The sequence below is a fragment of the Halarchaeum acidiphilum MH1-52-1 genome (assembly GCF_000474235.1).
Taxonomy (GTDB): domain Archaea; phylum Halobacteriota; class Halobacteria; order Halobacteriales; family Halobacteriaceae; genus Halarchaeum; species Halarchaeum acidiphilum.
Window position 1 is genome coordinate 1 of record NZ_BATA01000011.1, and the last position, 49,218, is coordinate 49,218.

Annotated in this window: 51 protein-coding genes and 3 pseudogenes; 23 read left to right on the forward strand and 31 right to left on the reverse strand. The window is 69.7% G+C overall.

Going from position 1 to position 49,218, the window contains the following annotated elements; genetic code table 11:
* Nucleotides 1-133: 133 nt before the first annotated feature.
* Together AOZ13_RS03230 and pyk are read right to left on the reverse strand one after the other, a co-directional pair.
* Nucleotides 134-346: a DUF7312 domain-containing protein gene (locus AOZ13_RS03230; protein ID WP_020222675.1), complete on the reverse strand. Its 213-nt coding sequence runs from the start codon at nt 344-346 to the stop codon at nt 134-136.
* Nucleotides 346-2,103: a pyruvate kinase gene (gene pyk, locus AOZ13_RS03235; protein WP_020222674.1), complete on the reverse strand. Its 1,758-nt coding sequence runs from the start codon at nt 2,101-2,103 to the stop codon at nt 346-348. The genes AOZ13_RS03230 and pyk overlap by 1 nt, the downstream gene beginning before the upstream one ends.
* A gap of 139 nt (nt 2,104-2,242) precedes the next feature.
* On the opposite strand from pyk, the gene AOZ13_RS03240 reads away from it, so the two are divergent.
* The gene (locus AOZ13_RS03240; RefSeq protein WP_021779802.1) at nt 2,243-2,839 is read left to right on the forward strand and encodes a hypothetical protein; all 597 of its coding nucleotides are present in this window, start codon (nt 2,243-2,245) and stop codon (nt 2,837-2,839) included.
* Nucleotides 2,840-2,842: 3 nt separating this feature from the next.
* Here AOZ13_RS03240 and AOZ13_RS03245 read toward each other — a convergent pair whose 3' ends face one another.
* The 5 genes from AOZ13_RS03245 to proS form a co-directional block, all read right to left on the reverse strand.
* Nucleotides 2,843-3,901, reverse strand: coding sequence for an NAD(P)-dependent glycerol-1-phosphate dehydrogenase (locus AOZ13_RS03245; RefSeq protein ID WP_021779803.1), 1,059 nt, complete (start codon nt 3,899-3,901; stop codon nt 2,843-2,845).
* A 45-nt stretch (nt 3,902-3,946) separates the two neighbouring features.
* A complete protein-coding gene (locus AOZ13_RS03250; protein WP_020220950.1) occupies nt 3,947-4,936 on the reverse strand; it encodes an NAD-dependent epimerase/dehydratase family protein in 990 nt (329 codons plus the stop codon).
* A gap of 41 nt (nt 4,937-4,977) precedes the next feature.
* Nucleotides 4,978-5,547, reverse strand: coding sequence for a hypothetical protein (locus AOZ13_RS03255; protein ID WP_021779804.1), 570 nt, complete (start codon nt 5,545-5,547; stop codon nt 4,978-4,980).
* 63 nt (nt 5,548-5,610) lie between these two features.
* Nucleotides 5,611-10,095 carry a glutamate synthase large subunit gene (gltB, locus tag AOZ13_RS03260; protein WP_020220948.1) on the reverse strand — a complete coding sequence of 1,495 codons (4,485 nt, stop codon included), beginning with the start codon at nt 10,093-10,095 and terminating at the stop codon, nt 5,611-5,613.
* A 129-nt stretch (nt 10,096-10,224) separates the two neighbouring features.
* Nucleotides 10,225-11,730: a proline--tRNA ligase gene (gene proS / locus AOZ13_RS03265; RefSeq protein ID WP_020220947.1), complete on the reverse strand. Its 1,506-nt coding sequence runs from the start codon at nt 11,728-11,730 to the stop codon at nt 10,225-10,227.
* Nucleotides 11,731-11,825: 95 nt separating this feature from the next.
* On the opposite strand from proS, the gene AOZ13_RS14395 reads away from it, so the two are divergent.
* Entirely contained in the window at nt 11,826-11,978 is a 153-nt protein-coding gene (locus AOZ13_RS14395) for a hypothetical protein (RefSeq protein WP_020220946.1), read from the forward strand.
* A 131-nt stretch (nt 11,979-12,109) separates the two neighbouring features.
* Here AOZ13_RS14395 and AOZ13_RS03270 read toward each other — a convergent pair whose 3' ends face one another.
* Nucleotides 12,110-12,586, reverse strand: coding sequence for a hypothetical protein (locus AOZ13_RS03270; RefSeq protein ID WP_020220945.1), 477 nt, complete (start codon nt 12,584-12,586; stop codon nt 12,110-12,112).
* A gap of 240 nt (nt 12,587-12,826) precedes the next feature.
* Here AOZ13_RS03270 and AOZ13_RS03275 point away from each other — a divergent pair, with 240 nt between their 5' ends.
* From AOZ13_RS03275 to AOZ13_RS03290, 4 genes are all read left to right on the forward strand, one after another.
* Entirely contained in the window at nt 12,827-14,746 is a 1,920-nt protein-coding gene (locus AOZ13_RS03275; protein WP_049933788.1) for a beta-CASP ribonuclease aCPSF1, read from the forward strand.
* Between the two features lie 439 nt (nt 14,747-15,185).
* Nucleotides 15,186-15,473: a hypothetical protein gene (locus AOZ13_RS03280; protein ID WP_020220943.1), complete on the forward strand. Its 288-nt coding sequence runs from the start codon at nt 15,186-15,188 to the stop codon at nt 15,471-15,473.
* 268 nt (nt 15,474-15,741) lie between these two features.
* Nucleotides 15,742-16,125 carry a methylglyoxal synthase gene (locus AOZ13_RS03285; RefSeq protein WP_020220942.1) on the forward strand — a complete coding sequence of 128 codons (384 nt, stop codon included), beginning with the start codon at nt 15,742-15,744 and terminating at the stop codon, nt 16,123-16,125.
* A 51-nt stretch (nt 16,126-16,176) separates the two neighbouring features.
* Nucleotides 16,177-16,704, forward strand: a complete 528-nt coding sequence (locus tag AOZ13_RS03290) for a DUF7332 family protein (RefSeq protein WP_020220941.1) — start codon at nt 16,177-16,179, stop codon at nt 16,702-16,704.
* Here AOZ13_RS03290 and AOZ13_RS03295 read toward each other — a convergent pair.
* The 3 genes from AOZ13_RS03295 to AOZ13_RS03305 all read right to left on the reverse strand — a co-directional run bounded on the left by AOZ13_RS03295 (nt 16,701) and on the right by AOZ13_RS03305 (nt 18,861).
* Complete coding sequence (locus AOZ13_RS03295) at nt 16,701-17,576, reverse strand: endonuclease III domain-containing protein (protein WP_020220940.1); 876 nt, start codon at nt 17,574-17,576, stop codon at nt 16,701-16,703. The genes AOZ13_RS03290 and AOZ13_RS03295 overlap by 4 nt on opposite strands.
* A 214-nt stretch (nt 17,577-17,790) precedes the next feature.
* The gene (locus AOZ13_RS03300; RefSeq protein ID WP_021779810.1) at nt 17,791-18,435 is read right to left on the reverse strand and encodes an alpha/beta hydrolase; all 645 of its coding nucleotides are present in this window, start codon (nt 18,433-18,435) and stop codon (nt 17,791-17,793) included.
* Nucleotides 18,436-18,861 carry a DoxX family protein gene (locus tag AOZ13_RS03305; protein ID WP_049933778.1) on the reverse strand — a complete coding sequence of 142 codons (426 nt, stop codon included), beginning with the start codon at nt 18,859-18,861 and terminating at the stop codon, nt 18,436-18,438. It abuts the gene before it with no gap.
* 213 nt (nt 18,862-19,074) lie between these two features.
* On the opposite strand from AOZ13_RS03305, the gene AOZ13_RS03310 reads away from it, so the two are divergent.
* Nucleotides 19,075-19,335, forward strand: a complete 261-nt coding sequence (locus tag AOZ13_RS03310; protein WP_044958284.1) for a winged helix-turn-helix transcriptional regulator — start codon at nt 19,075-19,077, stop codon at nt 19,333-19,335.
* 180 nt (nt 19,336-19,515) lie between these two features.
* Here the strand turns inward: AOZ13_RS03310 and AOZ13_RS03315 are convergent, their stop codons facing one another.
* Nucleotides 19,516-19,932: a DUF371 domain-containing protein gene (locus AOZ13_RS03315; protein WP_020222568.1), complete on the reverse strand. Its 417-nt coding sequence runs from the start codon at nt 19,930-19,932 to the stop codon at nt 19,516-19,518.
* A 278-nt stretch (nt 19,933-20,210) separates the two neighbouring features.
* On the opposite strand from AOZ13_RS03315, the gene AOZ13_RS03320 reads away from it, so the two are divergent.
* The 5 genes from AOZ13_RS03320 (at nt 20,211) to AOZ13_RS03340 (ending at nt 25,496) form a co-directional block, all read left to right on the forward strand.
* A complete protein-coding gene (locus AOZ13_RS03320) occupies nt 20,211-21,110 on the forward strand; it encodes a coiled-coil protein (RefSeq protein ID WP_020222567.1) in 900 nt (299 codons plus the stop codon).
* 151 nt (nt 21,111-21,261) lie between these two features.
* Nucleotides 21,262-22,263, forward strand: coding sequence for a signal peptide peptidase SppA (gene sppA, locus AOZ13_RS03325; RefSeq protein ID WP_049933780.1), 1,002 nt, complete (start codon nt 21,262-21,264; stop codon nt 22,261-22,263).
* 64 nt (nt 22,264-22,327) lie between these two features.
* Complete coding sequence (locus tag AOZ13_RS03330) at nt 22,328-23,452, forward strand: DUF373 family protein (protein WP_020221766.1); 1,125 nt, start codon at nt 22,328-22,330, stop codon at nt 23,450-23,452.
* Nucleotides 23,453-23,488: 36 nt separating this feature from the next.
* Entirely contained in the window at nt 23,489-24,223 is a 735-nt protein-coding gene (locus AOZ13_RS03335; RefSeq protein WP_020221767.1) for a diphthine--ammonia ligase, read from the forward strand.
* A gap of 187 nt (nt 24,224-24,410) precedes the next feature.
* A complete protein-coding gene (locus AOZ13_RS03340) occupies nt 24,411-25,496 on the forward strand; it encodes a sensor histidine kinase (protein ID WP_020221768.1) in 1,086 nt (361 codons plus the stop codon).
* On the opposite strand, the gene AOZ13_RS03345 is transcribed toward AOZ13_RS03340, so the two are convergent.
* The gene (locus tag AOZ13_RS03345) at nt 25,480-26,448 is read right to left on the reverse strand and encodes a sugar phosphate nucleotidyltransferase (RefSeq protein ID WP_020221769.1); all 969 of its coding nucleotides are present in this window, start codon (nt 26,446-26,448) and stop codon (nt 25,480-25,482) included. The genes AOZ13_RS03340 and AOZ13_RS03345 overlap by 17 nt on opposite strands.
* Before the next feature lie 101 nt (nt 26,449-26,549).
* Between AOZ13_RS03345 and AOZ13_RS03350 the strand changes: the two genes are divergently transcribed.
* The gene (locus tag AOZ13_RS03350; RefSeq protein WP_020221770.1) at nt 26,550-26,840 is read left to right on the forward strand and encodes a transcriptional regulator; all 291 of its coding nucleotides are present in this window, start codon (nt 26,550-26,552) and stop codon (nt 26,838-26,840) included.
* On the opposite strand, the gene AOZ13_RS03355 is transcribed toward AOZ13_RS03350, so the two are convergent.
* The 6 genes and pseudogenes from AOZ13_RS03355 to AOZ13_RS03375 form a co-directional block, all read right to left on the reverse strand.
* Complete coding sequence (locus AOZ13_RS03355; RefSeq protein ID WP_020221771.1) at nt 26,837-27,259, reverse strand: Rieske (2Fe-2S) protein; 423 nt, start codon at nt 27,257-27,259, stop codon at nt 26,837-26,839. The two genes, AOZ13_RS03350 and AOZ13_RS03355, sit on opposite strands and share 4 nt — an antisense overlap.
* Nucleotides 27,260-27,988: a helix-hairpin-helix domain-containing protein gene (locus tag AOZ13_RS03360; protein ID WP_021779816.1), complete on the reverse strand. Its 729-nt coding sequence runs from the start codon at nt 27,986-27,988 to the stop codon at nt 27,260-27,262.
* Between the two features lie 26 nt (nt 27,989-28,014).
* Nucleotides 28,015-28,817, reverse strand: a pseudogene (locus AOZ13_RS03365) (shikimate dehydrogenase).
* A gap of 58 nt (nt 28,818-28,875) precedes the next feature.
* On the reverse strand, nt 28,876-29,304 hold the full coding sequence (locus AOZ13_RS14780) for a hypothetical protein (protein WP_324603245.1): 429 nt from the start codon (nt 29,302-29,304) through the stop codon (nt 28,876-28,878).
* A 269-nt stretch (nt 29,305-29,573) separates the two neighbouring features.
* Nucleotides 29,574-30,044 (reverse strand): annotated as a pseudogene (locus tag AOZ13_RS15405) (sodium:calcium antiporter); the annotation flags it as partial.
* A 52-nt stretch (nt 30,045-30,096) separates the two neighbouring features.
* A complete protein-coding gene (locus tag AOZ13_RS03375) occupies nt 30,097-31,236 on the reverse strand; it encodes a sodium:calcium antiporter (protein WP_021779820.1) in 1,140 nt (379 codons plus the stop codon).
* A 102-nt stretch (nt 31,237-31,338) separates the two neighbouring features.
* Between AOZ13_RS03375 and AOZ13_RS03380 the strand changes: the two genes are divergently transcribed.
* Genes AOZ13_RS03380 through AOZ13_RS03390 form a run of 3 tightly spaced genes read left to right on the forward strand, consistent with a single transcriptional unit; the run spans nt 31,339 to nt 34,824 of the window.
* Entirely contained in the window at nt 31,339-32,703 is a 1,365-nt protein-coding gene (locus AOZ13_RS03380) for a D-aminoacyl-tRNA deacylase (protein ID WP_021779821.1), read from the forward strand.
* Between the two features lie 26 nt (nt 32,704-32,729).
* Entirely contained in the window at nt 32,730-33,872 is a 1,143-nt protein-coding gene (gene ftsZ / locus AOZ13_RS03385; protein ID WP_020222409.1) for a cell division protein FtsZ, read from the forward strand.
* Between the two features lie 58 nt (nt 33,873-33,930).
* The gene (locus tag AOZ13_RS03390; RefSeq protein ID WP_020222410.1) at nt 33,931-34,824 is read left to right on the forward strand and encodes a dihydrodipicolinate synthase family protein; all 894 of its coding nucleotides are present in this window, start codon (nt 33,931-33,933) and stop codon (nt 34,822-34,824) included.
* Between the two features lie 33 nt (nt 34,825-34,857).
* On the opposite strand, the gene AOZ13_RS03395 is transcribed toward AOZ13_RS03390, so the two are convergent.
* The 3 genes from AOZ13_RS03395 to AOZ13_RS03405 all read right to left on the reverse strand — a co-directional run bounded on the left by AOZ13_RS03395 (nt 34,858) and on the right by AOZ13_RS03405 (nt 37,003).
* Nucleotides 34,858-35,538 (reverse strand): type I 3-dehydroquinate dehydratase, encoded by a 681-nt coding sequence (locus AOZ13_RS03395; protein ID WP_020222411.1) that lies wholly within the window; start codon nt 35,536-35,538, stop codon nt 34,858-34,860.
* 24 nt (nt 35,539-35,562) lie between these two features.
* A complete protein-coding gene (locus AOZ13_RS03400) occupies nt 35,563-35,931 on the reverse strand; it encodes a hypothetical protein (RefSeq protein WP_021779822.1) in 369 nt (122 codons plus the stop codon).
* Nucleotides 35,932-36,034: 103 nt separating this feature from the next.
* Nucleotides 36,035-37,003, reverse strand: a complete 969-nt coding sequence (locus AOZ13_RS03405) for a transcription initiation factor IIB (RefSeq protein WP_021779823.1) — start codon at nt 37,001-37,003, stop codon at nt 36,035-36,037.
* A gap of 114 nt (nt 37,004-37,117) precedes the next feature.
* Between AOZ13_RS03405 and AOZ13_RS03410 the strand changes: the two genes are divergently transcribed.
* Complete coding sequence (locus tag AOZ13_RS03410; protein ID WP_049933790.1) at nt 37,118-37,858, forward strand: helical backbone metal receptor; 741 nt, start codon at nt 37,118-37,120, stop codon at nt 37,856-37,858.
* Nucleotides 37,859-37,959: 101 nt separating this feature from the next.
* Here AOZ13_RS03410 and AOZ13_RS03415 read toward each other — a convergent pair whose 3' ends face one another.
* The 3 genes from AOZ13_RS03415 to AOZ13_RS03425 all read right to left on the reverse strand — a co-directional run bounded on the left by AOZ13_RS03415 (nt 37,960) and on the right by AOZ13_RS03425 (nt 40,688).
* Nucleotides 37,960-38,223, reverse strand: a complete 264-nt coding sequence (locus AOZ13_RS03415; RefSeq protein WP_049933783.1) for a hypothetical protein — start codon at nt 38,221-38,223, stop codon at nt 37,960-37,962.
* Complete coding sequence (locus AOZ13_RS03420) at nt 38,205-39,287, reverse strand: APC family permease (protein ID WP_021779826.1); 1,083 nt, start codon at nt 39,285-39,287, stop codon at nt 38,205-38,207. Before AOZ13_RS03420 ends, AOZ13_RS03415 begins: the two co-directional genes overlap by 19 nt.
* Before the next feature lie 84 nt (nt 39,288-39,371).
* Nucleotides 39,372-40,688, reverse strand: a complete 1,317-nt coding sequence (locus AOZ13_RS03425; RefSeq protein WP_021779827.1) for an APC family permease — start codon at nt 40,686-40,688, stop codon at nt 39,372-39,374.
* 157 nt (nt 40,689-40,845) lie between these two features.
* Between AOZ13_RS03425 and AOZ13_RS15235 the strand changes: the two genes are divergently transcribed.
* The 3 genes from AOZ13_RS15235 to AOZ13_RS03440 all read left to right on the forward strand — a co-directional run bounded on the left by AOZ13_RS15235 (nt 40,846) and on the right by AOZ13_RS03440 (nt 42,229).
* Nucleotides 40,846-41,262: an LLM class flavin-dependent oxidoreductase gene (locus tag AOZ13_RS15235; protein WP_021779828.1), complete on the forward strand. Its 417-nt coding sequence runs from the start codon at nt 40,846-40,848 to the stop codon at nt 41,260-41,262.
* The gene (locus tag AOZ13_RS15240) at nt 41,259-41,801 is read left to right on the forward strand and encodes an LLM class flavin-dependent oxidoreductase (protein ID WP_021779829.1); all 543 of its coding nucleotides are present in this window, start codon (nt 41,259-41,261) and stop codon (nt 41,799-41,801) included. The genes AOZ13_RS15235 and AOZ13_RS15240 overlap by 4 nt, the downstream gene beginning before the upstream one ends.
* A gap of 104 nt (nt 41,802-41,905) precedes the next feature.
* The gene (locus AOZ13_RS03440) at nt 41,906-42,229 is read left to right on the forward strand and encodes a hypothetical protein (RefSeq protein ID WP_020222655.1); all 324 of its coding nucleotides are present in this window, start codon (nt 41,906-41,908) and stop codon (nt 42,227-42,229) included.
* Between the two features lie 34 nt (nt 42,230-42,263).
* On the opposite strand, the gene AOZ13_RS03445 is transcribed toward AOZ13_RS03440, so the two are convergent.
* From AOZ13_RS03445 to AOZ13_RS03460, 4 genes are all read right to left on the reverse strand, one after another.
* The gene (locus AOZ13_RS03445; RefSeq protein WP_020222656.1) at nt 42,264-42,500 is read right to left on the reverse strand and encodes a hypothetical protein; all 237 of its coding nucleotides are present in this window, start codon (nt 42,498-42,500) and stop codon (nt 42,264-42,266) included.
* A 461-nt stretch (nt 42,501-42,961) separates the two neighbouring features.
* The gene (gene thsA, locus AOZ13_RS03450; protein ID WP_049933785.1) at nt 42,962-44,530 is read right to left on the reverse strand and encodes a thermosome subunit alpha; all 1,569 of its coding nucleotides are present in this window, start codon (nt 44,528-44,530) and stop codon (nt 42,962-42,964) included.
* A 90-nt stretch (nt 44,531-44,620) separates the two neighbouring features.
* Nucleotides 44,621-45,541 (reverse strand): glycosyltransferase family 2 protein, encoded by a 921-nt coding sequence (locus tag AOZ13_RS03455; RefSeq protein ID WP_021779833.1) that lies wholly within the window; start codon nt 45,539-45,541, stop codon nt 44,621-44,623.
* Nucleotides 45,542-45,586: 45 nt separating this feature from the next.
* Entirely contained in the window at nt 45,587-46,291 is a 705-nt protein-coding gene (locus tag AOZ13_RS03460) for a class I SAM-dependent methyltransferase (RefSeq protein WP_020222648.1), read from the reverse strand.
* 169 nt (nt 46,292-46,460) lie between these two features.
* Between AOZ13_RS03460 and AOZ13_RS03465 the strand changes: the two genes are divergently transcribed.
* The 3 genes from AOZ13_RS03465 (at nt 46,461) to AOZ13_RS03475 (ending at nt 48,240) form a co-directional block, all read left to right on the forward strand.
* On the forward strand, nt 46,461-46,730 hold the full coding sequence (locus tag AOZ13_RS03465; RefSeq protein WP_020222647.1) for a helix-turn-helix domain-containing protein: 270 nt from the start codon (nt 46,461-46,463) through the stop codon (nt 46,728-46,730).
* Nucleotides 46,731-46,737: 7 nt separating this feature from the next.
* Complete coding sequence (locus AOZ13_RS03470) at nt 46,738-47,511, forward strand: MBL fold metallo-hydrolase (RefSeq protein WP_021779834.1); 774 nt, start codon at nt 46,738-46,740, stop codon at nt 47,509-47,511.
* A gap of 78 nt (nt 47,512-47,589) precedes the next feature.
* The gene (locus AOZ13_RS03475) at nt 47,590-48,240 is read left to right on the forward strand and encodes a YkgJ family cysteine cluster protein (RefSeq protein ID WP_020222335.1); all 651 of its coding nucleotides are present in this window, start codon (nt 47,590-47,592) and stop codon (nt 48,238-48,240) included.
* A gap of 42 nt (nt 48,241-48,282) precedes the next feature.
* Here the strand turns inward: AOZ13_RS03475 and AOZ13_RS03480 are convergent, their stop codons facing one another.
* Entirely contained in the window at nt 48,283-48,714 is a 432-nt protein-coding gene (locus AOZ13_RS03480; protein WP_020222336.1) for a TRAM domain-containing protein, read from the reverse strand.
* Nucleotides 48,715-48,800: 86 nt separating this feature from the next.
* Nucleotides 48,801-49,218 (reverse strand): annotated as a pseudogene (locus AOZ13_RS03485) (radical SAM protein); the annotation flags it as partial.

Genomic DNA, 49,218 nt, shown 5'->3' on the forward strand with positions numbered 1-49,218 from the left:
AGTAGGGTAGGGTAGTTCACTTGAACGAACGACGACGCTCGCGTCCGGGGACCGAGTGGTTCGGAGAACGCGGAAGTGACCAGTTCTCTCACCGCAGGCGAGGCGTGAGCGCTATCAGCGGGCAGTTACCGCGTCAGCCGACGAGCAGGAGGGCGAAGACGCCGACCGCGATCGCGGCGCCGAGGAGGAAGAAGACGACGTTCTCCGCGCTCGGCGATCCGCGCTCGACGGGCTGATCGGGCGTCTCACGGACGACGCCGTCCTCGCCGACCTCGTCGACGCCGAAGCGCCACTCGCCGTCGTCGTCCCCGCTCGCACGACCGCCGTCCGTGCGGGTGTCGGCCATTACCGCTCGGCCTCGCCGTCGCTGATGCGACCGGCGTAGACGACGCCGCGCTCGCCGTCGATGGTGACGACTTCCCCGTTCGGGACGTCGTCGCTGAGCGCCGCGCTCCCGACCATCGGGAGGCCGAGTTCGCGTGCGACCATGGCCGCGTAGCCCGTCAGCCCGGTGTCGGCGCTGACGATCCCCGCGAGCGTCTCGAGATCGCCGTCGAACTCGCCGTCGAACTCGGAGGGGAGCACGGCGATGGCGCCCTCGGGGACGTCCGAGAGGTCGCCGTCCGCGATGCGGTGGACCGGCCCGCTCACGCGCCCGCCGACGACGGAGCGGCCCGTCGCGACCGTCTCCGCGGCGACGTGGACCTTCAGCGTGTTCGTCGTGTCCGTCCCCTCGAGTTCGGTCATCATCCCGGAGATGACGACGACGGTGTCGCCCGAGTCGACGATCCCGGCGTCGATGGCGGCGGAGACCGCGTTCTCGATGACCGCCGAGGCCCCGCCGGTCGTGTAGTCGGCGTACTGCGGCGCGACGCCGCAGGAGAGCGCGAGCTGACGGCGGACGTCGTCGTTCGGCGTCGTGGCGACGACGGGCACCGCGGGGCGGAACTTCGCGGCCTTCCGCGCGGTGTAGCCGGATTCGGAGGCGACGACGACCGCAGTGGCGTCCACGTCGCGCGCGAGGTAGCGCGCGGAGCGCGCGAGCGCGTCCGTCCGCGAGTCGCCTGCCTTCGGGACGCGCTGCTCGCGCAGCTCCTCGTACTCATCGCTCGTCTCCGCCTCGCGGACGATGCGATCCATCGTCTCGACGACGCGCGCGGGGTCGTCGCCGACCGCGGTCTCCGCGGAGAGCATCACGCCGTCCGTCCCGTCGAGGACGGCGTTCGCGACGTCGCTCGCCTCCGCGCGCGTCGGCCGCCGCGAGTGGACCATCGAGTCCAGCATCTCCGTCGCCGTGATGACGGGCGAGCCGGCGTCGCGACACTTGCGGATGATGCGCTTTTGGGTCACCGGCACCTCCTCCATCGGGCACTCGACGCCGAGGTCGCCGCGCGCGACCATCACGCCGTAGGCGGCCTCGATGATCTCGTCGAGGTTCTCCACCGCGCCCGCGCGCTCGATCTTCGCGATGATCGGGATGTCCGCGCCGAACTCCTCCAGCGTCGAGGAGATCTCGTAGACGTCGTCGGCGCTCCGGACGAACGACGCCGCGACGAAGTCCGCGCTCTCCTCCGCGGCGAGCTTTAGGTCCCGTCGGTCCTTCTCCGTCACGACGTCGAGATCGAGTTCGACGCCGGGGACGTTCACGCCCTTGCGCGAGCCGAGTTCGCCGCCGCTGACGACGTGCGCCGTGATGACGCCGTCCTCGACGTCCTCGACGCGCGTCTCGATGCGACCGTCGTCGAGCAGGATCGTGTCGCCCGGCTCGACCGCCGTGATGTCGTTCGAGAGACCGATGCGTTCGGGCGTCGCGTCATCGTCGTCGATGACGAACGCCACCGTCGTGTCCGTCTCGACGTGGATCGGCTCGTCGATCTCGGCCGTCCGGACCTCCGGGCCTTGCGTGTCGAGCATCACCGAGAGCGGTTCGGCCGTGGCCTCGTCGACCTTCCGGACGGTGTGGATCCGCTCGCGGCGGTCCTCGACCGATCCGTGGCTCGCGTTCAGCCGCGCGACAGTCATACCGGCGTCCGCGAGATCGCGGATCGTGCTCCGGCTGTCCGTCGCCGGACCGAGAGTGCAGATGATCTTCGCATTCCTCATGCCTCGCCGCTTCGCCCCCGGTGCGGTAAAAGGTCCGGGGTTACTATCGACCGAGTTCTCGTTTCCGGACCGTCGCGCGCCCCCGCCGACGTCCCGTCTCGCCGTCACGCTCTTCTCCGAGCATCGCCTCCGATCGGCTATGGAACGAGACGGGACGCGCGGCGTCGTGCTCGCGCTCGCCCTCGCGGTGGCGCTCGTCGGCACGCCAGTCGCGGGCGCGACGGCTACGACCGCCGCGACGCCCGCCGTCGCATCGACCGCGCCGGCCGCATCCGCCGCGACGCCCGCCGTCGCATCGACCGCGCCGGCCGCATCCGCCGCGAACACGAGTGCAGACGTCTGCGCAGTCGAGGACGCGGATACCGCCGACGTGCACGCGTTCGTCGACGGCTACGACGCGAGCGTCGACCGACTCCCCGGCGTGCTCCGCGATCGGCTCGCCGACGAGCGCGTCGCCGTGGACGTACACGGTCTCGATCGGAACTACACGCTCGTCACGAACGACACCGCGCAGGTGACGCGGATCGAGAACGGGACGGACGATCCGACGCTCCGCGTGACGACGAACGCGAGCGTCCTCTGTAACGCGACCGCGAGCGACGACCCCGCGGGCAGCCTCCTCGACGCCTACGACCGCGGCGCGGTCGAGATATCGGGCGTCGGAACGGTGCGGAGCGCCGCCGTCGCGGTCGGGGAAGCGGCCTACGGGGCCGGACGCGCGCTCGGCATCTGGTGAGGGTCAGACGACGCCGGTCTTCGTGACGGCCTCGCGCGCCGCCGCCTCGCTGATGCCGTTCCCGAGGATGGTGTAGCGATCCCGGATCTCGTGCGCGCTCGTCAACGCGTCCAATAGGACGTCGTCGTCGATCCCGAGTCCCGCCGCGGTCGTCGGGGCGTCGATGGCGTCGAGGGCGTCGCGGACGGCGCGCCAGTCGCCGCGCTCGCCGCTGTGGAGGTACTCGGTGACGATGGCGGCGACGCCGACCTGATGGCCGTGAAGCGCCTCGCCGGGCGCGATCCGGTCGAGCTGGTGGCTCACGAGGTGCTCGGCGCCCGACGCCGGACGCGAGGAGCCCGCGATGCTCATCGCGACGCCCGAGGAGACGAGGGCCTTCACGACCATCCACGCGGCCTCCTCCAGCCCCGGCCGAATGCTGTCCGCGCTCTCCACGAGCAGTTCTGCGGTCATCTCCGCGAGCGCCGCCGCGTACTCACTGTATTCGACGTTCTTCAGTCTGTTCGCGAGCCGCCAGTCCTTCACCGCGGTGTAGTTCGAGATGATGTCCGCACAGCCCGCGGTCGTGAGTTCCCACGGCGCGTCCGCGAGCACGCCCGTGTCCGCGACGACGGCGACCGGCGGGTCCGCCGCGACGGAGTGGCGCGTGTCGCCCTCCGGGACGGAGCCGCGCCCCGAGACGATGCCGTCGTGGCTCGCCGCCGTCGGGACGGAGACGAAGCCGAGGTCGCAGTCGTCGCTCGCCATCTTCGCGATGTCGATGGCCTTCCCGCCCCCGACGCCGATCAGGTACGCCGCGTCCGCCGTTTCGGCGGCGTCGATGACGCGTGTGACCGCGTCGAAGCTCGCGGTGTCGACTTCGACGAGCGCCGGATCCGTACCGGCCGCCTCGTACTGCGCGACGATGTCCGCCGCCGCCACCTCGTTCGGCGTCGGGCTGGTGACGACGAGCGGCCGCCCGCGGAGGTGCGTGTCCGCGACGACCTCCCGGACCGACCCGAGGACGTCGTGCCCGACGACCACGTTCCGCGGGAGCTTGATCCACGACGTTTTGGTGAACATATCGGCCCGTCGGTGGCCCGCGACAAAGCGGTTGTCCTCTCCGCTTCAGATCGTATCGAGGACGTCGAGCACCGTCTCCTCGGCCGCACGATCGGGGCCGCACTCGATTCCCGTGCGGTCGCTCTCGCGGTGATCGGCGGCCGTCCGCGCCATCGCCTCCGCGACCGGCGTCGACTCCCAGCCGAGTCCCGCGAGCGCGTGCGTGTCGAGCAGGTGCGGCGCCGGCCGGTAGAGCGGGAACGAACCGAGTTCGAGACCGACCGTCGAGAGCTCCCGGTCGCTCGCGTGCACCAACTCGACGTCGGTGTCGAGGGCGTCCGCCGCCGCGCGCACCGTGTCCGCCAAGGTGAGCGCGTTCCGATCGCCGACGTTGTACGCCTCGCCCGGCGTCCCCTCCTCCGCGACGAGACGGAGCGCCGACGCGACGTCCTCGACGTAGACGCGCTGCCAGAGGTTCGTCCCGTCGCCCGGGACGACGACCCGGTCGTACTCGGCCACGCGGTGGAGCCAGTAGTCGAGGCGCTCCGTGTAGTCGTGCGGGCCGTAGACGACCGTCGGGCGCACCGCCATCGCGTTCACGCCCCGTTCGGCCGCGCGGAAGACCGCCCGATCGCCCTCGGCCTTCCGATTGCCGTACGTCGCCCCGGAATCGTCCGCCGCCTGATCGGCCGAACACGAGCGCAGCGGCGTCTCGCCCTCGCGCTTCGGGATCTCGTCGACCGCGTACGACGCCCCCGAGGAGACGTAGACGTACGCCCCGACGTCCGCGAAGATCTCCGTCGCCTTCCGCACGTCCCGCGGATGGTAGGCCACGCAGTCGATCACGACGTCCGGCTCGACCTCCCGCTTCGCCGTCAACAGCTCGCGGTCGTTCGTCCGGTCGCCCTCGTAGTGGTGAACGCCGTCGCGGTCCGCGAAGGGGTTCTCGTGCTCCCCGCGGTTGAAGATCGTCACCCGGTAGTCGTGTTCCAAGAGTTCCTCGACCGCGTAGCGGCCGATGAACCGCGTCCCGCCGACGACGAGCGCTTCGTGCATGGTGGCGAATCGCGCGGCACGCAAAAAGGAATGACGGGACGTCAGGCGACGCGGAACCGCGCGACGTACGCCGTCCACTCGCCGGCCGCCTGCGCGACGACGCTGAACGCGTACGTCCCCGCATCGAGGGCGAGCGGACCGTACGCCACCGTGCCGCCCGCGGCCGTGGGCTCCGTTTCCGTTCCGACGCCCAGCACCCACGCCTGGGCGTCGCCAGGCGCGACCTCGCGCCACGGCTCGATCGTCGCGTCCGGCGCGACGCGCGCCCACCCGTCAGTCGTCTCGCGGTGGACCGCCCAGCCGTAGGGGTTCAGCCCGAGCGTCGTCTCGCCGCCGTTCGACAGCGTGAACCGGAGCGTCCCGGGCGACTCGACGGTCGTCGCCGACGGCCGAAGGACGACCGGCGCGTCGGCGGCCGCGCTCGCGGCACAGACCGTCCGGTCGGCGTCGTGAAGCGGCGGACACCCCTCGAACGGCGCGTCGGTCGACGGACCGTCGGTGCCGCCGGTCGTCGTACTGTCACCGGTCCCCGTCCCGTTCGTGCAACCGGTGAGCGCGACGCTCGCGGTAGTGGCGATCGCGCCGCACACCCGCCGTCGTGAGAGACGCATGTCGGCGACGACGGCGGGGGCGTGAAAAGCCGTTTCGGGCGGTGAAACGCGCGTTTCAGCCGATCAGTCCGCCCGGCCGGTCGCCTCCGGCTCGCCCGCGGCGGGCGCCGGGAGGGACTTGCGGGCGTCGTTCTCCGGGCGCTCCGCGATGGCCTCCGCGTAGGCGTCCGGCATGACCTTCACGAAGTCGCTTCGAGCGGTCTCCCACGTCTGGAGGAGTTCGGCCGCACGCGCGGAGTCCGTGTAGGTCTCGTGGTTCTCGACGAGTCGGCGGAGCATCGCCTCGTCCTGATCCGTGAGGTCGTCCTCGAGCGAGACCATGCCGGGGTTCGCCTTCTCGGCGAGTTCGCCGTCGGGATCGTAGACGTACGCGACGCCCCCGCTCATCCCGGCCGCGAAGTTCCGCCCGACGTCGCCGAGCACCGCGACGACGCCGCCGGTCATGTACTCGCAGCCGTGGTCGCCGACGCCCTCGACGACCGCCTTCGCGCCCGAGTTCCGGACGCCGAAGCGCTCGCCGGCGACGCCGTTGACGTAGAGTTCACCGTCCGTCGCACCGTAGAGCGCGACGTTCCCGATGAGCGTGTTCGTCGCGGGGTCGAACGGCGCCTCGTTCGGCGTGTTCACGACGATCTTCCCGCCGGAGAGACCCTTGCCGACGTAGTCGTTCGCCGCGCCCGTGAGGTCGAGCGTCACGCCCTGCGCGAGCCACGCGCCGAAGGACTGTCCGGCGGTCCCCTCCAAGTCGATCGAGACGGTGTCGTTCGGGAGACCGTCGCCGCCGTGCGCCGACGAGACGGCGTTCGAGAGGACGCCGCCCACGGTGCGATCGACGTTCGTCACGTCCGTCGCGAGGTGGACGGACTCGCCGGCCTCGACCGCGTCGCCGATCTCGTCGAGGACGTCCCAGTCGAAGTGCTCGTCGTGATCGGTGTCCTGCGCGCGCGTCCGGTACCGGTCGTCGTTGGGGACCGGGTCCGCGATGACGCGCGAGAGGTCGAGCGTGCGGGCCTTCGGGTGGTCGACCTCGCGCTGATCGAGCAGTTCGGTCCGCCCGATCATCTCGTCGAGTTCCGTGAAGCCGAGTTCCGCCATGATCTCGCGCAGCTCCTGCGCGACGAACATCATGAAGTTCACGACGTGCTCGGGCTGGCCAGGGAAGCGCTCGCGGAGCTTCTCGGACTGCGTCGCGATGCCGACCGGACAGGTGTTGGCGTGACACTGGCGTGCCATCACGCAGCCCGAGGTGACGAGGCTCCCCGTGCCGAACGCGAACTCCTCGGCGCCGAGGAGCGCGCCGATCGCGACGTCGCGGCCCGTCTTCAGGCCGCCATCAACGCGGAGCGTGACGCGCGATCGCAGGCCCGTCTCGCGGAGGAGCTGGTTCGCCTCGGCGAGACCGAGCTCCCACGGGAGACCGGCGTGCTTGATCGAGGTCTTCGGGGACGCGCCCGTCCCGCCGGCGTGCCCGGAGATGTGGATGCAGTCCGCCTTCGCCTTCGCGACGCCGGCCGCGATGGTGCCGATGCCCGCCTCGGAGACGAGCTTGACGTGCACGCGTGCGTCCGGGTTGCCCGAGCGCAGGTCGTAGATGAGCTGCTTGAGGTCCTCGATCGAGTAGATGTCGTGCTGCGGCGGCGGGCTGATGAGGCCGACGCCCGGCGTCGAACACCGGACGCCCGCGATCATCTCGTTGACCTTCGAGCCGGGGAGGTGGCCGCCCTCGCCGGGCTTCGAACCCTGCGCCATCTTAATCTGGAGGTCCTCGGCCTCCGAGAGGTACTCGCTCGTGACGCCGAATCGCCCCGAGGCGACCTGCTTGATCTTGCACTCGCGCTCGGTGTTGAACCGCTCGGGCGGCTCGCCACCCTCGCCGGTGTTCGCCTTCGCGCCGATCGAGTTCATCGCCTTCGCGTTGTTCTCGTGGGCCTCCGGACTCAGGCTCCCGAGGCTCATCGCGGCCGTCGAGAACCGCTCGACGATCTCCTCGGCCGGTTCGACCTCCGAGAGGGGGACGGACTCGCGCTCGTCGCCGTCGAAGGCGAGGAGGCCGCGCAGCGTCTGGAGCTGCTTCGTCTGGTCGTCGATCAGCTCGGAGAACTCGCCGAACTGCTCGTAGTCGTCCGAGCGGACCGCGGCCTGCAGGGCGTTGACCGTCTGGGGGTTCCACTGGTGGAACCGGCCGTTGGACGTGTTCGTGAACTCGCCCTGTCGTTCGAGATCGACGTCCCCGCTGCCGTACCCCTGCGCGTGGCGCTCGCGGAGGTCCTCCTCGATCTCCGCCAAGCCGATGCCGCTCGTCTTGTTCGTCGTGCCCTCGAAGTACTCATCGACGAGGTCGGTGTCGAGACCGACGGCCTCGAAGATCTGCGCGCCCCGGTAGGACTCCACCGTGGAGATGCCCATCTTCGACATGACCTTCAGCAGGCCCTGTTCGAGCGCGTCGACGTACGTGTCGATGGCTTCGGCGTCGTCCATCCCGTCCGGGCCGGCGACGAGATCCGTCACCGTCTCCATCGCGAGGTAGGGGTTGACCGCGCCGGCGCCGTAGCCGACGAGCGTCGAGAGCTGATGGACGGTGCGCGGGTCGCCGGACTCCACGACGAGACCGGCGCGCGTGCGTAGCCCCTCGCGGACGAGGTGGTGATGGACCGCGCTCGTCGCGAGCAGGCTCGGGATCGCGAGCCGGTCACGCCCGACGTCGCGATCGGAGAGCACGACGATCTCCGCGCCGTCGCGGATGGCCGCCTCGACCTCGGCGCGGACGTCCGCGACCGCGGTTTCGAGATCCGTCTCGGGATCGTACGTGATGTCGACGGTGACGGCCGGGACGTCGGCGTCGCGGACGCGCCCGAGGTCGTTGTCGGTGAGGACGGGGGAGTCGAGCACGACCTGATCGGCGTGCTCGGGCGTCTCGTCGAGGAGGTTGCGTTCTCGCCCGAGTCGGGTCTGCAACGAGGTGACGACGTCCTCGCGGATGTAGTCGATCGGCGGGTTCGTCACCTGCGCGAACATCTGCCGGAAGTAGCTGAACAGCGGGAGGTTGAACTTCGAGAGAACCGCGAGCGGCGTGTCGTCGCCCATCGAACCCACGGGGTCCTTCCCGGCCTCGAGCATCGGCTCTAAGACCTCGTTCAGTTCGTCGTGCGTGTAGCCGAAGGCGGCCTGTCGGGCGCGCAGGCGCTCGCCGTCGACGGCGGGGAGCGGGTCGTCCGCGTGCCCCTCGTAGTGGGTTTTGTGCTCGTCGACCCACTCGCCGTACTTCTCGTCGGTCAGATCGTCGAACACCTCGTCGTCGGGGATGACGCGACCCTCCGCGGGGTCAGCGAGGAAGAGCTGTCCGGGCTGGAGGCGCCCGCGCTCCGCGACCTCGGCGGCCGGCGTCTCGACGGCGCCGGCCTCGCTGCCCATCACGAGCGTGTTGTCGGTCGTGATCTCGTAGCGACACGGCCGCAGCCCGTTGCGGTCGAGGGCGGCGCCGACGCGCTCGCCGTCGGTGCCGACGACGAGCGCGGGTCCGTCCCACGGCTCGATGAGCGAGGCGTGGTAGTCGTACCAGTCCTGACGGGCGTCGTCCATGGCCTCGTCGCCCTCCCACGCCTCGGGGATGAGCATTCTGAGGGCGTGGGGGAGGTCGCGACCGCCCTGCATCAGGAGTTCGAGGGCGTTGTCGACCGACGCGGTGTCGGACTGGTCCGGATCGGGGATGACCGGCCGGACCGTGTCGAGGTCGCTCTCCGAGAAGTGCTCGCTCTCGATGTCGGCCTCGCGGGCGCGCATCCAGTTGACGTTGCCCTTGATCGTGTTGAACTCGCCGTTGTGAACGATGTTCCGGTACGGGTGGGCGAGGTGCCACGCGCCGAGCGTGTTCGTCGAGAAGCGCGCGTGCACGAGGACGAACGTCGAGTCGAGGCGCTCGTCGCGGAGGTCGGGGTAGTACCCGCGGACCTGATCGCCCTTCAGGAGCCCCTTGTAGACGAGGGTCTCCCGGTCGAGCGAGCAGACGTAGAAGCGCTCGTGGTCGACGGTCTTCTCGATCGCGCGGCGAGCGATGTAGAGCGCGCGATCGAAGGCCTCGTCGTCGAGGTGCTCGTCAGGGGTGACGACGAGCTGCGCCACGTGCGGCTCGGAGTCGAGCGCCGTCTGCCCGAGATCGGCGTTGTCGGTCGGGACGTCGCGCCACGCGACGACGTCGAGACCGTGGTCGGCGAGGGCCGCCTCGACGGCGTCCGTGCTGTCGGCGCGCTCGGCGTCGTCCTGCGGGAGGAAGAACGATCCGACGGCGTACTGCTCGGGGAGATCGTCGATCTCGTCGGCGAAGAAACCGTCCGGGATCTGCAGGAGGATACCGGCCCCGTCACCGGTCTTCTTCTCCGCACCGGTCGTCCCGCGGTGTTCGAGGTTCGCGAGAAGGTCGAGACCGTCGCGGACGACGTCGTGACCGCCCTCACCGTCGAGGTCCATGACGACCCCGACGCCGCAGTTCGAGCGTGCCTCGGCCGGGTCCGCGAGGCGCCGGCCGCCGCTCCGTGCGTCGTGCTCAGTCATATGTGACTGTAAGACACGCATCGCCGCATAAAACACCTTCCATCAGCACCTTAGGACATATAACCACGGCCTTAGACAATATTAGGACGAGAGTGTAACAATAAAGGACACGGATCGGCGGCGTGCGCGTCAGTACGAGCGGGCGAAATACGCCGTCTCGACGGCCGCGTCGCCGCAGATCGTGCACTCGTCGCCGTCGCCGTGGATCGCTTCCGCGCGGTGGGCGTTCTCGCGGTGCTCGCCCTCGACGTCGGACTCGTCGAGCGGGACCGCGACGATCTCCGCGTGGACCTTCTCCTTGATGGCCTCCTCGCAGGCCTCGTCGCCGCACCACGGCGTGCGGACGTAGCCGCCGTGCTGACCGATGGTGCCCATGATCTCTTCCGGACTACTGGCCTCCCGAACGTTCTCCTCCAAGTTCTCCTCGGCCGCGGCGTAGAGCTTCGCGAACACCGCCTCGAGGTGGTCTTCGACGTCCGCGACGAGCGTTTCGCGATCCGTCGTGGTCTGCTCGCCGTCGGGGCGGTGGACGGCGGTGACCTCCTCGTCCTCGACCTCGTTCGGGCCGATCTCGAGGCGGAGGGGGACGCCCTTCAGCTCCCACTCGTTGTACTTGAATCCCGGATTCCGGCCGTCGCGGTCGTCGAGGTGGACGCGGACGCCCGCCTCCTCGAGTTCGGCGGCGATCTCGCTCGAATACTGGAGGACGTCCTCCTTCGTCTCCTCCCGCCAGATCGGGACGATCACGACCTGCTCGGGCGCGACGGTGGGCGGGAGGACGAGCCCCTGATCGTCGGAGTGCGTCATGATGAGCGCGCCGAGCGCGCGCCACGAGAGACCCCACGACGTCGTGTGCGCGACGCGCTCCTCCTCGTCCTCGTCGGAGAACGTGAGGTCGAACGCCTCCGCGAACGACTGGCCGAGGTGGTGAGAGGTGCCGCCCTGCACGGATTTGCCGTCCGGCATCAGCGCCTCGACCGTAGTGGTGGTGTCAGCGCCCGGGAACTTGTCGTGATCGGGTTTCGCGCCGCGCATCACCGGCATCGCGAACACCTCCTCGTAGAGGCGCTGGTACTGATCGAGCCGGGTCAGCGTCTCCTCCCACGCTTCCGCACCGTTCTCGTGGGCGGTGTGGCCCTCCTGCCAGAGGAACTCCTTCGTGCGGAAGAACGGCTTCGTCTCCGTCGCCTCCCAGCGGACGACGCTACACCACTGGTTGAGGCGCAGGGGGAGGTCGCGGTGCGAACGCACCCACTGGGCCATGTATGGGGCGATGATGGACTCGGACGTCGGCCGGACGGCGAGGCGCTCTTCCAGTTCGTCGTGCCCGCCGTGCGTCACCCACGCGACCTCGGGGTCGAACCCCTCGACGACGTCCTTCTCGCGTTCGAGGTAGTCCTCGGGGATGAACAGCGGGAAGTAGGCGTTCTCGACGCCGGTCTCGTCGAACCACGCGTCGAGGTTGTCCTGCACGCTCTCCCAGAGGCTGTACCCGCGCGGGCGCGTGACGATGAAGCCACCCATGCCCTCGGGGGCGTAGCTCGCCAGCTCCGCCTTCTCGACGACCTCGGCGTACCACTCGCCGGGGTTGTACTCCTTCTGCTCGGTGATGCCGAGCTCCTGATCCTCGCTCATTGTCCGGATTGAGGCTGACTGCGGCCTTAAATCCCCTGAAGCCCCCCGGAACGGGGGATACGTTTAAGTGGTATGCGCACTCATACCACGGTGTGATGGGAGATACGAAACGCGGTCGCGAGCGGAAGGGCATGGGCAAGCGCCAGCAGCGTCGCGAGCGCGAGGTCTATCGAGAGCTTCGGGCGGACGACGAGCCGCCGGAACCGCTCGTGCCGGAGGACGTCGAACTCACGATCGGGAGCGACTGAGTCCCCCGCGTTTCGAATCCCCGGCGTCGCCTGACGCGTCTATCGAGCGCGTACGTTGGTCTGACCGTACCGCTTCGCGCGTCGGGAAGGTAGGTCCCGGCGACGCGGGCGCGTTTCGCGCGCCGTGATCGCTACGGTTCGAACGGACTCTTCTCCGCACGCCACGACCACCCCGGGAGCCGCGTCTGGACGCCCGCCGCGAGCGCCGCGTCCAGATCGTCCAGTCCCGCGCGCCCCCCGGTGTCCGCGGCCGTCACGTCCGCGTAGTGGAACGTCGCCTCCGCCAGCAAGCGCAGCGGCTGCTCGCCCGCCAGCGTCGCGGCGAGTTCGCGCCCCAGCAGTTCGTCCACGACGAACCCGGGGTAGTCCCCGGTGACGTCGAGACTCCGGAGGCACATCGAGAGCGCGGCGAGGTTGACCGCGCGATCGCCGTCCGCGAAGGCCGCGTCGATGGCGTCGCGGTAGTCGGCGGCGTCGATCCCCGGCACCTCGGTATCGAAGGCGGACCCGAGTTCGTCGCGGACCGCGTTCGCGATCGGTACGACCGCGTCGTCGCGCTCGCGGAGCCGCTCGTGCTCCGCCCGGACCGTCGATGGCGTCACGTCCATGGGACACCTGCCGCGCCGACGATCGTGTACCTTGCGAAGGTGTTTTATAACCGCACGGGTATAGACCCGGGCAAGCGGGTTTTCACGACTGCTCCCGCGGGACCCACGGCGGCGCCCGTGGAGCGTCCGCACCACTACGATGTCATCTCTCGGCCAGTCACCGAGCACGGGACGCGTCCGGGCCGATTCGCCCGCGCCGTCACCGCGCCGGGACGCCAGACGAAGCCCGCAACGTTCACTATGAGCTCCGTAGACACGCAACTCGAAGAACTGAAGCAGACGATCACGGACGAAATCCCCCCCGACATCTCCGTCACCGAGGTCAAGTACGAGGGACCGGAACTCGTCGTGTACACCCGCGATCCGAAGAAGTTCGCGGAGAACGGCGACCTCATCCGGCGCCTCGCCTCACAGCTCCGAAAGCGCATCACGGTCCGTCCCGATCCGGACGTCCTCTCCCCGGCGCGCGAGGCCCGCGAGGAGATCATGGACGTCATCCCGGAGGACGCGGGCGTCACGGACCTCGACTTCCACGAGGACACCGGCGAGGTCGTCATCGAAGCGAACAAGCCGGGCATGGTCATCGGCCGGCACGGCTCGACGCTCCGCGAGATCACACAGCGCTCGGGCTGGACGCCGGAAGTCGTCCGCACGCCACCGATCGAGTCCTCGACCGTCCGGAACGTCCGGAACTTCCTCAAGACCGAGCGCGACGACCGTCGCGACATACTGGAGAAGGTCGGCCGACAGATCCACCGCGAGGAGATGTCCGACGACGAGTACGTCCGCATCACGACGCTCGGCTGCTGTCGCGAGGTCGGCCGCGCGAGCTTCATCCTCAGCACGCCCGAGACGCGCGTCCTGATCGACTGCGGTGACAAGCCCGGAAGCGAGGACGAGGTGCCGTACCTCCAAGTCTCGGAGGCACTCGGCGCCGGTGCGAACACCATCGACGCCGTCGTCCTGACGCACGCCCACCTCGATCACTCCGCGTTCATCCCCCTCCTCTTCAAGTACGGCTACGACGGCCCGATCTACTGCACGGAGCCGACCCGCGACCTGATGGGACTCCTCACCCTCGACTATCTCGACGTCGCGGCCAAGGAGGGCCGGACGCCGCCGTACGACTCCGAGATGGTCCGCGAGGCCATCAAGCACTGTATCACCCTCGACTACGGCGACGTCACGGACATCGCGCCCGACGTCAAGCTCACGTTCCACAACGCCGGACACATCCTCGGGAGCGCCGTCTCCCACTTCCACATCGGCGACGGTCTCTACAACGTCGCGTTCAGCGGCGACATCCACTACGAGGACACCCGCCTGTTCAACGGCGCCGTCAACGACTTCCCGCGCGTCGAGACGCTCGTCCTCGAATCCACGTACGGGGGGCGGAACGACTACCAGACGGATCAAGAGGACTCGGAACGCAAGCTCATCGAACTCATCAACGAGACGTACGAGGACGGCGGGAAGGTCGTCATCCCGGCGTTCGCCGTCGGGCGCTCGCAGGAGCTAATGCTCGTTCTCGAGGAGGCGATGCGGAACGACAAGATCCCGACCATGCCGATCCACCTCGACGGGATGATCTGGGAGGCCACCGCGATCCACACCACCTACCCCGAGTTCCTCCGCGACGACCTCCAAGAGCGGATCTTCCACGAGGACGAGAACCCCTTCCTCGCCGAGCAGTTCAACCACATCGACGGCGGCGAGGACGAGCGCATGGACGTCGCCGAGGGCGAGGAGTGCATCGTGCTCTCCACCTCCGGGATGGTCACCGGCGGCCCGATCATGTCGTGGCTCGAACACCTCGGGCCGCAGGGGGACAACCAGATGGTCTTCGTCGGCTATCAGGCGCAGGGGACGATGGGCCGGCGCATCCAGAGCGGCTGGGACGAGATCCCCATCGGCCGCGAGGGCGGACGCACCCAGCACCTCCAGCTCAACATGGACGTCGCGACCGTTGATGGCTTCTCCGGCCACGCCGACCGACAGGGTCTCGAGAACTTCGTGCGCACGATGAACCCCCGCCCCGAGAAGGTCCTGTGTGTGCACGGCGACGAACGCTCCGCGCAGGACCTCTCCAGCGCGCTCTACCACGACTACAACATGCGGACGTTCGCCCCGAAGAACCTCGAAACGTTCCGCTTCCTCTAAAGCACGTTTTGCTGTGGGCCGGCTTCGCCGGCCCGGGCAAAAGCTCGGCCATCGCCAGAACGGCGGAGCCGTTCTGCCTATGCAGCGAGACGCCTCCGGCGTCTCGCACGCAAAATGTCCGTCAGACCCCCTTCGGGGGTCTTCGCGCCTCGCGACTACGTCGCGAGTGAACCGCGCGACTCCACGCGAGGCCGACAGGCCGAGTGTGGGTCAGTGGGAGCGTCGATCCCACGCTACTACCGGGTCCGCTCGGTCACGCGAGCGTCGCGACTGTGATCCAGTGAGAGCGACGCTCTCACGCTGGACCGCTCGATTCGCGGATACTAGCCGGCCTTCCACATTCAGCCAGCGGATGCCGTGAGATATTCGTTCAGGGGGAGCGCGTACGTGACTGCTTTGTCGGAAAAACGGTTATTGATCTTTGTTGTGTCGTTGCGATATGGACTCGAATACGACGGTCGGTAGCAGTATCGGGCCGGTACGAGCCTTGATCCGCCCGATACTCGGGTACGGTACCCTCCTCGCCATCGGCCTCATTCTGACGGTCGATGGTCTCCTCCAGTTCTTCTACTGGATGAGTGGATACGGCACGCCGCGGGGAGTGCTCGGTGGGTGGTCGATGGTGATCCTCTGGTTCGTCGTGACCGTGATCGGATCAATCGCTCTGCTCACGTCCGTAGTCGGTGCAGCATACACGGCCCTCCTCCGCGCTCGTCGAAACGGGTAGGACTGGGGTCGATACGATCCACAGTATCGTCGGACTCCCGCGGAGTCCGACTGGACGGCCGGAAATTTGCGATTTGCAGCAGCGTCAGCGAGCGCGGGCGAGCGTGGTTCGAGAGGCGCTATGCGCTCTCGTCACTGAGCGAGTCGGAGATTCGCGAGGGCCGCGAACGCGAAACGTTCGCCCGATCCCGCGGGACGCGAAGCCCCTCGCCGCCGACAGCAGAAGGTCGAGAACGAACCTTCTTCACCCTCCTCCCCCGACTCTCGGTATGCGCATCGCGCTCATCGCGCACGACGAGAAGAAGCCGGACCTCATCGAGTTCGCGCAGAACCACGAGGCGCGCCTGAAACAGTTCGACCTCATCGGGACGGGGACGACGGGCAAGCGCATCATGGAGGAGACGGATTTGGAGGTCGAACGGAAGGCGTCGGGACCGTACGGCGGCGACATGATGATCGGCGCGGAGGTCGCGGAGGGCACGTGCGAGGCGATCATCTTCATCCGCGACGTCCTCACCGCCCAGCCCCACGAGCCGGACATCTCGGCGCTGTTGCGCATCTGCGACGTCCACGACGTCCCCCTCGCGACCAACCTCTCGTCGGCGGAGCACGTCATCGACGGCCTCGCCGCCGAGATCGGCGCGGACGACTGACGCGATCGGAGAGGCCAACGAGGTTAAACGTGTGGTGAGTCAACTCCCGTTGTGTTCTCCTCCCGTCACGTTCTGCTCGCGCTGTGTGCACTAGTCGTCCTCGCACCGATCGGTGTCGCGGCCCAGTCGGGCGGTTCCGCGGCGGCGGAGCAGTCGTCCCAGTCGAAGCGGGTGTGTTTCAGCGATCCGGGCCACCGGATCGGCATGGGGAATCAGAGTCAGGGGGTAACGATCGACGCGGTCGTTCACACGTCGCTGTTCGAGCACCTCATGACGCGCGGGAGCGTCGGAATCGAGGTGTACGGGAAGATGAACACGACGACGATCCTCGCCCTCCGGACGGGGGTCATCTTCGACGGGATCCAGCACCCCGCGGCGTTCGTCTCGAACCCGTTCGCGTCGTTCGCCGTCGCGTACGACTACCAGTTCCACTTCCCGATGTTCTCGATGGTGACGGGTGACGACTACAGTCACAGCTCCGACGACGCCGGCATCCGCGGCGTCGCGGAATCCCAGTGTCGCTGGGGGAACGAGAGCGCATCGAACGAGAGCGCGGCTGACGCGACGGCCGCGGCTTAGTCGGCCGCGTCGTCCGGATCGACGACCTCGCCCGTGTCGGGATAGACGCCCACCTGCGCGCAGAGATCCGCCATCGGACACGCCTCCGGATCGTCGAGACACGCCGGCGTGCGCGATTTGCAGAAGTCGCGGCCGAACTGGATCGTGGCCGTGTGTCCGAAGCCGCACTTCTCGTCCGGGAGTTCGCTCTCGATGGCCTCGCGGACCGCCTCGTGGTCGGCGTCCGGCGGCGCGAAACCCATCCGGCGCGCGATGCGATGAACGTGCGTGTCGACGGGAAAGACGCCGTCGCGACCACCAGCGAACAGCAGGACGCAGTCCGCCGTCTTCGGCCCGACCCCCTTCATGTCGAGGAGGGAGTCGCGCACGGTGTCGGGGTCCTCGTCCGTGACGAACGCGTCGAAGCCGTCGGCGCTCCCGTACTCGTCGCGAACGCGCTCGGCGAGGCGGATGATCGTCTCCGACTTCCGGTTGTAGAGTCCCGCGGAGCTGATCGTCTCCGCGAGATCGGGCCGGTGGGCGTCCGCGAGCGCCACGGCGAGGTCGCCCTCGCCCGCTCGCGGGTCGCGCCGCTCGTCGCTCGCTCGTTCGAGTTCGAAGTCCTCCCGCGACGCCGGACCGTAACGCGCCATCAGGGCGTCGTGGGCGGGCTGGCTCGCTTTGTCCGAGGTGTTCTGCGAGAGGACGGTCCGCACGAGACACTCGAAGGCGTCCTGTCCGCCGTAGGTCTTCTGCCAGTAGCGGTCGCCGAGGCGGTCGACGACGCGCTCGACGAGGGGCGCGTCGGACTCGTCGTTCGCCGCGAAGGCGCTCGCGGCGCCGCCGCCGGATTCGCCCCCGGAGATGTTGCGCGCGGGTTCGTCGTCGCTCATGCCCGATCCCACGGATCCGAGGTACACGTACGTACCGGCCTACCCGTTCGTGGCGCTCGCCCGCGCGTTCGCGTCGTCGGCCGCACGAGCGGCGAGCGCGCGGGTCGCGGCGAGGACAGCGCGGCGACGATCGCGACGACGAGACCGGCGCCGAGGACAGCGCGGCGTCGTATCGTCCGCCGACGGCCCGATAGCGATCGGGAGCGGAGTCGGCCTACTCGCCGAGACCGTCGACGATCGCGTTCACGGCGTCGATCTCGTCCTCGAAGATCCCGTGGACGGACCCCGGGTAGAGGCGTTCGTCGACGTCCGCGCCGAGATCGGCGAGGACGCTCGTCGTCTCGTGGACGCGTTCTTCCGGGATGTGCGGGTCGGTGTCGCTGCACCCGAGGAACGCCGGCGTCCCCGCGAAGTCGCCACCGTAGCGCTCGCGCTCGACCGACTGGCCGATGAGGCCGCCGGAGAGGAGCGCGAGGCCGCCGTAGCGTCGGGCGTTCCGCGCGGCGTATTCGCTCGCGAGACACGCCCCCTGCGAGAAGCCGAGCAGGAGGACGTTTTCGAGGGCGATCCCGGCGTCGGTGAGATGGGCGATCGCACGCTCGACGGCGGCGAGCGCGGAGTCGAGATGCGGCTGATTCGACTCGGTCGGTGCAGTGAACGGGTTCGGATACCACGTCCGGTTCGCCGCCCTCGGTGCGACGTACGCGACGTCGTCGCGCTCGAACTCGCTCGCGAGACCGAGGACGCTCCCCGCCGTGGCGCCGCGGCCGTGGATCGTGACCGCGCCGATGGCGGCGTCAGCGGGATCGAGACCGGCCGTGGCGAGCGCGGCGTCAGCGTGTCGATCGCCCGCCGACATCTAGATGAACAGGCCGACGTTGAGACCGTACGCGACCGTGAGTCCACCGAGCGAGAGGAAGACGAGCGCGCCGCCGGTGAGACCGATGTTCTTCAGGAACGCCGTCTGCTCGTCGTCGCGCTGGTCCTCCGGCACCGCCCAGTAGTTGTGGACCATGACGGCGGAGACCACGAGGAAGATCGCGAGCAGGGCGGCGGCGACGACCGGGAACGCCCAGACGACGATGGCGAGTCCGCCGAGGAGGAGGACGATCCCGGAGACGATGACGCCCGCCTTCGGCGCGGGGACCCCCTTCGCCTCGGCGTACTGCGCCATGTAGTCCGTGGCGGTGAAGTGATTGATGCTGGTGTACGCGAGCACGAGACCGAAGATGAGGCGGCCCACGAGGAAGAACTCGTCCGCGAACGGCACGCTGGAGATCGGCATCAGGCGGACACCTCCGCGGAGGCGGCGAACGGTCGCGCGTCGTGCGTCGAGTGGGAGAGTCGTTGCATCACGGCAACCGATACGACGGCGAACTACTTATTCTCTCGCGGACCTACGCGTAAGTAGGTGACACGAGTGTCAGTAGGCTCCGAGACCGAGACGGCGGCCGAGACGCAGAGCGACGAGGCGTGTGCTGTCGTCGACTCCCTCCAGATGATCGGTTCACAGTGGCGCCTCGTCGTCCTGCACGACCTACAGGGGGACGAGAAGCGGTTCAACGAACTCAAGCGCTCGACCGGTGCGAACGCCCGTACGCTCTCGCGCGTGCTCGACGACCTCGGCGACGCCGACCTCGTCTCCCGGCGCGTCGAGGAGGACGCGCCCGTCGCGACGTACTACACCCTCACCGAGAAGGGCACCGCCCTCTGCCCCGTCTTCGACGAGATCGAGGACTGGGCGGACGAGTGGCTCTAAACGACCTTTTGCTGTGCCTCGGCTTCGCCGAGGCTGGCAAAAGCTCGGCCAAAAGCACTCCTCGCTCCCGTTGGTCGCTCGTCGGCCTCGCCTTCGGCGAGTGAATCGGCGACCTCCCGGGTCCTACCGGACCGCTCGGTCGCCGAATGCTTGCTCCCTGGTTTGTTCACTCGCTCTGCTCTATTCGACGGTGAGCGTGAACGTCGCCTCCGCGCCGTCGGCGAGCGCGGCGACGAGGTCGCGGTCGAAGCCCTCGGCAGCGGTCTCGGCGTCCACGAGCACCGTCCGGTCGTCGACGTACGTGCTCGTGCGCCCGACCATCGAACGCTCGCTCGCGTACGTGAGGTCGGGATCGCCGCGACCCGTGACCGTGTACTCGTGTCCGTCGGCCGCGAGCGTCGCCGTCACGGTGGCGTCGGCGTCGCTGGCGGCGGCGACGAACGCCTCGTCGAAGTCGACGGGGGCGCGATCGGCCTCGACGGCGAGGATGCAGTCGCCGGCGGGCGTGAGGTAGTCGTCGGTCGTGACCTCGAACGTGCTCGCGTGCGCGGCGGTGACGTTCTCGTGTCCTCGCGCGCGAACGACTTCCCGGTGCACACCCCCAGTAGTCCCGGGGGCGTATATCAGCGCGTCCGTTCGGCGGCACGCGCCGCGGACGAGGTCGCCGCGTACGCGGGGTGTGCTAGCTGTTTACAACCCGTCAGACGGCGGAAATTTTAAGTGCGGCAAAGCCATACGTGAGAGTACCAGAACGCCGCGGGCGTTCGTCAGCACCGTTCGAGAATGAACCGACGCTCTCCTTACGACGGGCAACAGGGCACACCGAGCGGTCGCTCCGCGCGACGCTCCGGCGGTATGGAACCGAGGATCAAACAATGGTAGAGGAAGCAACTCTCGAAGTATCCGACGCGGACGAACTGATCACCGACGAAGAGCTCCAGGAGAAGTCCAAGGGGCAGCTCATCAAGAAGGCGGGTCAGTTCCGCGACCGACGTAACGAACTCAACCAGCTCGCTTCTTCGCGCGCCTCCGATCGCGACGACCTCAACGCCAAGACGCGCGAGAAGGTCGACGAGGCCCAAGAGCATCGCGAGAAGCGCGACGAGCTCAACGAGCGCGTACAAGAGCACAAGGAGCAGCGCAACGAGCTGAACGCGAAGGCGAACGAACTCTTCGACAAGGTCGACGAGCGCAAGGGCGACCTCGAACTCGACGAGGGCAAGGATCTCGACGAGCTGAAGGAAGACATCGAGCAGCTCGAGTTCAAACAGCAGACCGAGGTCCTCTCGACCGAGGACGAGCGCGAGCTCATCGAGAAGATCGAGGACAAGCGCGAGGAGTACCAGAAGCGAAAGGAGACGCTCGAGGACAACGACGACCTCGAGGATCTCGTCGACGAGGCCGAGGAGGTGCGCGCCGAAGCCTCCAATCACCACGAGAAGGTGACGGAGCTGGCCGACGAGGCCCAGCAGCACCACAACCAGATGATCGAGGCCTATCGCGAGGCCGACGACATCCGCGACGAGGCCGACGAGATGCACGAGAGCTTCGTCGAGGCCCAAGAGTCCGCCGACGCCCACCACGAGGCGTTCGTCCGCGTCCAGAAGCGCCTGCGCGAACTCGACAAGCAGGAGGAGGAGGAACGCAAGGGCGAGCGCGAAGCGAAGCAGGAGGAGGCCCGCGAAGAGGCCGAGGAGATCTACGAGCGCTTCAAGGAGGGCGAGACGGTCGACACCGAGGACCTCCGCAAGCTCCAGAAGTCCGGTCTCCTGTAAGCCGGACTCGCACCGCACCGCGTCCGTCACGCGCACCACTTTTCCGTTCTTTCGACGCGACCAGCGGCCGCCGCGTCGCGCGCCGCCCGATCCGACGCGATCGGCGACGCGTGACCCGTGCGTTTAGGTGATTCGCGCGCCCGGTGATGGTATGGACACGCTCGGGAATCGACTGGGCCGGCTCGTCGTCGTCGTCCTCGCCGTGCTCGGCGCGCTCGTCGTCGGGTGGACCGTCTTCGTGCGCGTTCCGCGGGACGTTGCGGACCTGCTCGGCGTGCTGTTCGCCCTCGCGCTCGCCGTGGTCGCGGCGCGGGCGGCCGCGCGGATCGCGGGCCGGTGGTTCGCCGCCTACGACGTCGCCGAGGTCGCGGTGGCGGGACCGATCAGTCGCGACGGGACGACGGACGGACTGACCGGCGGCGTGGTGACGCCGCCCGCGGACGCCGTCGTCGAGCAGGTCGAGCGGGCGGACGACGATCCGAACGTCGAGGGATTGCTCGTGAAACTGAACACGCCGGGCGGCGAGATCGTCCCGAGCGACGACATCCGGCTGGCCGTCGAGCGCTTCGACGGTCCCGTCGTCGCCTATGCGACCGACCGATGTGCGAGCGGCGGCTACTGGATCGCGACGTCGTGCGATCGCCTGTTCGCCCGCGAGGGCAGCCTCGTCGGGAGCATCGGTGTCATCGGCTCGACGGTGAACGCGAAGGCGCTCGCGGAGGAACTCGGCGTCTCCTACGAGCGCTTCGCCGCGGGGAAGTACAAGGACGCCGGTCAGCCCCTCAAGGAACTCGACGAGGACGACCGCGACTACCTGCAGGGGCTCGTCGACGACTACTACGACGACTTCGTCGAGCGGGTCGCGGAGGGTCGCGACCTCGATCCGGCGACGGTCCGCGAGACGGAGGCGAAGGTGTTCCTCGGGCGCGAGGCGCGCGATCGCGGTCTCGTGGACGAGATCGGAACGGCACGCGACGCCGAGGACGCGCTCGCGGGCGAACTCGATCACGAGGTCACGGTCGAGGCGTTCCGTCCCTCGCCCGGACTGCTGCACCGGATCCGCGGCGGCAGTAGCGCGCTCGCTCGGGCGGCCGGTACCGGCGTCGCGGCGGCGCTCGCGGGCGACGAGGACGCCGATCTCCGACTGCGCTAGGACGGTCGGGAGACGGGCCGATGTGAGTCTTTTTACGCGGCGCGCGCCACGCTAGGAACGTTCGATGCGTACGTTGGTCGTGTGTGTCGACCGTGCGGGCGACGTCGCTCGGTCGACGGGAGTGACGCCGCCGGTCGTCGGCCGAGAGGCCGTCGAATCACTCGTCATCGACCTCGGGCAGTCCGATCCCGCGGATTCGAGCGTCAACTGCTTCCTCGAAGCGCTCCGCGTCGGCGCGGATCTCGGTGACGGCCCCGATGACACCGTCGTCGCGGTGGTGTCCGGGACGGCGGACACCGCGGTCGGTGCGGATCGCGCGCTCGCCGAGCAACTCGACGCGCTCGTCGCCGCGCACGATCCGGACTCGGCGGTCGTCGTCGTCGACACCGCGGGGGACGAGCGCGTCGTCCCCATCGTCGAGAGCCGCCTCCCCGTCGACGCCGTCGATCGCGTCGTCGTCCGGCAGGCCCGCGACATCGAGAGCACGTACTACCTCCTGAAGCAGTTCCTCGCGGACGAGGAGCTACGCGAGAGCGTGCTCGTCCCCCTCGGGGTGGTGCTCCTCGTCTTCCCGATCCTCCTCACGGTCACGGCGAGTCTCGCGCTCGCCGTCGCCTCGATCACCGCCGTTCTCGGCGCGTTCCTCCTCTACAAGGGCCTGAACGTCGACGAGCGCCTACAAGATCTCTCGTCGCAGGCGCGTGACGCGCTCTACTCGGGACGGGTCTCCATCGTCACGTACGTCATCGCGGTCGGATTGACGCTCGTCGGCGCGTTCGCGGGCGCCCTCGGCGTCTCCGGTCTCTCCGGAGCCGGTGCCTTCGTCGCCGCGATGACGTTCGTCTATCACAGCGTCCCGTGGCTCGCGCTCGCCGCGCTCGCGGGCGCGACCGGCCGGCTCATCGACGAGTTCATTCGAGAGGAGGCGCTGCGCGCGTCGTACCTCAATCTCCCCTTCGGCACCGTCGCGGTCGGTCTCGTCGTCCGCGGCTTCAGCGCGTACTTCGTCGAGCAGGCGGGCGTCATCCCGCCGGTGCGGACGCCGGCGCTCCCGTTCGTCGCCGCGGGCACGCTCGCGCCCGAGGAGCGACTCACGACCTTCGTGTTGCTCGGCGTCCTCGTCAGCCTCGTCGGCATCCGCGTGTCGAGTCGCGTCACCGGCGAGAGCGGGGGCGACGAGACGCCGTAGCGGGGGACATTTAGCCCTCGGCGCGTACGGAGAGGTATGAGCGACGGCGAAGCGAGGCCGGGACGGTGGGTGTCGCTGTTCTCCGGCGGGAAGGACTCGAGTTGGGCGCTGTATCGAGCGATCGAGGCGGACATGGACGTCGCGCGCCTCCTCACGGTCCATCCGAGCGACGACTCCTACATGTACCACGTCCCGGCGACGCGCCTCACGGGCCTCGCCGCGGAGAGCATCGGTATCGAGCACGTGAACGTCGAACCCGAGGACTTCGACGCCCCGAACGCCGCGGACGCGGGCGCGCAGGGCGACGTCGAACTCGAACCCCTAGAGCGCTCTCTGCGTTCCCTCGCGGGCGAGTTGGCGGGCGGACTCGCGGGCGTCACCGCCGGTGCCATCGAGAGCGAGTTCCAGACGTCGCGGATCGAGGCGATGGCCGATCGCCTCGGCTGTGCGGTGTTCGCGCCGCTCTGGGGGGAGGACCCCCTCGAACTCGGCGAGGCGATGCTCGACGCGGGCTTCGACATCACGATCCTCCAAGTCGCCGCGTACGGTCTCGACGAGTCGTGGCTCGGCCGAACGCTCGATCGCGACGCGCTCGACGAACTCGCCGCCCTGAACGGGGAGTACGGTGTCCACCCGCTCGGCGAGGGCGGGGAGTTCGAGACGTTCGTCACGGACGGTCCGCACATGGAGCGACCGATCGAATTGGAGTACGACACCGTGTGGGAGGGCGATCGGGGGCACGTCGAGATCAGCGACGCGCGGCTGGGATAGCGGTTCGGCGGAAGGGGATTCGTCGGGCGGCTCCGCCGCCCGGTGTTTTCAGCGTGGGGGGAGTTCCGTCTCGGATCACCTGCGGTGATCACTCGGCGGAAAAAGTCCGAGAGCCGACGGCAGCGATTCCGATGCGGAAACCGACGGGTCCGGAAACCCTAACAGCCGCTACCCCGAGTGCATTGGCATGGGGGATGTCGCCGATTTCGTCCGCGATGGGGGATCGCTCCGCGAGGAGTCGGAGTTCCTTCACGCGCTCGTCGAGAACACGTCACAGGGGATCTTGACGATCGACACGGATAGCGTCGTTCTCTTCGCGAACCCGGCGATCGAGCGCATCCTCGGGTACACGCCCGAGGAGGTGATCGGGAGTTCGAAGATGACGATCATCCCGGAGCGGTTGCGCTCGGCGCATCAGAACGGGCTGGAGGCCTTCATCGAGACCGGTGAGAAGCACATCGACTGGGACGGGGTGGAGCTTCCGGCACTGCACAAGGACGGGCACGAGGTCCCCGTGTCGGTGAGTCTCCGCACCCACGAGTACCGTGGCGAGCGGGTGTTCACCGGGATATTCACGGACATCACGGAGCGCAAGCGGCGCGAGGCGACGCTCCGCGATCAGAAGGCCGAACTGGAGGAGTTCGCGGACGTCCTCTCACACGACCTCCGCAACCCCTTGCAGGTGGCGAAGGCGCAGCTCGCGCTCGGGCGGCACGCGGACGACGCCGCGGAGCGCGAGGAGTTCTTCGACACGGTGGACGAATCTCTCGATCGGATCAACGTGATCATCGAGGACATGTTGGCGCGTGCGCGGGACGAGGAGGACGCGGAGTCGCTCGACACGCTCCTGTTGCACGCGGTCGCGCGGGCGGCGTGGGAGACGGTGGCGACGGCGGACGCGACGCTCGCGCTCCCCGAGGGGACGTGGCAGGTGCGGGCGAATCGGAGCCGGCTGCGACAGCTCTTCGAGAACCTCTTTCGAAACGCGGTGGAGCACGGCGGGGCGTCGGCGGCGGTCCGCGTCGGCGTCCTCGACGGGGGCGCGGGGTTCTACGTCGATGACGACGGACCGGGCTTCGACGACGGAATGAAGGCCCGTGCGGTGACGAGCGAGGGTCCGGTCGGCGGCCACTACGGTCTCCACATCGTCGAGTCGGTCGCGTCGGAGCACGGGTGGGGAATGCGTCTCGCGGACGGGGTCGAGGGCGGTGCGCGAGTCGAATTCCGCGACGTGGCGCTGGCCGAGAAGGAGACGGCTACTCGCCGTTCGTGATGTGCGTGTGCGCGCCGACGAGCGCGCCGGAGAAGTCGATGTTTTCGAGGCGGGTGTCGCGGTCGATGATGGACTCTCGGACGTCGCACTCGTAGAGCGTGGCGTCGGGGAAGACGACGGCGCGATCGAGGCTGGAGTCGACGACTTCCGCCCCGTCCATGACGTGGACGTCCTCGCCGAGGACGGTGTTCTCGACGGTCGCGTCGTCGGCGACGAGCGAGTCGCCGTCGAGCGTCCACGCGACGGCGTCGAGGTAGGATTCGGGCGTGCCGATGTCGAACCACGCGCCCTCGAAGGTGTAGGCGTGGACGCCGGTGCGCGATTGGAGCCACTGGATGAACCAGCCGGGTTCGTCGGGGTTCTCGCCCGCCGCGAGGTACTCGTCGAAGAGGGGCACGACGTCCGCGGGGAAGGCGTAGCAGGCGATGGAGACGAGCGTGCTCTTCGGGTCGTCGGGCTTCTCTTGGAAGTCGACGACCTCGTCGCCCTCTAGATCGACGAGTCCGTAGGACTTCGCGCGCTCGTAGCTGCCGACGTCGTAGGCGGCGATGGTCGGGGTCGACTTCGCCTCGAAGAAGTCCACGAAGTCGGAGACGTCGAAGCTGATGAGGTTGTCGCCGGCGATGACGAGCGTGTCGTCCGCGACGTTCTCGCGCTCGAAGAGTTGGGCGAGCGCGCCGACGACGCCGAACTTCTCGTCCTCCTCGCTCGTGTCCTCGATGGAGAGCGTCGGCTTCTCGTAGTCGGCGTCGGCGAGGTGCTCGCGGAAGTCGTCGGCGAAGCGCTCGTTCGTCGAGACGAACACCTCCTCGATCCGATCGTCTGCTTCGAGTTCGGCGAAGATCCGATCGATGACGGTGGAGTCGCCGACGGGGAGGAACATCTTCGGGCGGTTCTTGGTGATGGGCCAGAGCCGCGTCGCGTACCCGCCCGCCAGCACGACGGCTTTCATACTCTCACGCATCCCCGCGGTCCCTAAGTCCTTTTTCCTTCAGCGGAGTGACGACCGCGGCCACCGCCACCGCTAAACCGCGAGACGGCGTAGGATCGAACATGGAGTCGCGGACGACACGTGAGCGCATCGCGGACGCGCTGCGCGAGGGCCCGGAGACGCCGAGTTCGCTCGCCGATCGCTTCGAGGTGACCCCGTACGCCGCGCTCGGGCACGTCGAGCACATCGCGACGTCGGTGCGGAACTCCGCGGACGAGGAGTTCCTCGTCCGCCCGCCGGAGTGTCGCGAGTGCGGCTTATCCGGGTTCGACGATCCCCTAAACCTCCCCTCGCGCTGTCCGGAGTGCAAACACGAGGGCATCGAGGAGCCGGCGTTCGTCGTCGAGACCTAGAAGCCGAGGCGCTCGCCGGGGTTCGTCGAGAGGTCTCGTTCGGCGTCCGATTCGCCGACGCGGACGAAGTCGTAGCCGTCGTCGACGAGGTGGACGGCGCCGTCCGCGACCGCGACCTCGGCCGCGTCGAGCGTGGCCCCCTCCGGCGGCCCGAAGTCGCAGTAGCCGCTCTCGCAGTCGAAGGTCGCGCCGTGCGTCCCGCAGACGAGCGCGTCGTTTCGCATCGTCGCGCCGTCGCCGGCGTCGAGACGGACGTCCGTCCAGTGCGGGCACTCGTTGCGCCACGCGCTGACGTCGCCGCCGCCCGTGCGCACGAGGAGGAACTCGACCTCCTCGCCGGCGGCGTTCCGGAGCGTGACGAGGAGCGACGAGTCGGTGGGGACGTCGGCGACGGCCGCCATCCGGGTGCCCGTGTCCATCTACGTTTCCGACTCCCGGTCGCTCGCGGCCTCGACCCAGCGGGCGATCCGCTTCGGCGAGAGGTCGATTTCTTCGGCGAGATCGTCCACGTCGGCGTTCGCGAGGTCGTCGACGGTCTCGACGCCGGCCTCGCGGAGCCGGTCGGCGTACGCGGGTCCGACCCCGGAGATGATCTCGACCGACTCGGCGCCCTCGGTGTCGGCGACGTCCTCGGTCGTGTCGGGTTCGACGTCCTCGACGTCCGTCCGCATGTCCTCCCCGCTCGGGCCGGCGGCCTCCGCGGGCTCGGCGGCGTCGGCGACCGACTCGGGTTCGGCCTCCTCGACGGCGTGGTCCACGAGCGATTCGGTGGACGCCGCGGCGTCCGTTTCGGTGGCCGACGGTTCGTCCACCGTCTCCGTCTCCGTCTCCGTCTCCGCTTTCGCGCCCTCACTCGCCTCGCTCTCGACCGCTTCACCCTCCGTCGGGTCGAGGTCCGCGACGTCGGTGGTCACGTCCGATTCGCCCGGTCCGGCGGCCTCCGCGGGCTCGGCCGCCTCCGCGGGCGACGCGGGATCGCCCGCCTCGACGGACTCCTCGACGAGCGATTCGGTGGACGCCGCGGCGTCCGTTTCGGCGGCGGGCGGTTCTTCGACGCCGCCGTTCTCCTCGGTGGCGACGTCGTGGCCGCGGCTCGACCCCTCGGATCCCATGCCGAGCAGCGTCTTCAGTTTCGCGATGAGACTCATACCGCGGCCTAACACTCGGGCGGGACTTAAACCCGGTCCCGGAGGGCGTCGTTCATCGCCGCGACGGGCGCGTCCGCCCCCGTCCAGCGCTCGAAGGCGGCGACGCCCTGATAGAGGAGCATCCACGCGCCGTCGATGGTCGTCGCGCCGGCCGCCGAGGCTCGCGGAGGAGGCGCGTTTCGAGGGGCGAGTAGACGGCGTCGAGCACGGCGAGATCGGCGTGCAGCGCGTCCGCGGGGACGGGCGAGACGTCCTCGTCCTCGTCCATCCCGACGCTCGTCGCGTTCACGAGGACGTCGGCGTCGGCCACGGCGTCGGGGAGGGCGTTGAGTCCCGAGGCCGTGCCGCCGACGTCGGCGGCGAGTTCCTCGGCGCGCTCGACGGTGCGGTTGGCGACGTGGACGCCCGCACCGTCCTCGACGAGCGCGACGGCGGCCGCTCGGGCCGCGCCGCCCGCGCCGACGACGACGCTCTCCGCGCCCGCGAGCGGGACGTCGAAGCGATCGAAGGAGCGCCTGACGCCCGCGACGTCCGTGTTGTGACCCGTCGGGACCGCACCGGAGAAGTCGATGGTGTTGACGGCGCCGACGCGGCGCGCGAGGTCGTCCGGCTCGACGGCGTCGAGGACGTCCCCCTTGAACGGGATGGTGACGTTCAGGCCCGCGAAATCGAGGGTGTCGGCGGCCTCGACGGCCGCGGCGCCGTCGGTCGCGTCGGGTTCGAGGGTGACGTAGCGCGCGTCCAGCCCGAGTTCGTCGTACGCGGTCTCGTGCATCGGCGGCGAGAGCGAGTGGCCCACCGGGTTGCCGATGAGTCCGTAGACGTCCATACGGAGTGGGGCGTGAGCGGCGGGCAAAAACCCCGGGTTCCCGCGCCCGCGTCGCCGTCTATCCGCCGTGGCCGACGGTGCCCGTGAGGACGAAGGAGACGGCGACGGCGAGGAAGAGGACGTAGAGGAGACCACCGATGAGGAAGGGCGACGGGTCGAGGACGTCGGGACGGTCCGCCTCGCCGGCGGTGCGCGCGCGGAAGAAGACGACGAGCGCGCCGACGATGGCGAGCAGGACGGAGATCGCGTTCAGGAACCCCTCGGTGCCCCACCGGAGGTGGAGGTTCCAGTCGCTGAAGACGAGTCCGAGCGTGACGGGGAGCGTCCCCTGAAACGCCATCGCGCCCGTGACGTTGTTGAGCGCGAGGGTGTCCTTGTCGCGGGCGAGCCAGAGGACGGAGTTGAACGTCTCGGGGAGTTCGGTGGCGACGGGCGCGACGATGAGGCGACGACGGCCGTGGGGACGCCGACGGCGGCGGCGAGCCACTCGACCTCGGTGACGAAGAGGCGCGCGCCGCCGACGACGAGCGCGAGCGCGATGAGCGTCTGGAGCGCGACGAAGACGAGGTGTGGGTCGCCGCCGTGGTCGCGGGGATCGTAGCCGAGGCGGGCGGCGACGCGCTCGATGAGGAGACCGAGGTGGAGTTCGTCGATGTCCTCGCCCTCGCCGAGTTCGCCCGCCCGCAGGGAGCGTCGGAGGTAGTCGAGGTAGAGGAGGACGAGGAGCAGCGCCGCGATCTCGCGCACGCCGAGCGGCCCGAGCGAGGGGAGACCGTCGGGGAGGAGCGCGACGCCGAAGGCGACGACGTAGCCGACGAGGAAGACGCCGAGGTCGCGACGCGTCGAGTGGTAGCTGAAGTGGAGTTCGCCGTCGTAGGCGCGGCGCTCGCGGAAGTAGAGCACGCTGGCGCCGACGAGGAACATGGCGACGGTGGCGAGCATGAAGGGCGCGCCGAGGATCGCGCCGACGCCGACCTCGTTCGCGGCCTCGCGGCCGTGCAGGATCGCGATGACGGGAATGGTCGTCTCGGGCAGCGCGGTGCCGAGGGCCGCGAGGACGCTCCCCGTCGCGGACTGGGAGACGCCGAGGCGGTGGCCGAGCCACTCGACGCCGTTCGTGAACACCTCCGCGCCCGCGAGCAGGAGGACGAGCGAGCACGCGAGCAGGCCGGCGCGCTCGATCGATCCCCCGAGCGCGAGCGGGACGGGGACCGGTGTCGGGATCACGGGGACAGATACCGGACACCGAACCGAAGGCGTGTCGGTCTCGATCCGCGCGTCAGTGGCCGCCGCTCGCGGTGACGCCGAGCGCGACGACGAAGTAGACGAGGACGACGATGAACGCGGCGTAGAAGACGCCGCCGACGAGGAACGGCCGGGGGTTCATCGGCTCCCCGTCGGCCGAGCGCGCGCGGACGTAGAGGATGCCGCCGGAGACGACGGCGAGGACGATCGAGAAGGCGTTGAGGAAGCCGGTCGTCCCCCACGCGAGCGAGAGGTCCCAGTCGGTGAAGACGATGCCGAGCGTGACGGGGAGCGTCCCCTGAAACGCCATCGCGCCCGTGATGTTGCCGAGCGCGAGGGTGTCCTTGTCGCGTGAGATCCAGAGGACGGAGTTGAATTTCTCCGGGAGTTCGGTCGCGAGCGGCGCGATGAGGAGCGCGACGACGGCGATGGGGACGTCGAGGACGTGCGTCGAGAGCCACTCGACCTCGGTGACGAAGAGGTGCGCGCCGGCGACGATGAGCGCGAGCGCGATGAGCGTCTGGAGCGCGACGAAGACGAGGTGGGGGTTCTCGCCGTGCTCGCGGGGGTCGTAGCCGAGACGGGCGGCGACGCGCTCGATGAGGAGACCGAGGTGGAGGGCGTCGATGGCCTCGCTCTCCGCGAGTTCGCCGCCGCGGAGCGAGCGCACGAGGTACGCGAGGTAGAGCAGGACGAGGAGCGCGGCCATCGCGTACTGGATCGGTCGGGACTCGACGAACGCCGCGGCGAACGCGACGACGTAGCCGACGAGGAAGAAGGAGAGGTCGCGCTTCGTCGCCGTCTCGTCGAAGTGCAGTCGATCGCCGAAGGTCCGGCGCTCGCGGAAGTAGAAGACGCTGGCGCCGACGAGGAACATGGCGACGGTGGCGAGCATGAAGGGCGCGCCGAGGATCGCCCCGACGCCGACGTGCGCGGACGACGCGCCGCCGCGAACGATGGCGATGACGGGGATGAGCGTCTCCGGGAGCGCGGTGCCGACGGCGGCGAGGATGCTGCCGGTCGCCGACTCCGAGACGCCGAGGCGGTGGCCGAGCCACTCGACGCCGTTCGTGAACACCTCCGCGCCCGCGAGCAGGAGGACGAACGAGCCGACGAGGAGGAGCGCGCGATCCGCCGTCGGAGCGAGGAGCGCCGGAACGAGACCTGTCTGCATAGCTGGGGTATCCGGTCGCGCGCCAATAAGCGATTCCCCCCTCGCGTCCGCCGACGCCGCCGGGTCCGACGGGCCTAAGCGCTCCCGCCGCCACCGTCCGCTATGACCGTCGGGATCGTCGTGAGTCGCGCCGACAGCGCGTCGGTCCGTATCGGAGAACAGCTACTGGCGCGCGCCGACTGGGAGCGCGTCGACGTGGACGAGGCGGGCGGAAGACCCGAGAGCGCCGCGACGTACGTCACCGAGGGCTTCGAGCTGCGGGAGTTCGAGGACTGGCACCTCGAACTCGACGGCGTCGCCGCGGCGTTCGACGACCCCGACTTTCTCGTCTTCGCGTCGCGCCACGCCGGCGAGACCGGCCCCCTCCTCACCGCGCACTTCACGGGGAACTTCGGCGCGGCGGAGCACGGCGGGTCGGATCGCGCGCTCGCCGCGGCGTGCCCGAACGCCCACCGCGCGATCGTCCGCGCGTTCGAGGAGCACGCTCCCGAGGGCTACGACGTCGGGATGGAGTGCACGCACCACGGACCGACCGCGGTCGGCGCGCCCTCGATGTTCGTCGAACTCGGCTCCTCCGAGGACGAGTGGGCGGACGACGCGGGCGCCGACGCGGTCGCGCGCGCCATCCTCGATCTCGACGGCGTCGCGCCCCGAACGGACCGCGCGGTCGTCGCGTTCGGCGGCGGCCACTACGTCCCCCGACCGACTCGCGTCGTCACGGAGACGGACTGGGCCGTCGGGCACGTCGCGGCCGACTGGTGTCTCGACGACCTCGGCGACCCCCGCGAGCACCGGGACGTCGTCGAGCGCGTCTTCGCGGCGAGCGGCGCGACGCGCGCCGTCGTGGACGGCGAGAAGCCGCGTCTTCGGGACGTGATCGGCGACCTCGGCTACGAGGTGGTGAGCGAGACGTGGCTCCGCGAGACGACGGGCGTCGCCCTCGGCTTCGTCGCCGCCCTCGAAGGGGAACTGGAGGCCGTTGACGACGGCCTGCGCTTCGGGGACGCGGCGCGCGAGGCGACGGCCGGCGCCGAATACGTCGTGGTCGCCAACCCGGACGACCTCTGGGCGGACGCGCACAGCGTGGACGCGGACGCCGCGCTCGCCGCCGCCCGCGAGCACGCGCTCGCCTACACGACCGAGGAGAACGGCAACCGCGTCGCGGGCGAGATCGCGTTCCGCGACGCGGACGCGTACGACGCCTACGTGGACGACCTCGTCGCGCTCGTGCGGGAGAAACACGACGCCGTCGAGCGGGAGGGGGAGGCGATCTGGGTCCGCGACGAGGCGTTCGATCCGGCGCTCGCCGCCGATCGCGGCGTCCCCGAGGGACCGGAGTTCGGCCGGCTCGCGAACGGGGAGCCAGTGGAGGTCGACGGCGAGACCGTCGCGCCCGCCGACGTGTCTCGGGAGCGGACGGAGGCGTACGCGCTCGCGACGCCCGAGACGAGGGGAAAAGGTAATTAAACGCTTCTCGTTTACTGTATAGGCAAATGGACTCCATCGTGCAGGACGCGATCGACGAGGCCGAGGAGGACGAGGAGTCCTCCACCGGCGTCTCCCCCGACGCGGGCGGCGGGGGCGGCACCGGCGACTCCGGGCGGATGTCCGACGAGGAGCTGCTCGGCGTGCTCGAGGAACTCCAGACGAACATCACCGTCGTCGGCTGCGGCGGCGCGGGATCGAACACGGTCGATCGGATGTTCGAGGAGGGCATCGAGGGCGCGAAGCTCGTCGCCGCGAACACGGACGTCCAGCACCTCGTGGACATCGAGGCGGACACGAAGATCCTCATCGGCCAAGAGAAGACCCGCGGGCGCGGCGCCGGCTCGCTCCCGCAGGTCGGCGAGGAGGCCGCATTGGAGTCCCAAGACGAGATCAAGGAGGCCATCTCCGGCTCGGACATGGTCTTCGTCACCGCCGGACTCGGCGGCGGCACCGGCACGGGGAGCGCGCCCGTCGTCGCGGAGGCCGCCCGCGAGGCCGGCGCGCTCACCATCAGCATCGTCACGACGCCCTTCACCGCGGAGGGGGAAGTCCGGCGCAACAACGCCGAAGCCGGTCTCGAACGCCTGCGCGACGTCTCCGACACCGTGATCGTCGTCCCGAACGACCGCCTGCTCGACTCCGTGGGCAAGCTCCCCGTCCGGCAGGCCTTCAAGGTCTCCGACGAGGTGCTGATGCGCTCCGTGAAGGGGATCACCGAACTCATCACGAAGCCCGGTCTCGTCAACCTCGACTTCGCCGACGTGCGCACCGTCATGGAGAAGGGCGGCGTCGCCATGATCGGTCTCGGCGAGTCCGACACCGAATCCAAGGCCGTGGACTCCGTCAAGAGCGCGCTTCGCAGCCCGCTCCTCGACGTCGACATCGGACAGGCCAACTCCGCGCTCGTGAACGTCACCGGCGGTCCCGACATGTCCATCGAGGAGGCCGAGGGCGTCGTCGAGGAGATCTACGACCGCATCGATCCCGACGCGCGCATCATCTGGGGGACGTCGGTCGACGAGGAACTCGACGGCGAGATGCGCACGATGGTCGTCGTCACGGGCGTCGAGTCGCCGCAGATCTACGGCCACAACGGCGACGCCGAACTCGACACGAGCGGCGGCCGCGACATCGACTACGTCGAGTAGCGCGACGCGGCACTCGCGATTGGATAATCGTTATGTATCGGCGCGGTCTCGACGACGTATGGCAGAGACGCAGGTACACTGTCCGCTCGTCACCCCGTTTGACGAGGCGGGTGACGTCGATTTCGATTCGCTCGACGCCGTCGTCGACGGCGTGCTGGAGGCCGGTCTCGACGGTCTCGTCCCGTGCGGGACGACCGGCGAGTTCGCGAGTCTGACGCGCGCGACGAACCGCACCGTTCTCGAACGCGTCGTCTCGCGCGCCGACGGCGGGACATCCGTCATCGCGGGGGCGGGCGCGACGTCCGTCCCCGACACGGTCGAATCGCTCACGGCCGCGGCCGAGGTCGGCGCGGACGCCGGTCTCGTCGTCGTCCCGTACTTCCACACCGCGAACGCGGCCGACGGGAACGCGCGCTTCCTCCGCCGCGTCGCCGATCGAAGCCCGCTCCCGCTCTACCTCTACAACATCCCCGCGTGCACGGGGAGCGAGATCCCGGTCGAGACGGTCGTCGAACTCGCCGGGCGCGACGACGTCCTCGGGCTGAAGGACTCCAGCGGGGACTTCGGCTACTTCACCGACGTCCTCGCGGCGACGCCGGACGACTTCGCGGTGTATCAGGGCGTGGACGGCCAGCTCGTCCCCGCGGGGCTGATGGAGGCGACCGGCGGGATCAACGCGCTCTCGAACGCCGTGCCCGAGGTGTTCGCGGCCGTCCGCGACGCGCTGAACGACGGCGACGCCGCGCGAGCGCGCAAGCTCCACACCGAGGCGCTCAAGCCGCTGTTCGCCTTTTGCGCGGACCACGGGTTCGCCCCGGCGACGAAGGCGGCGCTCGTCGCCCGCGGCCGGATCGAATCCGACGCGGTCCGGCCGCCGCTGGTCGAACTCGACGAGGGGGCGCGGGCGGCCGTCGCGGCCACCGTCGAGGACGCACTCGCGCTCGTCGACTGAGACCGGCCGAGGCCCAACGATGTTCCGCGACGCTCACTCCCCGCGGAGTTCCGTGACCAACCGCCGTAACGTCGCCAGATCGTATTGTCCGGGCGCCGTCGCGTCCGCGGGATCGACTGGGGCGTACCCGATTCGGGAACCGTAGACGGGGAGGACGGCCCGGGAGTGGCGCCCCGCCTCGCCCATCGCCATCGTCGCGATCCGTTCGCCCTCGGCGTCGTGCTCGTGCGTGACCGCGATGAGGTCGAGGACGTCCGCGCGCTCGTCGGCCGTGACGGCGAGCTTCGCGACGTCGCCGTGTTCGAGCGCGTCCCCGAGGAGGGCGCGCATGTCCTGACGGAGCGGCGTCCCCTCGAAGTCGTGCGTGGAGACGACGACCGAGGCGTCGTTCGCGTGGGCGGCCTCGCGGACGCGCGCGCCGCGGCCGTCGAGGCAGGTGTCGAGTTCGAGGTCGACGGCGCCGACGGCGTCGTGCGCGACCGCCGCTTCGAGCGCGTCGAGTCGGGCGTCGTCGTCCGCGGTCTCACCGCCCTGCCCCTCGTGGCGGTTCGTCACGAGGAGCGGGAGGTCGCCGTCGTAGTCGCGGAGTTGTGCCTCGGGAGAGTCGGCGAGATCCATCCGGAACTCGACGGCGTCGGCGTGCTCGCGCGCGTCGGGTTCGTCGGCGAGGTCGGCCGTCGCCGCGCAGAGCGTGAAGTCGTCGAAGGGGAGCATACTGGGTGTGCGCGGCGTCCCGCCTTAGGAGCGGGGGATTCGCGCCGTGAGCCACCGGCCGCCGTACGTCGTGGCGAGGTAGGTCACGAGGGCGACGAGACCGATGGTCACGCTCTCGCCGAGAGCGAGCGGGCGGACGACCACGCTCGCGACGCATCCCGCGACGACGCCGGCGAGCGCGGCGAGCACGCCGACGCGGACGGCGCGCTCGCGATCGTCGGGGACGTTCCCCGGGTAGAGCGCGGCGTCCATGACCGGGATCGCGACGGCGAGACCGACGGCGAACGGGTACGGATCGGGCGCGACGGTCGAGACGACGGCGGCGGCGACGCCCGCGAGGATCGCGCCGACGAGGAAGAGCGCGGCGCGGACGGGGAGCGAGGGTGCGTTCACGCCCCGACATTCGCGGGCCGCGGCCTAAAAGGGACGGCGACCGGACGCGCGGCTCCGCGGCGAGAGAAACGGGAGAACGTCGTCGTGGTCGCCGCGAGTCGGCTTACGCCGGGAGCGTGTCCTCGGCTTCGAGGAGTTCGTGGTAGCGGTTGCGGATGGTGACCTCGCTGATGTCCGCGACCTCGCTCACCTTCGCCTGCGTCGTCTTCTCGTTGGTGAGGAGCGCGGCGGCGTAGACGGCCGCGGCGGCGAGACCGACCGGCGACTTGCCGGAGTGGACGCCCTTGTCCTTCGCGGTCTTGAGGAGGTCGCGCGCGCGGTGCTCGGCCTCGTCGCTGAGGCCCAGCGAGGAGGCGAAGCGCGGGACGTAGCTCTCGGGGTCCGCGGGGCGGACCTCCAGACCGAGCTCCCGGATGACGTAGCGGTACGTGCGGGCGATCTCGGCCTTCTCGACGCGCGAGACGTCGGTGATCTCGTCGAGGGAGCGCGGGACGCCGGCCTGCCGCGCTGCGGCGTAGACGCAGGACGTCGAGACGCCCTCGATGGAGCGGCCGGGGAGGAGGTCCTCCTCGAGCGCGCGGCGATAGATGACCGACGCCATCTCCCGGACGTTGTCGGGAAGCCCGAGCGCGCTCGCCATCCGGTCGATCTCGCCGAGCGCCTGCTTGAGGTTGCGCTCCTTGGCGTCGCGCGTGCGGAAGCGCTCGTTCCACTTGCGCAGGCGCTGCATCTTCTGGCGCTGATTGGAGGAGAGGGAGTTGCCGTAGGCGTCCTTGTCGCGCCAGTCGATGTTGGTGGAGAGACCCTTGTCGTGCATCGTGTTCGTCGTCGGGGCGCCCACCCGCGACTTCTGGTCCTTCTCCTGCGAGTCGAACGCGCGCCACTCCGGCCCGCGGTCGATGTCGTCCTCGTCGACGACGAGCCCGCAGTCCATGCAGACGGACTCGCCGTGTTCCTCGTCGGCGACGACGAGGCCGCCGCACTCGGGACACTCGTCGGTCGATTCGGTGGTGTCTTCGCTCGTCGATTCGCGCTCTTCGTGCTGTCGTGCTCTGGTGCGTGCGTTTTGCATACTGCGTGTGCCCCCGGAGAACCGGAAATCGTCGTGACGTCTTCCTTTTCGCAAAAGTCACTTAACGGTTCCGTAATCGACCGACAACGGCATGCGTACGCAGCGCATACGGCGATATCGTTCGTGAACGTCTGCTCGCTCGCGCCGGCCGCGACCGCCACCGTCGTCGCCCTCGGCGGTCGGGACGACCTCGTCGGCGTGACGCACAACGCGACGGTCGATATCGACGTCCCCGCGGTCGGCGGCTGGCTCAACCCCGACTACGATCGCCTCGCCGCGCTGGATCCCGACGTCGTCCTCACGGGCGACCCGCTCCAGCGCGACGTCCGCGATGCCCTCCGAGAGCGCGGCTTCTCCGTCCGACACCGCGAGCCGGCGCGCCTCGACGACGTCCTCGCGGGTTTCGCGGCGCGCGGCGACGACGTGGGGCGCGGGGCGGCCGGGGAGCGACTCGAAGCCGCGTGCCGCGAGCGCGTCGCGGCGGTGCGCGAGGCCGTCGCGGGTACGAAGCGGCCGGTCGTCTACTGCGAGGAGTGGGACGACCCGCCGATGGCGGCGGGCAACTGGGTGCCGGACGCCGTGCGGGCCGCGGGCGGGCGGTCCCCGTTCGTCGATCCCGGGGCGCGCTCGCACGAGGTGGATCGCGCGACGGTCGAGGCCGCCGATCCCGACCACGTCGTCGCGCACTACTGCGGGCGCGGCGGCCGCGAGGCGCCCGACTTCGACGCGCGCGGGTGGCGCCTCGACGCCGACGTGCACGTCCTCGACGACGCCCTCCTCAATCAGCCGAGCCCCGCGCTCGTGGACGGGATCGAGGCGCTCGCCGAACGGCTCCATCCGGAGCGCGTCGCGTGATCCGGCGGGAGTTCGAGGGGGCACGCGAGGTGCGGCGGGCGTCACCGAACGGCCGTGGGGCGGCGCGGGGACGGCGGCGGGCGCGCGGGCCGTTCCGCTGATCAGGGCAAGTAGCGTTCGAACTCCTCGATGTCCTCGTGGATGGTGTCTCCCTCCTCGAAGTAGAGGAGTTCGAGCGCGAGGACGACGACGGCGATGGCGCAGACCACCCAGAAGACGTGGCGCTCGTCCATCCAGAGGTGGCCGATGAGCAGCGGGATGAAGACGCCGAGACCGACCACGCCGAGCACGGGCGGAATCGGATTGATGTCGCCGTCGTCGCGCTCGCGGACCGCGAGGTAGCACATCACGCCGAAGACGAGCATGAAGCGATGGAGCCGAAGGAAGTGATGCCGTCGAGGCTCCCGTAGACGGCGAAGAGCGCGGCGAGCGCGCCGATGACGAGCACGGATCGGCGGGAGGCGCCCGCGCTGTCGGGGTCGGCGGCTTCGCTCGGGAGGAGCGAGTCGGCGACCATGCCGTCCGCGAGGTTCGCGCTGGAGAACAGCGTGCCGTTGATCGCGCTCCCCGTGGAGAACATCGCGGCGACGGAGACGACGATGAACCCGGCGTGGCCGACCCACGTCTGCTCGACGGCGTAGGCGAGCGCCCGATCGGGTTCGGTGGCGATGATGTGCGGGCTGACGAGGCTCGTGACGACGATGGCGATGAGCGCGTCGATGACGATGCAGATGACGATGGAGGAGTAGACGCCGATCGGGAGGTTTCGCAGGGGGTTCTCGATCTGATCCTGATCGTACATGAGGAGCTGCCACCCCTGAAACGAGACGAAGCTGACCGCGGTCGCCATCACGACGGGCGTCCCCCGCTGGATGGTCGTGACGCCGTACGTCAGTTTCGCGTGCTGCCAGCCGTACCAGAGACCGATGGCGATGAACGCGATGAGGATGGCGACCTTCGTGACGACGAGCGCCTCCTCGGAGGTGCCGGTGGCGCGCGCGCCGAGGAGGTTGAAGCCGACGAAGATGCCGACGGCGACGACGGAGAGGACGGGATGCAACGGGACGCCCGCGACGGTCCGCTGGCCGACGAGTCCGAGCGCGAAGCTCCCGAACGCGTAGGCGTACATGGCGATCGCCCCGACGTAGCCGAACAGCAGGGTCCACCCCACCATCCCCGCGAGAGTGTCGTTGTCGAGGAACTCCTCCAGTTGCGCGACGCTCCCGCCCCTGTTCTCGCCTCGCGCGTTGAGCTTCAGGTAGGAATACGCGGCGCACATCGACCCGACGCTCGCGAGCGTGAACGCGAGCCACGAGGCGGCGTGCGAGATCTGCACGACGACGCCGAGCACCGAGAAGACGCCGCCGCCGATCATCCCGCCGACGGCGATGCTGATCGCGCCGAACAGGCCGAGGTTTTCGTCCCCCATACGCGGGACGTCGAACGCCTCGCATATCCGTTCTGTGGCTCACGAGACCACGGATTCCCCAACGCTCCGAAGTGATCGAAACACTCAGAGTCGATCCTCCGCGCGCTTGGCGACGCGGGCGAGCCGAGTGCGCTGGAAGTACGTGAGTTCGACGACGAAGACGGCGACGAGCGACAGGACGACGAAGCCGAACGTCTCCGGTTCGTGGACCGCGAGGTGGTAGCAGAGCAGCGGGAGGAAGCAGGCGGCGCCGACGGCACCGACGAGCGGCGGGAGCGGATTGACGGCCGCGTGATCGCGTTCGGCGAAGGCGAGCGCGCTCATCGTGCCGAAGACCGCGAGGAAGGCGATCGAGGAGAGCGAGGTGATGCCGTCGAGCGTCCCGTAGACGGTGAGACCGAGCGTGACGATGCCGAGGAGGAGGACGGTGCGCTGCGGGACGCCGTCGCCGTCCGTCTCCAAGGCGATCCGGTCGGGGAGGACGTCCTCGTCGGTCATCCCGTTCGCGAAGTGCGCGGCCGAGAACAGCGTCGCGTTGATCGCGCTCCCCGTGGAGACGACCGCGGCGGCGGCGATGACCGTGAAGCCGATCGACCCGAGCACCGGCTCGGCGGCCTTCGCGAGCGCGATCTCGCCGTACCGCGCGATCTGCGCGGGCGTGAGGAGGCTGGTCGTCGTGACGCCGACGAGGACGTACGTCGCGACCGAGACCGGGATCGCGACGTAGACGGCGCGCGGGATGGTGGTGTCGGGGTCCGCGATGCTCTCGCGGTCGTAGAAGAGCAACTGCCACCCCTGAAAGGCGACGAAGGAGATCCCGGCGGCGACGGCCGGCTCGACCGAGAGCGAGCCGGCGAGACCGGAGTCGAGCAACCCGCGTGACGACCCGTAGGCGGCCGCGAGGACGCCGAATCCGAGGAGGACGAGCATCTTCGCGGCGACGAGGGCGTTCTCCGCGGTGCCGGTGGCGCGCGCGCCGAGGCGGTTGAGCGCGACGAAGCCCGCGACGGCGAGCGCGGAGACGAGCGGGCGTGCGAGCGGGCCGAGGAGGGCGTGGAGACCGAGGAGACCGACCGCGTACTCGCCGAAGGCGTAGGCGTACATCGCCATCGAGCCGACGTAGCCGAACAGCAGGGTCCACCCCACCATCCCCGCGAGCGTCGTGTTGTTCGCGTAGCGCTGGACGAACGTGACCGACGCGCCCGTCCGGTCGTCGACCTCGTTGAGCGCGTTGTAGGAGTAGCCGGCGCAGATCGCGACGATCCCGGCGACGACGAACGCGATCCACGTCCGCGTGCCGGCGACGCGCGCGACGACGCCGAGCACCGAGAAGATCCCGCCGCCGATCATCCCGCCGAGCGCGATCGAGACGGCGGAGGGGAGACCGAGTCGATCCGACATCCCTGCCGGCTACGGCGAGGGCGGCCTTAGGAGTGCGGGCCGCGGGTGCGGGCCGCGGGTGCGGGCCGCGAGTGCGGACGCGAGCGGCGGCGGAGTAGCGGCGGGCGTGCGGAACGGCCCCGAACGATAAACCGCGGCCGGCCGTACGTCGGCGCGTATGCGCTTTGGCTACCACAACGCGTCGTTCCACTACCCGGAGCACGACGACGCCTTCGAGGGCGCGATGGCGCTCGCGAGACGGCTGGAGGACGTCGGATTCGAGTGGTTCTCCGTCATGGACCACCTCTGGCAGCTCCCGTTCGTCGGCGTCCGCGACGAACCGTTCTTCGACGCCTACACGACCCTGCCGGCGCTCGCGCGCGAGACCGAGACGATGGACCTCTCCGCGCTCGTCACCAGCCCGCACTATCGCAACCCCGCGATGCTGGGACGCCAGCTCGCCACGCTCGATCACGCGAGCGGCGGGCGCGCCGTCCTCGGCATCGGCGCCGGGTGGTTCCGAGAGGAGTACGAGCCTACGGCTTCGAGTTCCCCGAGATCCCGACCCGAGTCCACCAGCTCCGCGACACCGTGAACCTCGTCCGCGCGATGTGGACGGAGGAGTCCCCCGTCACGTTCGAGAGCGACTACCACGACGTCGAGGAACTCTACCTCGAACCCAAGCCCGTGCAGGACGGCGGTCCCGACGTCCTCGTCGGCGGCGGCGGCGAGGACCTCACCCTGAAGGCCGTCGCGGACCTCGCCGACCGCTGGAACGTTCCGGGAGTGGGTCCCGAGACGTTCGCGCACAAGCTCGGCGTCCTCGAGGGGCACTGCGAGACCTTCGGCACGGACTTCGACGCCATCGAGAAGACCGTCGCGCAGACCGTCGTCATCCGCGACGACGCCGCGGACGCACACGAGGTCTACGAGGACCTGCAGGGCGAGACCGCGGCCGCCGATCCGACGCCGCGCGGCGAATATCGGGGATTGATCGGCACCGTCGAGGACGTGAAGGAGGGCGTCGACGAGTTCGAGGAGGCCGGTGCGGAGATGATCGTGCTACGCGCCGAGCGCAACGATCCCGAGACGATCGACCGACTCGTCGAGGACGTCGTCCCCGAGATGCGGTAGGTGATCTCTCGACGCGGAGGGACGATTCCTCGACGCGGTGAGGCACCGTCCACGCGCCCACCGAAATAGACGGGTTTTTACTGACAGATATCGCACGTCGTGGTATGGCGGTTCGTGACAGTCAGGGCGGGGACGGCGGTACTGCCACGCTCCCGGACGCCGTGCCGCTCTCCCTCGCCCATCTGACCCGGCTGAGCTGGGAGTTGGGGTCGCACACCATCGAGGACGAGGACGCGACGGCGGTCAGTTGCTGGGCGCGGCGGGACGACCGCTGGCGGCTCGCCCTCTTCGCGGTGACGAACGAGACCGCGGTCGTCCGCGTGCGGACGCCGGTCGGTCGAGAACGGTACTACGGCGCGATCCGCTCGGAACTCGACGCGGCGATCCGACAGCTCGACGGGGCCGCGTCGTGGCACCGCGTCGACTGATCGAAGGGCGACGGACGTCGCGCGTGGAGTGTAGCTATCGACCGGGACCGTCGTAGCCAAGCGCACCGGACGAGTCGATCGCGACGGTGGCGTTGCCGCCGTCGCCGGTGAGCGTGACGTTCCGGGTGAGGGAGGCGGTCGCCGTCTCGGCCGCGATCCGGTAGGCGGTGCCGTTGCCGGTCAGCAGGTACACGCGCTTCCCCGCGTTCGGCGCGACGGTCACGGAGTCGTCGGACGCCGTCTCGTCGCCGTCGCTGACGGTGACGTGCACGGTGTATTCCGGTCGTCCCCGTTCCGCACGACGAGCGGGAGCGCGTACGTGTGCGTGAGGCTCACCGGCTCGCTACTCGTCGTCGCGTTCGTCGCGGTACCGGTCGCGTTCGTCGGCGCACTGGTCGTCGTCGCGGTCGGCGTCGTGGTGGGCCGACCGCCGTCGGCGCACCCGGCGAGAACGAGGAGGAGGGCGACGGCGAGTACAGCGACCGCTCGGCGGGACACGAGGCAGAAGTCGGGATCCGGGAAAAAGTCTTTCGGGGTCTGGAAGGGGATCGAGAACCGAACCACGCGGCTAGCGTCCGCGCACCGAGCGGTCCGTCAGGACCCGGTAGGCGCGCGATTCACTCGCGCCGTAGGCGCGAGGCCCAAGCGATCCCGGGAGAGTCGCCGAGCCTTCAGCGTAGCTTTTGTCAGGGCGCGACGCGCTCGCAGCAAAAGGCCGAGTTGCAAACGGTACTATTCCGCCGCGATGACGTCGTCGATGCGGACGATCATGGTCGCGGCGTCGGTGGCGGCGGCGAGCGCTTCGTGCTTGACGGCGGCGGGGTCGATGACGCCGTGCGCGATGGGATCGGCGATCTCGCCGCGTTCGCCGTCGGTGACGACGCCGGCGCGGCCGGTCTCGTTTTCGGCGCGGAGGTCGACGAGGGCGTCGATGGGGTCCATCCCGGTGTTCTCGGCGAGGGTGCGCGGGAGGACGTCGAGCGCGTCCGCGAAGGCCTCGGCGGCGAGTTGCGCGCGGCCGTCGATGCGCGCGGCCTCGTCGCGGATGCGGTCGGCGACGGCGATCTCCGCACAGCCCGCACCGGGGACGACGCCGCCGTCGTCGAGCGCGACGGCGACGACGTCGAGCGCGTCGCCGATGGCTCGTTCGAGTTCGTCGAGGACGTGCGCGGTGCTCCCGCGGACGAGGAGGGTGACGGTGCGGGCGTCGGCGCCGCCCTCGACGAACGCGAGGTCGTCCTCGCCGTAGCGTTCGACGCGGACCGATTCGGCGTATCCGAGGTCGTCGCTCTCGACGTCGGTGACGTCGCCGACGACGGTCGCGCCGGTCGCGGCGGCGATGGCGGACACGTCGGTCTGCTTCACGCTCTCGAAGGCGAGGACGCCCGCCTCGGCGAGGAACGCGGCGACGCGGTCGTCGATGGACTTCTGCGAGACGAGGACGTCGACGCCGGCGTCGCGGACGGTCTCCGCGTAGCGCTTCAACTCGCGTTCTTCGGCGTCGAGCGCGGCGTTCAGCTGCTCGACGCTCGTGATGTCGTACTCGACGTCCGCGTTCGTCTCGCGGGTGTCGAGCGACGTATCGAGGGCGAGGACGGACGCGTCCGCGACGTCGCGAGGCATGTCCTCGCGGACGGGTTCGGTGTCCGTGACGATGCCGCGGACGAGTTCGGTCGCGCCCGAGGACGCGCCGGGCTGCGTGTGGACGCGGACGTCGTCGCGGTGCGCGCCGTCGTCGTCGGCGACCTGTCGGACGGCCTCAACGACGAGGTCGGCGAGCGCTTCGGCGTTCGCGTCGCCCGTGCCCTTCCCGGTCATGGAGGTGGCGGCGACGCGGCGGAGGAGGTCGTCGTCGACGTCCTCGTCGAGGCGGCAGTCGTCGATCGCGGCGTGACCGATGTCGCGCGCGGCGGCGTACCCCTCGACGATGGTCGTCGGGTGGACGTCGTCGGCGAGGAGGTCTTCGGCCGTCGCGAGGAGTTGTCCGGCGAGGACGGAGGCGGTGGTGGTGCCGTCGCCAACCTCGTCCTCTTGCGTCTGTGCGACCTCGACGAGCATCTGCGCGGCGGGGTGCTCGATGTCCATCTCCTCGAGGATGGTCACGCCGTCGTTCGTGATGACGACGGTCCCCGTGGAGTCGACGAGCATCTTGTCCATCCCGCGCGGACCGAGCGTCGTGCGGACGGCGTCCGCGACCGCCTTCCCGGCGGCGATGTTCGAGGTCTGCGCGTCGCGCCCGCGGGTGCGCTGCGCGTCGTCACCGAGGATGAACACCGGGCTTCGAGTTCCCTGATACGCCATAGGAGACTGGAAGGCTGGCAGTTCTACATATAGTTTTCGAGACTCGTGTTGTGAAAACACGCGCGAACAGCGCTAGCACGCGGAAGGCGCCTACGGCTCGTAGCGCGACATCGCGCGGTCCATCCGCGAGGAGACGCCGTTGGGGTTCCGGGCCGGGGACCGATCGCGGTGGCGCGCCCGGAGACCGTCCGCGACGCCGGCGGCGATGTTCGGCACGACGGCGCGCCCGCGCGCGAGCCACGAGGAGAGTGTCTCGTCGCCACCGAGGACGGCGCGCGCCGCGGACGCGGCGTCGCCGAGCGCGTGACGGACGGCGCGCCACGCGACGGTGATGCTGACGCCGTAGTTCTTCGCGAGGCGATAGCCGAGCGCGCGGTACTTCAGGCCGGTCGCGGACCCCTCGGGGTTCTCGGCGACGCGGTCGGGGAGGTCGTCGCCGTCGACGCGCAACACGGCGAACGCGGGGACCCACTCGACGCGCATATCGAGGGCGGCGAGGCGGTGGGCGGCGTCGCGGGCCGCGCCGGTTTCGAGGTACTCGTCGAAGCCGTCGATGGCCGTCGCGGCCTCGCGGGTGAACGCGACGTTCCCGCCGTCGAAGTACTGGACGTCGCGGCCGGCGACGGTCTCGTGCTCGCGCTCCTCGGTGGTGACGCCGCCGGAGACGGCGCGGTGGACGGGACCCGTGACGACGTCGGCGCCCGACTCGACGGCCGCGACGAGCGCGTCGTACCACTCGTCGCGGACGACGGAGCCGTGATCGAGGAGGGCGATGACGTCGCCGTTCGCGACGGCGAGTCCGGCGTTCCGAGAGGCGTTGAGGTTCCGTTCCGGGAGTTCGAGGAGGACGTCGACGGCCGGGTGGTCGCGGACGAGTCCCGACGTGCCGTCGCTGGACGGGCCGTTCACGACGACGACCTCGACGGCGGGCAGGCGGGCCTCGAGCGCGTCGAGGACGCGGGCGAGGCGCCGACGGGCGTTCAGGGTCGGGACGACCACCGATAACTCCATAGCCCTACCGAGCGCGGCCGGGCGTAAAAGCGCCGCGGAGCGGCGTCACACGTGCGCGTGCCAGTAGGAGACGGACGCGAGGTACTCCCCGATCGGGGAGTCGCCGAGGGCGACGTCCGCGTCGCGGATCGGATCGGCGAGCCACCCGGGGAGTTGCCGATAGAAGCCGTAGGGGAGGACGAAGTCGTGCGCGTCGCTGCGGAGGGTGAGGCCGGCGCCGCGGAGGAGGTCGTGGACCTCGCTCGTCGAGTAGAGCCGCGAACCCATCGGGAGGAGGGAGTTGTAGAGCGAGCGCGTGCTGTAGCGGTTGAAGGTGTCGAAGAAGACGTCGGCCTTCGAGACGCGCGCCATCTCGCTGAGGAACTTCGCGGGGGTGTCGGCGAGGTGGAAGAAGCGCATCGCGAAGACGGCGTCGAAGTAGTCGTCGGGGAACGGGAGGCGGGCGGCGTCGCCGCGCATGAACTCGAGATGGTCGGCGACGCCGGCCGCGCGGGCCTTCTCGCGGCCCTCGCGGAGCATCGCGTCCGAGATGTCCATGCCGGTGATGTCCGCGCCGCGCTCGGCGCAGAGGACGGTGAACCGACCGGTCCCGCAGGCGACCTCGAGCACCCGCTTGCCGTCGAGGGGCGCGAGGGCGTCGAGGACCGCACCTTTCTCGCGGCGGTCGATGAGCCGGCCGCCACCGGAGAAGCGCTTGTCCTCGTACTCCGCCGCGACCTCGTCGGCCTGATACCACTCCTGTCCCTTCACGGTCTACCTGTTCTACTTCGGCGGGGAAATAAAACGATACTGGATGCGCGACGCCGCGATCGGCCGGCGGGATCGCGGACCCGGGCGACGTCGTTGCCCTTATATTGTATAAGGCGAGGGGCGGCCGAAAGTACCAACCTTTATCTACGGCTGTGTGCGATTTACTGGCATGAGTACGACGGGAGAGCAGCGACAATCACCGATACAGAACGACGAGGAGTTCCGCGAGCGCCTCCGCGAACTCCCCCCGAGCGCGAAGCTCGTCGCCAAGGTCCTCGAAGCCGACGAGCCGCTCTCGCAGGGCCAACTCGCCGAGGAGTCGCTGCTGCCGGATCGCACCGTTCGATACGCCCTCAATCGCCTCGACGAGGCCGACCTCGTCGACTCCCGATACAGTTTCCGCGACGCGCGCAAGCAGGTCTACTTCCTCGATCACTAGCGCTCCCGTGTCCGGTTCCGGCATCGAGCGCGTGTCGATTCCCGTCGATCCGCCCGCGCCCACCGGCCGGACGAACGCGTACGTCGTCGACGGCGTCCTCGTCGATCCCGGCGCGCGCCACGATCGCCTCGACGCCCTCGTCGACGGCGTCGCGCACGTCGTCGCCACGCACGCGCACCCCGACCACGTCGGCGCGCTCGCGCACTACGCCGACGCGAGCGACGCGACCGTCTGGGCGCACGCCTCGTTCGTCGAGCGCTTCGTCGACGCGACCGGCGTCACCCCGGATCGGACGTACCGCGACGGCGATTCGGTGGAGTCGCTCGACGTCGTGGCGACGCCCGGTCACGCCCCCGACCACGTCGCGTTCGCGCGCGGCGACGACTACCTCGTCGGCGACTGCTGTCGCGCCGGCGGGAGCGTCGCCATCGGTCCCGACGGCGACATGCGCGCGTATCTCACGGGTCTCCGGCGGCTCTCCGTCCGCGATCCCGCGCGGCTCCACCCCGGACACGGCGGGCCGATCGGGCGCCCGCGCGAGCGCCTCGCCGGAGTCATCGCGCACCGCCGCGAGCGCGAACGGCGCGTCCTCGCGGCCGTCGAGGGCGGCGCGCGGACCATCGACGGGGTATTGGACGCGGCGTACGACGCGGCCCTCGGCGAGTACCGCGACCTCGCCGTCGCGACCGTTCGCGCGCACCTCGAAAAGCTCGACACGGAGGGACGCGTGACGGTGACGAGGGCGGACGGGGAAGTCGTCGGAGCGAAGCCGCGCGCGTAGGCCGGGGGACGGCTCCGCGAATCGGAGGCGGGCGAGGGCGAGCGGGACGCTTTTCCGAACTCGCGCCGACGTGCGCGTATGGAGCGCCTCGAAGACGAACTCGACCGCGCGCGCGATCTGTCGGTGTCCGCCCTCGCGGACGCCATCGAGGAGATCGGCTTCGAGTGCACGCGCTGCGGGGGGTGCTGTAAGGGTCTCGGCGAGGAGGAGCACACGGCGACGGTGTTCCCGGACGAGGTTCGCGAACTGGCCGACGCGGCGGACTCGGAGTGGCGCGACGTCGCGCGCCCGATGCCGTTCGGTCTCGATTCCGAGGGGGATGGGGAGACCTTCGAGTGGGCGCTCCAGACGGACGAGTGCGGAGACTGCACCTTTTACGAGGACGGTGATGGCTCTCGAAGCGGCGCGTGTACCGTCCACGAGCACCGCCCGCTCATCTGTCGCACCTATCCGTTCTCGGTGGCGCTCGGCGGGACGAGCCAACCGATGGGCGAGGCCGTCGACGAGGCGGGGATGGTGCGCGCCCACGAGTGCGAGGGGCTGGGTCGCGATATCTCGCGCGCGGACGCCGCGGAACTCGCGGCGTCGCTGAAGGAGCGCGCCGTGACGGAGCTAGAGGAGGCGATCGCCGTCCGCGACACCTACGAGCCGGCGAACCCGGATCCGGATGAGACGGTCGTCCACGATTCGGAGGGCGCCAAGCGCCCGGACGGGACGCGCTACGAGTAGCGCGTTCGACGACGCAGCGGAGAGGACGGCGAGAGAGTGCGGTTACTCCTCGTCGGCGTCGTCGTCGATCGTCTCGCCGACGGCGAAGTTGGACTTCACCTGCGTGATCTCGACTTTCACGCGCTCGCCGACCTCGACGCCGGGGACGATGATGACGTAGCCGCGCTCGACGCGCGCGATGCCGTCGCCCTGCTTGCCGATGTCCTCGATCTCGACGTATCGTATCTCGCCCTCCTCGACGGGCGGCTGGGGACCCCCCGAGGCGGACGCGCTCGCGCCGCCGGATCCGGTGGACGAGGACGAACTACCGGTGGCGCCGGCGTCCTCGCGATCGATGAGCGCGACGCGGTAGATCTCGCCGGGATCGACGGAGCCGGCCTCGATCTCGCTGGTCGGGATGCGGACGACGTACTCGTCGTCGCTGACGGTGACTTCGGCGTTGAACAGACAGAGGAGCTGATCAGAGATTTCCACTGTGAGACCCTCGTTGGGGTATCGGGATAGTCCATAATAATTCTACCTAGTCGACGGGACGCGTGTCGCGTGGTCGGGCCGCGGGACTACCCGCGCGTGAAGCGCGCGAGATCCGCGTCGCCCGGCACCTCCGTCGGCGACGCGTACGGCCGATTGACGACGATGTCGCCCGCGGTGCCCGAGCCGACGCCGGGGATCGCGCGGAGTTCGTCCATCGACGCCTCGTTCGGATCCAGCGGGTACGGCACGCCGGTAACGGAGCGATAGCCGTGATCGGTGATGGCGACGTCCGTGACGGTCCCGAGTTCGCGCTCGCCGGGGACGGCGACGAGGAGCGCGTAGGTGCCGAGCGAGCGCCCGAACGTCTTGCCGTCCTGATGGTACTCGAAGTGGACGTCCTCGAGGACGGTGCCGGGCGGACAGACGCGTTCGAGCATCGGTCGATCGACGTCCTCGCGCACCGCGGACTTGTACTGCTTGAAGCGCTTCTTGTTCGCCTTCGCG

Excerpts from the sequence above, each read along its gene's own strand:
- AOZ13_RS03230 (WP_020222675.1), bottom strand. The coding sequence starts at position 346 with ATGGCCGACACCCGCACGGACGGCGGTCGTGCGAGCGGGGACGACGAC.
- pyk (WP_020222674.1), bottom strand. The coding sequence starts at position 2,103 with ATGAGGAATGCGAAGATCATCTGCACTCTCGGTCCGGCGACGGACAGC.
- AOZ13_RS03240 (WP_021779802.1), top strand. The coding sequence starts at position 2,243 with ATGGAACGAGACGGGACGCGCGGCGTCGTGCTCGCGCTCGCCCTCGCG.
- AOZ13_RS03245 (WP_021779803.1), bottom strand. The coding sequence starts at position 3,901 with ATGTTCACCAAAACGTCGTGGATCAAGCTCCCGCGGAACGTGGTCGTC.
- AOZ13_RS03250 (WP_020220950.1), bottom strand. The coding sequence starts at position 4,936 with ATGCACGAAGCGCTCGTCGTCGGCGGGACGCGGTTCATCGGCCGCTAC.
- AOZ13_RS03255 (WP_021779804.1), bottom strand. The coding sequence starts at position 5,547 with ATGCGTCTCTCACGACGGCGGGTGTGCGGCGCGATCGCCACTACCGCG.
- gltB (WP_020220948.1), bottom strand. The coding sequence starts at position 10,095 with ATGACTGAGCACGACGCACGGAGCGGCGGCCGGCGCCTCGCGGACCCG.
- proS (WP_020220947.1), bottom strand. The coding sequence starts at position 11,730 with ATGAGCGAGGATCAGGAGCTCGGCATCACCGAGCAGAAGGAGTACAAC.
- AOZ13_RS14395 (WP_020220946.1), top strand. The coding sequence starts at position 11,826 with ATGGGAGATACGAAACGCGGTCGCGAGCGGAAGGGCATGGGCAAGCGC.
- AOZ13_RS03270 (WP_020220945.1), bottom strand. The coding sequence starts at position 12,586 with ATGGACGTGACGCCATCGACGGTCCGGGCGGAGCACGAGCGGCTCCGC.
- AOZ13_RS03275 (WP_049933788.1), top strand. The coding sequence starts at position 12,827 with ATGAGCTCCGTAGACACGCAACTCGAAGAACTGAAGCAGACGATCACG.
- AOZ13_RS03280 (WP_020220943.1), top strand. The coding sequence starts at position 15,186 with ATGGACTCGAATACGACGGTCGGTAGCAGTATCGGGCCGGTACGAGCC.
- AOZ13_RS03285 (WP_020220942.1), top strand. The coding sequence starts at position 15,742 with ATGCGCATCGCGCTCATCGCGCACGACGAGAAGAAGCCGGACCTCATC.
- AOZ13_RS03295 (WP_020220940.1), bottom strand. The coding sequence starts at position 17,576 with ATGAGCGACGACGAACCCGCGCGCAACATCTCCGGGGGCGAATCCGGC.
- AOZ13_RS03300 (WP_021779810.1), bottom strand. The coding sequence starts at position 18,435 with ATGTCGGCGGGCGATCGACACGCTGACGCCGCGCTCGCCACGGCCGGT.
- AOZ13_RS03305 (WP_049933778.1), bottom strand. The coding sequence starts at position 18,861 with ATGCCGATCTCCAGCGTGCCGTTCGCGGACGAGTTCTTCCTCGTGGGC.
- AOZ13_RS03310 (WP_044958284.1), top strand. The coding sequence starts at position 19,075 with ATGATCGGTTCACAGTGGCGCCTCGTCGTCCTGCACGACCTACAGGGG.
- AOZ13_RS03320 (WP_020222567.1), top strand. The coding sequence starts at position 20,211 with ATGGTAGAGGAAGCAACTCTCGAAGTATCCGACGCGGACGAACTGATC.
- sppA (WP_049933780.1), top strand. The coding sequence starts at position 21,262 with ATGGACACGCTCGGGAATCGACTGGGCCGGCTCGTCGTCGTCGTCCTC.
- AOZ13_RS03330 (WP_020221766.1), top strand. The coding sequence starts at position 22,328 with ATGCGTACGTTGGTCGTGTGTGTCGACCGTGCGGGCGACGTCGCTCGG.
- AOZ13_RS03335 (WP_020221767.1), top strand. The coding sequence starts at position 23,489 with ATGAGCGACGGCGAAGCGAGGCCGGGACGGTGGGTGTCGCTGTTCTCC.
- AOZ13_RS03340 (WP_020221768.1), top strand. The coding sequence starts at position 24,411 with ATGGGGGATGTCGCCGATTTCGTCCGCGATGGGGGATCGCTCCGCGAG.
- AOZ13_RS03345 (WP_020221769.1), bottom strand. The coding sequence starts at position 26,448 with ATGAAAGCCGTCGTGCTGGCGGGCGGGTACGCGACGCGGCTCTGGCCC.
- AOZ13_RS03350 (WP_020221770.1), top strand. The coding sequence starts at position 26,550 with ATGGAGTCGCGGACGACACGTGAGCGCATCGCGGACGCGCTGCGCGAG.
- AOZ13_RS03355 (WP_020221771.1), bottom strand. The coding sequence starts at position 27,259 with ATGGACACGGGCACCCGGATGGCGGCCGTCGCCGACGTCCCCACCGAC.
- AOZ13_RS03360 (WP_021779816.1), bottom strand. The coding sequence starts at position 27,988 with ATGAGTCTCATCGCGAAACTGAAGACGCTGCTCGGCATGGGATCCGAG.
- AOZ13_RS03375 (WP_021779820.1), bottom strand. The coding sequence starts at position 31,236 with ATGCAGACAGGTCTCGTTCCGGCGCTCCTCGCTCCGACGGCGGATCGC.
- AOZ13_RS03380 (WP_021779821.1), top strand. The coding sequence starts at position 31,339 with ATGACCGTCGGGATCGTCGTGAGTCGCGCCGACAGCGCGTCGGTCCGT.
- ftsZ (WP_020222409.1), top strand. The coding sequence starts at position 32,730 with ATGGACTCCATCGTGCAGGACGCGATCGACGAGGCCGAGGAGGACGAG.
- AOZ13_RS03390 (WP_020222410.1), top strand. The coding sequence starts at position 33,931 with ATGGCAGAGACGCAGGTACACTGTCCGCTCGTCACCCCGTTTGACGAG.
- AOZ13_RS03395 (WP_020222411.1), bottom strand. The coding sequence starts at position 35,538 with ATGCTCCCCTTCGACGACTTCACGCTCTGCGCGGCGACGGCCGACCTC.
- AOZ13_RS03405 (WP_021779823.1), bottom strand. The coding sequence starts at position 37,003 with ATGCAAAACGCACGCACCAGAGCACGACAGCACGAAGAGCGCGAATCG.
- AOZ13_RS03415 (WP_049933783.1), bottom strand. The coding sequence starts at position 38,223 with ATGCTCGTCTTCGGCGTGATGTGCTACCTCGCGGTCCGCGAGCGCGAC.
- AOZ13_RS03420 (WP_021779826.1), bottom strand. The coding sequence starts at position 39,287 with ATGGGGGACGAAAACCTCGGCCTGTTCGGCGCGATCAGCATCGCCGTC.
- AOZ13_RS03425 (WP_021779827.1), bottom strand. The coding sequence starts at position 40,688 with ATGTCGGATCGACTCGGTCTCCCCTCCGCCGTCTCGATCGCGCTCGGC.
- AOZ13_RS15235 (WP_021779828.1), top strand. The coding sequence starts at position 40,846 with ATGCGCTTTGGCTACCACAACGCGTCGTTCCACTACCCGGAGCACGAC.
- AOZ13_RS03440 (WP_020222655.1), top strand. The coding sequence starts at position 41,906 with ATGGCGGTTCGTGACAGTCAGGGCGGGGACGGCGGTACTGCCACGCTC.
- thsA (WP_049933785.1), bottom strand. The coding sequence starts at position 44,530 with ATGGCGTATCAGGGAACTCGAAGCCCGGTGTTCATCCTCGGTGACGAC.
- AOZ13_RS03455 (WP_021779833.1), bottom strand. The coding sequence starts at position 45,541 with ATGGAGTTATCGGTGGTCGTCCCGACCCTGAACGCCCGTCGGCGCCTC.
- AOZ13_RS03465 (WP_020222647.1), top strand. The coding sequence starts at position 46,461 with ATGAGTACGACGGGAGAGCAGCGACAATCACCGATACAGAACGACGAG.
- AOZ13_RS03475 (WP_020222335.1), top strand. The coding sequence starts at position 47,590 with ATGGAGCGCCTCGAAGACGAACTCGACCGCGCGCGCGATCTGTCGGTG.